At 35.7% G+C, this 49,858-nt stretch carries 53 protein-coding genes (1 of these 53 running past the window's edge); 17 read left to right on the forward strand and 36 right to left on the reverse strand.

Going from position 1 to position 49,858, the window contains the following annotated elements:
• Both ACODST_RS20865 and ACODST_RS20870 read left to right on the forward strand, forming a co-directional pair.
• A protein-coding gene (locus ACODST_RS20865; RefSeq protein ID WP_488934022.1) for a hypothetical protein crosses the window boundary here: on the forward strand, nt 1-90 show its 3' portion. Its footprint begins 213 nt before the window's first position; 90 of the gene's 303 nt are visible here — the last part of the coding sequence; its start codon lies beyond the left edge, outside the window; it ends in the stop codon at nt 88-90.
• Nucleotides 90-992 (forward strand): hypothetical protein, encoded by a 903-nt coding sequence (locus ACODST_RS20870; protein WP_488934023.1) that lies wholly within the window; start codon nt 90-92, stop codon nt 990-992. The genes ACODST_RS20865 and ACODST_RS20870 overlap by 1 nt, the downstream gene beginning before the upstream one ends.
• A gap of 121 nt (nt 993-1,113) precedes the next feature.
• On the opposite strand, the gene ACODST_RS20875 is transcribed toward ACODST_RS20870, so the two are convergent.
• On the reverse strand, nt 1,114-2,019 hold the full coding sequence (locus tag ACODST_RS20875; RefSeq protein WP_488934024.1) for a hypothetical protein: 906 nt from the start codon (nt 2,017-2,019) through the stop codon (nt 1,114-1,116).
• 86 nt (nt 2,020-2,105) lie between these two features.
• Nucleotides 2,106-2,978, reverse strand: coding sequence for a hypothetical protein (locus tag ACODST_RS20880; RefSeq protein ID WP_488934025.1), 873 nt, complete (start codon nt 2,976-2,978; stop codon nt 2,106-2,108).
• Nucleotides 2,979-3,351: 373 nt separating this feature from the next.
• Here ACODST_RS20880 and ACODST_RS20885 point away from each other — a divergent pair, with 373 nt between their 5' ends.
• Nucleotides 3,352-3,768, forward strand: coding sequence for a helix-turn-helix domain-containing protein (locus tag ACODST_RS20885; protein ID WP_488934026.1), 417 nt, complete (start codon nt 3,352-3,354; stop codon nt 3,766-3,768).
• A 291-nt stretch (nt 3,769-4,059) separates the two neighbouring features.
• On the opposite strand, the gene ACODST_RS20890 is transcribed toward ACODST_RS20885, so the two are convergent.
• The 8 genes from ACODST_RS20890 to ACODST_RS20925 all read right to left on the reverse strand — a co-directional run bounded on the left by ACODST_RS20890 (nt 4,060) and on the right by ACODST_RS20925 (nt 10,845).
• Entirely contained in the window at nt 4,060-4,443 is a 384-nt protein-coding gene (locus ACODST_RS20890; protein ID WP_488934027.1) for a hypothetical protein, read from the reverse strand.
• Nucleotides 4,444-4,489: 46 nt separating this feature from the next.
• Nucleotides 4,490-4,846, reverse strand: a complete 357-nt coding sequence (locus tag ACODST_RS20895) for a hypothetical protein (protein ID WP_488934028.1) — start codon at nt 4,844-4,846, stop codon at nt 4,490-4,492.
• 11 nt (nt 4,847-4,857) lie between these two features.
• On the reverse strand, nt 4,858-5,250 hold the full coding sequence (locus tag ACODST_RS20900) for a hypothetical protein (protein WP_488934029.1): 393 nt from the start codon (nt 5,248-5,250) through the stop codon (nt 4,858-4,860).
• A 281-nt stretch (nt 5,251-5,531) separates the two neighbouring features.
• Nucleotides 5,532-6,905, reverse strand: coding sequence for an energy transducer TonB (locus ACODST_RS20905; RefSeq protein ID WP_488934030.1), 1,374 nt, complete (start codon nt 6,903-6,905; stop codon nt 5,532-5,534).
• Between the two features lie 170 nt (nt 6,906-7,075).
• Nucleotides 7,076-7,960 carry an alpha/beta fold hydrolase gene (locus ACODST_RS20910; RefSeq protein ID WP_488934031.1) on the reverse strand — a complete coding sequence of 295 codons (885 nt, stop codon included), beginning with the start codon at nt 7,958-7,960 and terminating at the stop codon, nt 7,076-7,078.
• 70 nt (nt 7,961-8,030) lie between these two features.
• Nucleotides 8,031-8,588 carry a Crp/Fnr family transcriptional regulator gene (locus ACODST_RS20915; RefSeq protein ID WP_488934032.1) on the reverse strand — a complete coding sequence of 186 codons (558 nt, stop codon included), beginning with the start codon at nt 8,586-8,588 and terminating at the stop codon, nt 8,031-8,033.
• A gap of 11 nt (nt 8,589-8,599) precedes the next feature.
• Nucleotides 8,600-8,935, reverse strand: a complete 336-nt coding sequence (locus tag ACODST_RS20920; RefSeq protein ID WP_488934033.1) for a cyclic-phosphate processing receiver domain-containing protein — start codon at nt 8,933-8,935, stop codon at nt 8,600-8,602.
• A 182-nt stretch (nt 8,936-9,117) separates the two neighbouring features.
• Entirely contained in the window at nt 9,118-10,845 is a 1,728-nt protein-coding gene (locus tag ACODST_RS20925) for a M14 family metallopeptidase (protein WP_488934034.1), read from the reverse strand.
• Between the two features lie 227 nt (nt 10,846-11,072).
• Between ACODST_RS20925 and ACODST_RS20930 the strand changes: the two genes are divergently transcribed.
• Entirely contained in the window at nt 11,073-12,434 is a 1,362-nt protein-coding gene (locus ACODST_RS20930; protein WP_488934035.1) for a DEAD/DEAH box helicase, read from the forward strand.
• A gap of 176 nt (nt 12,435-12,610) precedes the next feature.
• Entirely contained in the window at nt 12,611-13,057 is a 447-nt protein-coding gene (locus ACODST_RS20935; protein ID WP_488934036.1) for a hypothetical protein, read from the forward strand.
• 212 nt (nt 13,058-13,269) lie between these two features.
• Here the strand turns inward: ACODST_RS20935 and ACODST_RS20940 are convergent, their stop codons facing one another.
• The 5 genes from ACODST_RS20940 to ACODST_RS20960 all read right to left on the reverse strand — a co-directional run bounded on the left by ACODST_RS20940 (nt 13,270) and on the right by ACODST_RS20960 (nt 17,313).
• Nucleotides 13,270-13,848 carry a PhnA domain-containing protein gene (locus tag ACODST_RS20940; protein WP_488934037.1) on the reverse strand — a complete coding sequence of 193 codons (579 nt, stop codon included), beginning with the start codon at nt 13,846-13,848 and terminating at the stop codon, nt 13,270-13,272.
• Between the two features lie 125 nt (nt 13,849-13,973).
• On the reverse strand, nt 13,974-14,771 hold the full coding sequence (locus ACODST_RS20945) for a hypothetical protein (protein ID WP_488934038.1): 798 nt from the start codon (nt 14,769-14,771) through the stop codon (nt 13,974-13,976).
• A gap of 53 nt (nt 14,772-14,824) precedes the next feature.
• Complete coding sequence (gene coaD / locus ACODST_RS20950; protein WP_095954720.1) at nt 14,825-15,283, reverse strand: pantetheine-phosphate adenylyltransferase; 459 nt, start codon at nt 15,281-15,283, stop codon at nt 14,825-14,827.
• A 211-nt stretch (nt 15,284-15,494) separates the two neighbouring features.
• Nucleotides 15,495-16,187, reverse strand: coding sequence for a DUF421 domain-containing protein (locus tag ACODST_RS20955; RefSeq protein ID WP_488934039.1), 693 nt, complete (start codon nt 16,185-16,187; stop codon nt 15,495-15,497).
• A 154-nt stretch (nt 16,188-16,341) separates the two neighbouring features.
• On the reverse strand, nt 16,342-17,313 hold the full coding sequence (locus ACODST_RS20960; RefSeq protein ID WP_488934040.1) for a D-alanine--D-alanine ligase: 972 nt from the start codon (nt 17,311-17,313) through the stop codon (nt 16,342-16,344).
• Between the two features lie 220 nt (nt 17,314-17,533).
• Here ACODST_RS20960 and ACODST_RS20965 point away from each other — a divergent pair, with 220 nt between their 5' ends.
• Both ACODST_RS20965 and ACODST_RS20970 read left to right on the forward strand, forming a co-directional pair.
• Nucleotides 17,534-18,151 (forward strand): PASTA domain-containing protein, encoded by a 618-nt coding sequence (locus ACODST_RS20965; RefSeq protein ID WP_488934041.1) that lies wholly within the window; start codon nt 17,534-17,536, stop codon nt 18,149-18,151.
• Nucleotides 18,141-19,184, forward strand: a complete 1,044-nt coding sequence (locus ACODST_RS20970; RefSeq protein WP_488934042.1) for an RluA family pseudouridine synthase — start codon at nt 18,141-18,143, stop codon at nt 19,182-19,184. Before ACODST_RS20965 ends, ACODST_RS20970 begins: the two co-directional genes overlap by 11 nt.
• A gap of 224 nt (nt 19,185-19,408) precedes the next feature.
• Here the strand turns inward: ACODST_RS20970 and ACODST_RS20975 are convergent, their stop codons facing one another.
• From ACODST_RS20975 to ACODST_RS21045, 15 genes are all read right to left on the reverse strand, one after another.
• Nucleotides 19,409-20,635 (reverse strand): ABC transporter ATP-binding protein, encoded by a 1,227-nt coding sequence (locus ACODST_RS20975; protein WP_488934043.1) that lies wholly within the window; start codon nt 20,633-20,635, stop codon nt 19,409-19,411.
• Between the two features lie 219 nt (nt 20,636-20,854).
• Nucleotides 20,855-21,706, reverse strand: a complete 852-nt coding sequence (locus ACODST_RS20980) for a sulfurtransferase (protein WP_488934044.1) — start codon at nt 21,704-21,706, stop codon at nt 20,855-20,857.
• 20 nt (nt 21,707-21,726) lie between these two features.
• Complete coding sequence (locus tag ACODST_RS20985) at nt 21,727-22,059, reverse strand: hypothetical protein (RefSeq protein ID WP_488934045.1); 333 nt, start codon at nt 22,057-22,059, stop codon at nt 21,727-21,729.
• Nucleotides 22,060-22,620: 561 nt separating this feature from the next.
• Entirely contained in the window at nt 22,621-23,472 is an 852-nt protein-coding gene (locus tag ACODST_RS20990; RefSeq protein WP_488934046.1) for a ThuA domain-containing protein, read from the reverse strand.
• 13 nt (nt 23,473-23,485) lie between these two features.
• Nucleotides 23,486-23,875, reverse strand: coding sequence for a DUF1398 domain-containing protein (locus ACODST_RS20995; protein ID WP_488934047.1), 390 nt, complete (start codon nt 23,873-23,875; stop codon nt 23,486-23,488).
• A gap of 207 nt (nt 23,876-24,082) precedes the next feature.
• Entirely contained in the window at nt 24,083-25,072 is a 990-nt protein-coding gene (locus ACODST_RS21000) for an alpha/beta fold hydrolase (protein ID WP_488934048.1), read from the reverse strand.
• Between the two features lie 98 nt (nt 25,073-25,170).
• Nucleotides 25,171-26,007 (reverse strand): mechanosensitive ion channel family protein, encoded by an 837-nt coding sequence (locus ACODST_RS21005; protein ID WP_488934049.1) that lies wholly within the window; start codon nt 26,005-26,007, stop codon nt 25,171-25,173.
• 10 nt (nt 26,008-26,017) lie between these two features.
• Entirely contained in the window at nt 26,018-26,407 is a 390-nt protein-coding gene (locus ACODST_RS21010; RefSeq protein WP_488934050.1) for a hypothetical protein, read from the reverse strand.
• A gap of 12 nt (nt 26,408-26,419) precedes the next feature.
• The gene (locus ACODST_RS21015) at nt 26,420-26,857 is read right to left on the reverse strand and encodes an acyl-CoA thioesterase (RefSeq protein ID WP_057122622.1); all 438 of its coding nucleotides are present in this window, start codon (nt 26,855-26,857) and stop codon (nt 26,420-26,422) included.
• A gap of 88 nt (nt 26,858-26,945) precedes the next feature.
• Nucleotides 26,946-27,599 carry a hypothetical protein gene (locus tag ACODST_RS21020; protein WP_488934051.1) on the reverse strand — a complete coding sequence of 218 codons (654 nt, stop codon included), beginning with the start codon at nt 27,597-27,599 and terminating at the stop codon, nt 26,946-26,948.
• Between the two features lie 9 nt (nt 27,600-27,608).
• On the reverse strand, nt 27,609-28,076 hold the full coding sequence (locus ACODST_RS21025; RefSeq protein ID WP_488934052.1) for a hypothetical protein: 468 nt from the start codon (nt 28,074-28,076) through the stop codon (nt 27,609-27,611).
• A 16-nt stretch (nt 28,077-28,092) separates the two neighbouring features.
• A complete protein-coding gene (locus ACODST_RS21030) occupies nt 28,093-28,503 on the reverse strand; it encodes an RDD family protein (protein WP_488934053.1) in 411 nt (136 codons plus the stop codon).
• Nucleotides 28,504-28,528: 25 nt separating this feature from the next.
• Nucleotides 28,529-29,788, reverse strand: a complete 1,260-nt coding sequence (locus ACODST_RS21035) for a Na+/H+ antiporter (protein WP_488934054.1) — start codon at nt 29,786-29,788, stop codon at nt 28,529-28,531.
• 44 nt (nt 29,789-29,832) lie between these two features.
• A complete protein-coding gene (locus tag ACODST_RS21040) occupies nt 29,833-30,597 on the reverse strand; it encodes a hypothetical protein (RefSeq protein ID WP_488934055.1) in 765 nt (254 codons plus the stop codon).
• 71 nt (nt 30,598-30,668) lie between these two features.
• Nucleotides 30,669-32,153, reverse strand: a complete 1,485-nt coding sequence (locus tag ACODST_RS21045; RefSeq protein ID WP_488934056.1) for a TlpA family protein disulfide reductase — start codon at nt 32,151-32,153, stop codon at nt 30,669-30,671.
• 266 nt (nt 32,154-32,419) lie between these two features.
• Here ACODST_RS21045 and dnaK point away from each other — a divergent pair, with 266 nt between their 5' ends.
• The 4 genes from dnaK to ACODST_RS21065 all read left to right on the forward strand — a co-directional run bounded on the left by dnaK (nt 32,420) and on the right by ACODST_RS21065 (nt 38,998).
• A complete protein-coding gene (dnaK, locus tag ACODST_RS21050; RefSeq protein WP_488934057.1) occupies nt 32,420-34,303 on the forward strand; it encodes a molecular chaperone DnaK in 1,884 nt (627 codons plus the stop codon).
• Between the two features lie 262 nt (nt 34,304-34,565).
• Complete coding sequence (locus ACODST_RS21055) at nt 34,566-34,883, forward strand: helix-turn-helix domain-containing protein (protein ID WP_488934058.1); 318 nt, start codon at nt 34,566-34,568, stop codon at nt 34,881-34,883.
• Nucleotides 34,880-36,139 (forward strand): tyrosine-type recombinase/integrase, encoded by a 1,260-nt coding sequence (locus ACODST_RS21060; protein WP_488934059.1) that lies wholly within the window; start codon nt 34,880-34,882, stop codon nt 36,137-36,139. The genes ACODST_RS21055 and ACODST_RS21060 overlap by 4 nt, the downstream gene beginning before the upstream one ends.
• A gap of 528 nt (nt 36,140-36,667) precedes the next feature.
• Nucleotides 36,668-38,998, forward strand: a complete 2,331-nt coding sequence (locus ACODST_RS21065) for an arylsulfatase (RefSeq protein ID WP_488934060.1) — start codon at nt 36,668-36,670, stop codon at nt 38,996-38,998.
• Between the two features lie 126 nt (nt 38,999-39,124).
• Here ACODST_RS21065 and ACODST_RS21070 read toward each other — a convergent pair whose 3' ends face one another.
• The 4 genes from ACODST_RS21070 to ACODST_RS21085 all read right to left on the reverse strand — a co-directional run bounded on the left by ACODST_RS21070 (nt 39,125) and on the right by ACODST_RS21085 (nt 42,689).
• Nucleotides 39,125-40,828 (reverse strand): GAF domain-containing hybrid sensor histidine kinase/response regulator, encoded by a 1,704-nt coding sequence (locus tag ACODST_RS21070; RefSeq protein ID WP_488934061.1) that lies wholly within the window; start codon nt 40,826-40,828, stop codon nt 39,125-39,127.
• Between the two features lie 352 nt (nt 40,829-41,180).
• Nucleotides 41,181-41,720: a YceI family protein gene (locus ACODST_RS21075; protein WP_488934062.1), complete on the reverse strand. Its 540-nt coding sequence runs from the start codon at nt 41,718-41,720 to the stop codon at nt 41,181-41,183.
• 46 nt (nt 41,721-41,766) lie between these two features.
• Nucleotides 41,767-42,306 carry a YceI family protein gene (locus tag ACODST_RS21080; RefSeq protein ID WP_488934063.1) on the reverse strand — a complete coding sequence of 180 codons (540 nt, stop codon included), beginning with the start codon at nt 42,304-42,306 and terminating at the stop codon, nt 41,767-41,769.
• Between the two features lie 14 nt (nt 42,307-42,320).
• Nucleotides 42,321-42,689 (reverse strand): hypothetical protein, encoded by a 369-nt coding sequence (locus ACODST_RS21085; protein ID WP_488934064.1) that lies wholly within the window; start codon nt 42,687-42,689, stop codon nt 42,321-42,323.
• A 167-nt stretch (nt 42,690-42,856) separates the two neighbouring features.
• Between ACODST_RS21085 and ACODST_RS21090 the strand changes: the two genes are divergently transcribed.
• The 6 genes from ACODST_RS21090 to ACODST_RS21115 all read left to right on the forward strand — a co-directional run bounded on the left by ACODST_RS21090 (nt 42,857) and on the right by ACODST_RS21115 (nt 47,457).
• The gene (locus tag ACODST_RS21090; protein ID WP_488934065.1) at nt 42,857-43,246 is read left to right on the forward strand and encodes an OB-fold protein; all 390 of its coding nucleotides are present in this window, start codon (nt 42,857-42,859) and stop codon (nt 43,244-43,246) included.
• A 26-nt stretch (nt 43,247-43,272) separates the two neighbouring features.
• On the forward strand, nt 43,273-44,112 hold the full coding sequence (locus tag ACODST_RS21095; RefSeq protein ID WP_488934066.1) for a DUF5777 family beta-barrel protein: 840 nt from the start codon (nt 43,273-43,275) through the stop codon (nt 44,110-44,112).
• A 128-nt stretch (nt 44,113-44,240) separates the two neighbouring features.
• Nucleotides 44,241-44,675 (forward strand): hypothetical protein, encoded by a 435-nt coding sequence (locus ACODST_RS21100; RefSeq protein WP_488934067.1) that lies wholly within the window; start codon nt 44,241-44,243, stop codon nt 44,673-44,675.
• Between the two features lie 20 nt (nt 44,676-44,695).
• Nucleotides 44,696-45,286, forward strand: coding sequence for a globin family protein (locus ACODST_RS21105; protein ID WP_488934068.1), 591 nt, complete (start codon nt 44,696-44,698; stop codon nt 45,284-45,286).
• A gap of 224 nt (nt 45,287-45,510) precedes the next feature.
• Nucleotides 45,511-46,815 carry a glutamyl-tRNA reductase gene (gene hemA / locus ACODST_RS21110; protein ID WP_488934069.1) on the forward strand — a complete coding sequence of 435 codons (1,305 nt, stop codon included), beginning with the start codon at nt 45,511-45,513 and terminating at the stop codon, nt 46,813-46,815.
• An 87-nt stretch (nt 46,816-46,902) separates the two neighbouring features.
• Nucleotides 46,903-47,457, forward strand: a complete 555-nt coding sequence (locus tag ACODST_RS21115; RefSeq protein WP_488934070.1) for a fasciclin domain-containing protein — start codon at nt 46,903-46,905, stop codon at nt 47,455-47,457.
• A gap of 488 nt (nt 47,458-47,945) precedes the next feature.
• Here ACODST_RS21115 and ACODST_RS21120 read toward each other — a convergent pair whose 3' ends face one another.
• A complete protein-coding gene (locus ACODST_RS21120; RefSeq protein WP_488934071.1) occupies nt 47,946-48,734 on the reverse strand; it encodes an anti-sigma factor in 789 nt (262 codons plus the stop codon).
• Entirely contained in the window at nt 48,735-49,265 is a 531-nt protein-coding gene (locus ACODST_RS21125) for an RNA polymerase sigma factor (protein ID WP_488934072.1), read from the reverse strand.
• Nucleotides 49,266-49,858 lie beyond the last annotated feature (593 nt).

Raw genomic sequence — 49,858 nt, forward strand, 5'->3', positions numbered from 1 at the left:
GAATTTAACGATCCTGAAAAAACTGAAAATTGGGTTAAAACTTATGCGAAAGACGGAAGTCCTGTTTACACTTTTAAAATCACAAAATAATGGAAAATAAATTTTTAGCAATACTACTATTCGTTCTGATTTCTACTTTTATGTTTGGTCAGGAAAACGATGATTTTGCCAAAAGGCTCAAAGGAATTAACAATCAGAATATTTTGTTTTTTAATGTTGATGGTGTCAATTTTTCGACCCAAACCTTTAATTATGAATTTAATGATAAAAATTTAAAAAAGCTTTATAGAAAGTATTCCGTAAAAGATAATGATCTAAAGGTAAAAGATGAATCACTGGAGTACAATAATTTTTTTGTGACCAAACTGAATAAAATTACAGAAAATAGTACTCAAATATCATCTTATTATTTTGTTGAGGATAAGAGCAAAACCATATCCGTATTTTCATTTGGTTATTATAATAAGGTTGATAAAGAGTTTGAGCGAAAATATATAAACAGAATTCTGAATGATGAAATTCCTGATGAGGTTTATGAATCACCAAAAATTGACAGTATAGATTTTGCCGGGAGGAAAATAAAACTGGGCAGCAATTGTTACTGGACCAATGTAAATACGGTACAGTGTCCGTATTATGGCGAAATGAACTGGTCTGTTCACAAAACCTATCAAAGTGCAAAAGATGCCATTACAAATCAGTTAGAGGCAGCAAGAATTCTAAAAGGAGGTAAAATTATTTCTGAACAGGAAGTTCCCGTCATTTTTGAAGGAACCGAAACCAATGCCAAAATGATAAAATATGGTTTTACAGGTGCAAAATCTTTACTCGTATCTGTATCAGGAGGAAAGGAGTTGACAATTTATTATGTTGCATGCAAAGTCCGGGAAAATTACGTAAGCTGCTGTATGAGTTTTTGGAATAATGATACTGTAACTGAAAATGGATTAGCTCCTTTACTGGAAAAAGTAATGCAATTAAAAAAAGTATAAAATACACTTGCTGAAAACTAAGAATTAAGTTTAATACAAAAAGCAAATCCCTGATCACGTATATGCATTTTTTGTTCAGGAACTGAGATCAGGGATTTATTAAGATAAGAAGAATAGTATCTCACTTGTAAGTATAAACAAACTCCCTTACCGCATTCACTTTCAGGATTCCGTTAACAGTTGTAGTACTGGTAATGGTTTGTTTTTCTATCTGATTTTGATCGTTAATGTTATATTTATATTTTGAATTTAGTACCAAACGATATGCAGCCGGATTAATACGGTCTGTAATCGTGAGGGTAGATTCATTGATTAGATTTTCAGATAAATCAGCTGCCTCCGGTGTGTCAATATAAATGTCATACAAATAGCTGTTCAGTTTCCATTCTTTTCCAAAAAGAAACTGTTTGTAATTATATTCGTTTTTTAAAGTGCTGTACGTATATTGAGTATCATTGCCTTCCAGAAATTGATCCTCGTAAAACAAGGAGTTAGTCTTGAGATTTTTATTTTCATAACTGTAATTATAAGAATACGGAGCGTAGAAAATGTTTCTTTTTGTAACCGCATTATCCGCATTTAAATAAATTTCAACCGTTTCAGGATCACGAGTATCATAAGTGCTCGTCATTATAATTTTATCTGAAGAGTAACTAAACTGGTATTTACCATTTCCTTCGGATAAAAATAATGGCCCCGGTATTTTATTAAATTCAGTCAGCCTGCCATTTGCATCATACAAAAAAGTAGTTGTCATATAAATTCCGCCCGGTGCCTGATGTTCCACTATTTTAGAAACCAAACCCTGTGCGTTATAAGTGTACTCATCATAATCCTTGTCATCTGAGTAATTGATTCGGGTTAATTTATTTTCTGAAAAAGAAAGTGTTTTATAGGTTGTTAATTGCGTATCGAGATAATCATTTATGGTAATTGAGCTTAGTTTAAGAGTGGTTTGAGTACCTATTTCTTCATTTGAGCAGGAAACAAACAAAAGTACGGTCAGGAGTTGTATTATTTTTTTCATAATTCTTTTTTTAGCGAAAGTTTAGAATAGTAAACGGACTAATTGACTGACAGGTTTTAAGGCATTATAAGATCAGATTAAAAGTTTTACTCATATCTGTAAACATATTCTGTTTTAGACATGAATTTTGTTACGCCATCGACTGCTCTGTAACGGGTTTGGATTTCCTTATATATTTGATTGTAAGTGTTAAAAACGTAACTGTATTGTGTGGTATAAACAGCTTTTTTGTCTGAATTGTTTTCAAATTGAACAGGGCCTGACGAATATTCAGAAATCAGATTTTCTGACAATAGGTAAGGATAAGTGCCTCCTGACGAAAAAAAGTTCACATAACTGTTTAATTTCCATTGTTTACCAAAAAGATATTGCAAATAATGATACTCATTTTTTACGGTACTATATGAAAAAGTTTCCTCCTTTTCAAAAACAGATTGCATAGACTTTACCACATTACCATTTAAGTATTCGTAAGTGCTGAAAAAAACATTGGGGATTCTTATTTCCTTAAAAATTTCGTTGTTCGAATTTAATTGAATTTCCTGATTTTGCTCTTTACCGTTGTAAGTTGAAGTAACCAGAATTTTGTCAGCAAGATAGGTGAACACACATTTATAGTCCGTTTTTTGGAGTTTTTTTTCAATGATCCGGCCTTGAGTATCATAAGTGAATATTTGGGTTTCAAAAAGCTTCGAAGGGTTTGTACCGTATTGGGCTATTTCGGCTACCAGTCCCTGATCGTTGTAAGTGTATTGTGTATAACCTATGCCCTGAACCTGATCTGAAACTAGTTTATTATTCGAGAAATTATAAACCTGACTTAAACTGGTCTTATCATTTTCATTATCAGAATAGTTCATCGTAATAGAAGAAAGTGCTTTTTGAGCAGAATTTGAACTTTCATCATTTGAGCACGAAACAAGTAAAAGTGCTGTAAGTAATAAGGCTGTTTTTTTCATTTTGTTTTTCTTTGCGTTATATCCTTAAGTAAAATATATTGTAAAAGGTTGCGTACAAAAAACAAAATTTTAAATATCAGGGCGTGCCAGCATCCCGATAAGAGGGCAAAAATACTCTGCGCTTATACGCCCTCTTACCGGGCTGCTGTCGGGCTTTCGCTACTGCTTCGGCAGTTTGGCTCTATCCCTCACGCAAACGGCACTTTGAGACGTTTGGCAGGATTTAATTTTTTATTTTAACGGTTTCGTGTCTCAAAAATCGTACTTTTGTTTTGATGCAGTACCCGATAAAGTGTTATTGAAATGGGAGGATACCTGATAAAATAGATTCTTTATAAGTACGAGTTGTCACCATTAATATTATCTTTGAACTATGAGCACACTAACAAAACAAAACCATATAGGGCGAAAAATAAGCCGAATTCGTGAACTGAGAGACATGAAACAGGAAGCGTTGGCACAGGCTTTAGGCATAAGCCAGCAGACAATTTCTGCTTTAGAAAATAGTGAGGAGATTGATGATCAAAGGTTAAGTGAAGTAGCAAAAGCTCTGGGAGTAAGTGTGGAAGCTCTTAAAAACTTTTCAGATGAAGCGGCTATTAATTATTTCAATAATTTTTATGATAATAGTGGAAGTAATGGTGCATTTGCAAATGGATCAGTATTCACTTTCAATCCATTAGATAAATTGATGGAAACTATAGAAGAAAATAAAAAGCTTTACGAACGCTTGATTCAGGCTGAAAAAGACAAAGTAGAGTTTTTAGAAAAAATATTGAAGGATAAGTAGTTTTTATTCTTTTTATGAAAAAATGAAAAGTCTGATAAATAGAGTTTTATCAGACTTTTTATCCTTTTATAACTTTCTGATACCTTATCATTCAGATTAATAAAGATTACAGTGCGGTTGAAATTCTTGTCTTTTTCTTGAGAAAAAGACAAATTAAAAACAAAAATAAATGTAATAACCCTTATTAATTTTGACATGACACTTTGTTTGGGCCTAATAGAAAGTAAGGTATTAAATTCAGTTTAAGAATATAGCTATTGAAACAAGATTGAAAAGTTTAGTTTAAAGAAATCAATCATTCATATCCCTTAACATATAATCAATAGCGTAATATGTATTTTCTTTTTTTACAAAAACGTAAAAACGGGGATGCATCTTTACATTATCATTTTCTATAATTTTTGTCAGTTCATTTCTGGTGGTATTGGGTTTTAAATTTCGACTTTCTTCTACAGGGGATACACAATAAAAAGATACTTTCTTTTTATTTATTAAGATTTCAAAATCTGTAATTTTTCTTATCCCCTGAACGTTGTTATATATTGCAGTATCTAGCTTTTCATCAAATTGAAAAACAAAAACCGGGTTATTATGCTGTTCAAGTCTGTTAGGTATTTCTTGTGATAACACATTTAGACTTGAAAATAGTAAGCTTATTAAAAAAATAGTTTTCATTGTAAAACGCTAATTAAAACTGGAATTGTTTTGAAAATAAACAGGTTTAATCACAGCTAATTTTCCGAACAAGATGGTCAGCTGAGTAGTATTTATTTTGATCTTTTAAGAAAACAGTAAAATGATATGCTTGATTTGGATTGTCATTTTGTAATATAGTATTTAACTGCTTTCTGTTGGTATTTATGTTTAATTTGGCATTGCTGCTAATTGGGATTGAATTAAAAAATATCGTTTTATTATTTATTCTAATTGTAAAACCTGATATTTCCTGCTTATTAGTGTGTTCTCTAAAAACGATTTCATCTGTTTTTTTATCAAACTCAAAAACAAAATTTTGATGGTTTTGGCAAAAGGCCTGAAAACCTGCTATCATTACTACAAAGACATATATTTGCTTCATTATTTTGTTTATTAATTTACTCGGTTTATAGTTTTACCATCGACAATCCAAACTCTTTCTACCTGATAGAGATCACCCGAATATTTGTTGGTTTTTACAAAAATATATATATCATAAAAATCTGAATAGTAAAAATCTGGTCTTTTATTTTTATCATACTCTTTTCTTTTAACAATTTCATTATTCATTGTTTGAAGATTAGAAACCAGATTCTTTACAGAATGAAAATCTGTTTTTTTCTTTTTTCCAATATACTTAAAAGTTGTTTTTTCAACAGTAAATATATTCGTATTCAAGGCCATTGTTGAATGATTAAAAACGATGACTTTTTTTTCTTTATTAATTTGTCCGGTAACTTGTACTGAAATTACGGATATGAGAAATATGAATATACTTGCTTTCATCTTAGAGAGTTATAAAGACGATCATAACTGTAGATCAAATTGATATTAGTATGTTATAAATAAACTTTCATCTCCTTTAGTAAAATAATCAAATGAAATAGTTTTGTTGTTTTGAATATAGAAATACATTACGGGATTATTCCTGTTTGCCAGAATGAAGATATTCTCCTTTAATTTCGTAAAGTTAGCTTTACCATTGTATTCATTATAGGGTATAACTGAAATATCTGCTGAAGCAAGTAATGTGCTCTTTTCTTTTTTAATCTTTTTTAAATGGGCATTTAATTAAATCGGTTTAACTTCTTCATTTCTTCTCTCAGGTCCTGAAAAGTAACAGCACGAAACTCAAGATCAGTCTCCGGATTAGAACTTATAGTGGTTTCTTTTGTGGCTAAAAACAATTGCTCTCTGGTATACTTAACCACAAAAAGCGTAATTTTTTCTTTGGATAGAACATTGTTAAAAACGACTTTATCATCGTTTGAGTAGCCATTCATAACCGACTTGAAACGATGAAAAATGATACTTGTATTGACACCCTTTTCATTGCCCAGATTTACGATATAATTGGTTTTCGCATCATCCGGATAATCCAGGAAACGGTCACAATTGATAAAACCCAGTTTCTCTGAACTAAAAACATAATAACTAATTTTTCCGGCTTTGATTTCCTCAGCGGTTTTTTCCTTATAGTTGGAATTGTATACCATACTCGATGATCTGAAACCAGATTCGTCTTCAGAATGAATAGTAATGGGCAAAGTGTAGGTACATTTTACAGGGACACCCTTTACTTTTCCGGGAGTAAATTTACCAAGCAGCTTAACTACTCTTATTGCTTCTGCATCGACTGCTTTATTTAAACTTTTAGTAATTTTAACATCGGTTACAGTACCTTCTTTATCAATAACAAAAGAAACATGGACTTTACCAGTAACATTATCTTCAGGAGTCCTGAAATTTCGGCCTACAAATTGGTACATTTTTTCGTTCCCGCCAATATAAACCGGACGTTCGTCAACATTGGTATAGGTTTTATTGAGATCAACAGAGGCTTTTTCGACATTCCAGTTTATTTCATCCTTAATCCGGTTTCCGGTAAACAGCTGCATTCCGTCTTTTTTGACTTTTGACGGAAAGGCAATTTCAATACTTTTTCCTTTTTTCAGGTCACATTTTTCCTGTCCCGAAACCGCACTTATATAAAGCATTCCGCCTGTTTCCAGTAATTTTCCGTTTGAAACAGTCGAAAGTCTTCCCAGAAGAATATCCGAAATGCTGTAATATTCTTTTACCGATAATGTAATTTTCCCGTCAGCTTCGTTTCCGGTTTTCGCAACAATAAAGCTGTTTGCCCTAATCGTGATTTGGGTTTTTTCGGCACAGACAATAGTGGTATCTTTTTGATTGCTGATGGTAAAAACCTGAGGTCTTTTGTCATTTTTAGTATAAAATTCCAGCAGTTTCTTTTTATTTTGAGCCAAATCATCCGAAGCAGTTTCCACAACAGCAGAATCTGCTTTGATACTATCTGACAGAGGTTGTTCAGCATTTACTTTTGCCGGTTCAGGAACGCCGGGATTTTCTTTGTTTTCGTTTTTACAGGAAATAAAAATAGAAACCAGCACAAGCGATAAAATGAATGTACGTTTCATCGGCAGGATTTTTAGTTGGGGTTAGATTTATTCCAAATGTAAAATATTATAGATAAAGATTTTTACGGGAAAACGTATTACAGCTATCTTTTTCTAAAAAAAAAGCAGGATTAAATTACCGAAACAGAAGTTTCTTTCCTGTCAGGACAGATTTTATTCCGACAAAAAATTTAACAGGTTTCTATAAACAAAACAAGTTCCTGAATAACTCTTTCCGGCTGGTCTTCCTGAACATAGGTTTTTGAATTGGGAATCGAAACCAGTTTTGAATTCCTGAAAATCTCTTTTAACTGCTGTCCTAATTTTAAAGGAAAAAGCTGTTGATCATTTTCTCCCCACAAAATGAGAACTGGAAATTCAGAGTTTTTTAATTTTTTGGCAGCTTCAAGGGTGTATTGGGGCGACCAGGTTTTTACGTTCGAAGCAAAATTTTTCCGGATGGTTTTGTTTTCAGTAAACGATTTTAAATACAGTTTCGAGAATTCCTCATTGGTTACTTTGTGCGACAGTAATCCCATCATGAGGTCTGAAGTAAGCAGGCTTTTTATTTTAAAAGCATTTGCCAGAAGTAAAGTAAAACCCGGAATTTTTACAGCTGTAATTAAATATTTGAATTTAGCAGGCGGAAAAACTTCCTGTACCTCGCCATTTGAAAAGATTAATTTGTTTATATATTCAGGATACAAAGAGGCCAGTATCTGGGCATAAACATTTCCGGTATCGTTAGAGAACAGTATAACTTTATCCAGTTGCAAATAATCTAAAAAACTTTTTAGAAGCCGGGCAATTCCCAAAGGAGACAGGTCAGTATGTTTTTCTAAAGCAATGGGATGTCCTCCAAGCGGAAGATCCGGAGCGATGCATCTGTACTTTTTACTCAATTCGGGGATAATTTTTCTCCAGGTATTTGAATTGGAGAGTGTACCGTGAAGAAACAAAACCGGAATACCGCTGCCTTCGTCAATATATGCAATGCCGCTATTAATTGGGGCCAGATGCCGTTTTAAAATGACAGGAGCGTGGGTGTTTTGATCTGAATTTGAAGTTCTCTGCATAGTGATACATTTTTAGTTTACACAAAGAAATCAATTCCTCTGGTCAAATTAGAGGACAATTGTCCTTTAATCAGACTGTTTGGCGCAGTCGGCTTAAATGGCGGGAAGTTATTCCCAGGTATGACGAAAGGTGTTTTAACGGAATGTATTTCAGATATTCGGAATGGTTTTCTATGAGCGTGTCGTATCTTTCTCTGGCGGTTTGTTTTTGAAACGATACCGTTCTGTTTTCTATTTTGATGTATTCCATTTCCGTTAAAAATCTTCCGGCGGTCTGCCATTCCGTGCTGTTTTGATATAAATGATAGAGGTCTTTTCTTTTTAATACCGTTACTTCGGTATCACAAAGCGCCTGAATATTTTCAAAAGTAGGTTCCTGAGTTATAAAACTGGAGTAAGCAGAAGCCAGTTCGTTTTTAAAAGCGATACATTTAGTAGTTTCAGTTCCTTCGCTGTTGGTATAAAAAGAACGAAGAATACCTTTTTGAATAAATACAATTTCATTGCAGATACTGCCTTCCTGAATTAGAAAATCATTTTTTTTGAGGGTTCTGTTTTGCGTAAGACCATTTAATTTTTCAAGTTCAGTATCCGAAATAAGCTGTAATGATTTTAAAAACTGTATCATTTTAAGTGGTTTTAACTTCTTAGAAATTTAATATAATTATCCAGCAGCCCCTGAATCTGCTGACTGGCAACCGGATTGGCAGAATGTACGTTGAACTTTAAATTTAGTAGATCAAGTCCGGATTCATAAACCAGCCATTTGGCGCAGGCATAACCGTCTTCGGCAATAGTGCCATTTTCATCCAATCCTAAATCATTATCAAAACTAATGAGTTCCGGAAGCCCTTTTTCCAGAATTACTTTTTTAAAATCTTCAAAATTTCTAACAACTGTAAAATCATCATTCGTGAGTTTTTTGTAAACCATGTTTACATCTCTGATATCATCGAGAAAGAGTTTGTATGACATTTTTTACTGAATATAAAAATGAATTTGAATAGCGTCCAGCTTTAGCTGGATGATGAAATTTAAATGTAACAAACAGGCTTTAGCCAAAAAAAAAGCCGATTTGGCTAAAGCCTGTTCGACTGGTATTTTAATTCCCCTAGCTAAAGCTAGGGGCTATTGTAAATTCTTTTGGGTTAAAAAAACTAAAGCACTCGATAAACCGGATACTGCATATGCGCTTTTTCATAATAAGCAGAATGTTTGTAAATCCAATCCAATTGTGCTTCGGGATTTTTGGCAAAAGCGGCATCATTTTGTTTTTTGGTTTCCAGTTCTGCTTTTAAGGCTTGACTTTCTTTTAAAAGCTGAGCTGCTGTATCTTCAAAAATATATTCTGAATAATGTTCTTTCTGCTGTAAAATAGGATCGAAGAAATTCCAGTTAAAGAACGAATCAACACCTTCGGGCTCAAAAGCTTCTAATAAATATTTTACTCCTTTTTGAGTGGTCGGAACCAGATAATCGCCTTTAGCAAAAGCCATTTTAACGATTTTAGAAGTTACCGTTGTATTGCGGTGCAGATAATGCCCTTCGTAAGCAGACGGAACGGTTTTAAAATCGGCAATACGATAACTTTCGACTTCTATAATCGTGTCGTTTTTAAGCTGCGAAAAACTGATGTTGTTGTTTTTTAATAGATCAATAATATTCCAATACCCTTTAGGAACAATATAGGCGGAAGGAATCACGACTTCTTTAACCGATTTGAATTCTTTAATGTACGGAACATCCTTTTTATACGGTTTGTTTCGGTCGTAATACAAACGGTTTCCGGTGGTAACTTCGCTTTTTTTATAACCGGCTTCATATCCTAAAAAGGAAAAAGTAGTGGCTTTTGTACTGTCCAGTTCCCATTTTAAGGTATACGTTTTTTTAGGTAGGTATTGTTCGAGGTTTTTTACACGGAGTTCTTTGATTTTGATATAATTCGCATCGGTAAAATCCAGAGTCGATTTCATGTACTCGTAGGTCATTTTAACGCGTTCGGCATATTTTTTCAGCATGTGGGTTTCTACTACAAAACCAATCGTATTAAAAAGAGAGGTGTAACCTGTGGTATATCTCGGACTGTCTACAAACTGACCGAAACCTTTATCCGGTGTATCTTTAAACGAATCGACATAAGGTGTGGTTTCGATGTTCTTTTTCTGTAAATCTTTTACCAGGGCCGGCATCATTTCGTTGTTCATATAATCGCCCAGAACTGTTCCCAGTTTATTATGCTGGGTCATAATATACGTTAACTTGTATTGATAATCAGAACCGTTGCTGACGTGATTGTCGATAAAAACATCGGCATTTATTTTCTGGAAAATTTCCACAAAACTTTTGGTGTTTCGGGTGTCTGATTTCATCAAATCACGGTTCAAATCGTAGTTTCGGGCATTTCCCCTGAAACCGTATATTTCAGGTCCGTCCTGATTGGCACGAGTGGTGGAGTTTCGGTTTAAAGCCCCGCCAATATTATAGACGGGAATCGTAACCAAAACGGTATTTTTGGGTGCTTTCATTTTTCCGGTTGCCAAATCCCTGTAAAACTGCATTGTGGCGTCAATTCCGTCCGGTTCTCCGGCATGGATTCCGTTGTTGACCAATAAAACAGCTTTGGTTTTCTGGATTTTATCAAAATCAAATTCCTTATCCGGATTAAAGGTAATCATGTGCAGGGGTTCGCCGGAATCTGTCAGCCCCATTTCTTTCATCTGGATAGTAGGAAAATCATGAGCCAGCATTTTAAAATAGGCAATAGTTTCCTGATAAGACGCAGCTTGATTTCCGTTTCCTTTCTCAAAAAACGTATCGTATTTTTTATTGTTTTGAGCAAAAAGGGTAATCGTGAAAAGGGAAAGGAGAAAGGTAAAAAGTTTCATGGTTTTGGTTTTAATGCGAATCAAATATAGGATTTTTGCTTCAGGTTTCATGTTGATAAGCTTTATGTTTATTGGTTTCACGCAGATTTTGCAGATTTAAGCAGATTTTTTTAATCTTTTTTAATCTGCCGAAATCTGTAAAATCTGCGTGAAATAAAATTCAACAGCATTCAAAACCGGACACTGAAAACTGTAAACGGCCAACTATTTTTCTCTACTTTTGCAAAATGAATAAAAAACACCATTCCAACGACATACTTTCAAATTTAGGCATTAAAAGCCTGAATGAAATGCAGGAAACGGCACAGGACGTAATTCTGAATGATAATAATGTTTTACTGCTTTCACCAACCGGTTCGGGGAAAACACTGGCTTTTTTACTGCCGGTTTTAGAATTGCTGCAGCCGGAGATTTTATCAGTGCAGTGTTTGATTTTGGTTCCGTCCCGCGAACTCGGACTGCAGATTGAGCAGGTTTGGAAGAAAATGGGAACGCAGTACAAAGTAAACATTTGTTACGGCGGGCATTCGATTGATACCGAAATTAAGAATTTGAGTAATCCTCCGGCCGTTTTAATTGGAACACCGGGACGAATTGCGGACCATATTGACAGGGAAACTTTCAGGACAGATAAAATCCAGACACTGATTTTAGACGAGTTTGACAAATCACTTCAGTTAGGGTTTCATGAGCAGATGTCTTTTATTATCGGACGATTGCCGCGGGTAAACAAAAGAGTTTTGGTATCGGCAACATCCGATATTGAGATTCCGAAATATACAAGAGTGATGAACCCGACGGTTTTGGATTTTATTCCGGAAGAGGAGGAGAGCACCAATCTTTCGATGAAAATGGTGGTTTCGCCTTCTAAAGACAAACTGGACAGTTTGTTTCATTTAATTTGTTCCTTAAAATCACAGTCGGCTATTATTTTCTGTAACCATCGTGATGCTTCAGAACGTATCAGCGATACCTTAAATGAAAAAGGGATTTACTCGGTTTATTATCATGGCGGAATGGATCAGGAGGAACGCGAACGGGCTTTGATTCAGTTTCGAAACGGAAGTATTAGTTATCTTATCACGACCGATCTGGCTGCCCGCGGACTGGATATTCCCGAAATGAAACACGTTATTCATTATCACCTGCCGTTAAAAGAAGAGGAGTTTACACACCGTAACGGACGTACAGCGCGTATGCAGGCCACCGGAACGGCTTATATTATAGTGCATGAAAGTGAAAAGCAGCTCGATTATATCAATTATGATATGGAAGTTCTGGAGGTGAAGAATGCAGTGAGCCTTCCTAAACCACCAGAATATCAGACGATCTATATCAGCGGTGGAAAAAAAACAAAACTGAATAAGTTTGATATTGTGGGTTTCTTTTCTCAGAAAGGAAAATTAGAAAAAGATGATTTAGGTCTGATCGAAGTAAAAGATTTTGTTTCGTTTGCAGCAGTGAAATACGGAAAAGTAAAAGAGCTTCTGAAGCACATTAAAGACGAAAAAATGAAGGGGAAAAAGTTTAAAATTGAAGTCGCCCGTAATGTGATAAAGAAAGAAGACGAAAAAAATAGGAAATTTTAGGCGTTTAAAGATTGTTTTAGAAGTTATATTTTAGTTTATATTGTTGTAAATCAGTTTTTTATGATTTACTGAAGAAGATTAACAATTTTGTGTTAAAAAAATAATGAATTGATAGGTGTTTTTTCAATATTTCTGTGTTTTTTTGCTACAGTAAAATTGTAAACCCCAAATCCACTATGAAAAAGATTTTTACCCTTGCCATTTTGTTCTTTAGTTTTGTTTCGTTTGCGCAAATTAAAGTTATTGAAACAGTTCCTGTAGAAAAATTAGGAAAAGTAAATAATAACTACATTCAGAAAATTGGAGACGAATATACAGTATATTACACTAGTATTTTAAATGATGATGATTCTTCACCACTAAGAAAATTCTCTTTTAAAAATGTAAACAACGATTACACCTCTCTTTATAACATTATTATGGGTGGTTTTACGGCTACTCCGTTATATGATATTAAATTAGAGTTACCAAACAACTATATCTGGTTACATTATACAGGAAACGTTGTTCCGGACAAAGCTACAGTTCAGTTCATGGTATCAAGCAAAGACAGAGATGCTGCTACAAACAGTGTATCTGAGCCATTTGTAAAAGATCAGATCAATAAATTATTCCAGAAGTAATTTTTTTTTGAGGTTCAAAGCTTCAAAGTGACAAAGAGACAAAGTTTTTTAGATTTATCTCTTAATAATAAAATAAAGAAAGCTGTTCTAATCGAACAGCTTTTTTTGTTTTTAAGTTGAAAGGTTCAGAGTAACAAAGGAGTAAAGGGGTATATTTTAGTTTGGAAACTTTGCCACTTTGAGCCTTTGCATCTTTGTCCCTTAAAAAGAAACTATACTTTCTTTACATACTGTGTAATAATCACAATCTGTTGTCCGTCGACTTTTCCTTCTATGTATTCTGCGTTTTCGTGATCTAAACGAATGTTTCGTACTGCGGTTCCCTGTTTAGCAACCATACTGGATCCTTTTACTTTCAGGTCTTTGATCAAAACAACCGAATCTCCATGCTGTAAAACAACGCCGTTGCTGTCACGGTGAACAATTTTATTTTCGTCATCTTCACCTTCTCCCGTTGCCTGGGCCCATGCTAAAGTGTCCTCATCTAAATACATCATATCAAGCAGTTCCTGCGGCCAGCCGGCAGCACGCATACGACTTAACATTCTCCAGGCTACCACCTGAACCGGAATGTTTTCATTCCACATACTGTCATTAAGGCATCTCCAGTGATTTAAATCAACTTTTTCAGGGTTTTCAATTTGGTCAATACAGGTGTTACAGGCTAATACAGCTTCGTCTAAACCGCCTTTTTGGGTAGGAAGTACCTGATATACTTTTAGGTTTTCTTCGTTTCCGCAAAGCTCACATTTAGATCCGCTTCGTTTGTTTAATTCTCTTTCGATACTCATGGTTTGTTGTTTATTTTAAAATGCGAAATTACTTATAATTTGCTTCGCCTGCAAGTTTGTGATTTTTAGCCAGGATTTAGAAGGCAAAGTTCAAATGCCGAAAATTCTGTACGGCTGCCTCTTTTTTACTCCAGATCTTCTTTTAGGATGTCAAAGTGATACCTCAAATCAAAAAAGTCATTAAGAGCCTTGGCAATATGGGCTTTTCCAATATCGGTCAGGATTCTGTTTCGGTAAATGGCCTTATGGTTTTGTAAATATTGAATATCCTCGTCACTCAAAAGCTGTTTTCGGCTTTCGAAAAGATAACTGGTGTAAGCGTTGAAATGAATGCCGTCCAGCATGTGGGAAGCAATATTCTGGCTGTCTATTATTTTTGATAATTTCTCTGTAATTAAATTATTTTTAAGAGAGGCTATTATTTCTTCTTTTAGAGGATAAGCATTATTTTGCCGTCTGTATTCGCTGGTATTCTGACTAACTCTTTTAGCTGTGTTTTCGTCAAACGGAAAAATGTCGGGATCAAAACAGCTGATTACCGCTTTCATTACGGCTTCGGCAAAATTTCTGGCTCTGCTGTCTACAATATGAAAGCTGATATTCGTGATAACAAACTGCAAATGTAAATTTTCACCTCTAAGAGCCATTAAATGCGATACAAAAAAACTTAAAAATTCTTCGATGTAAGGTTTGTGGCCGAAATTATTAGGAATTTGACTTTCATCAACTTTCCACTGTATTTCGTTTGGCATATTCTGGTCCGAAGAAATCGATAATTCGATATGGGCATAAGCACCGCTGCCGGCAAATTTTGCAACCAGGCCCTTTCCATGAACAGGACTGAGATCCCATTCTATTAATTGCTGCTTTATTTTAAAAAGCTGTGATGGCTGATAACTTAGTCTCAGACTGCTTGTCTGCATTATTGGTTGTTTTTAGATATAAAATACTTTTGCTTTGTATTTGCTGTAAGAAACTATTTTTTTACCCTAACCGCATCCGGAACGAGCATTTCATATTCACCGCCATGACGCAGTACATCGCGTACAATGCTTGAGCTGATAAAAGAAGTACTCGCTGCAGTCAATAAAAATACGGTTTCGATTTTAGACAGTTTTCTGTTGGTGTGGGCAATTGCTTTTTCGAATTCGAAATCGGCAGGGTTACGTAAACCTCTTAAAATAAAATTGGCTTTTAGTTTTTTAGCCAGATCGATAGTCAGTCCTTCATAAGTGATTACCGAGACTTTTGGTTCATCTTTAAAAGTTTCTTCAATAAAACGTTTTCTTTCTTCTAATGAAAACATGTATTTTTTTTCGGCGTTAACCCCAATGGCAATTACTATTTCATCAAACAAAGGAATGCCTCTTTTGATAATATCTTCGTGTCCTAAGGTAATAGGGTCAAATGATCCGGGAAATATGGCTTTTCGCATTTTTTTTAAAGTTTCTAAGGTTCTGAGATGCTAAGATTCTAAGTTTTATTAGGATTGTGCAGAATCTTATTTTTTTCTTTCTTTTTTAAGGTTCAAAGCTACAAATGCTCAAAGTTTTTATAAATTGACTAAAGCTTGTTTTTTTGAGTTTAAAATTTTTATAGTTTGGAATTTGGTCCCGAAGCTTCGGGATATTTTTTGGAATTTAAATCTATGTTATCCTTTTGGTATTGATGGAAGGAACCCATTCGTCTTTATGACAGTCTTTACAAGTTGAAGTTCCTTTTTTTAGTTCTTCGGTGTTACCGCAAAAAGAGCAGGAATATACCCCGTCTTCCGGGATAATTTTGTTTTTTTTCTCAAAAAGCAAAGGCAGAATCGGCAGTCCGTAACCAACATCTTTGTCTTCGTAATAAAAAACACTGATTTCGCCGCTGGTTTCGATAAAAGCATGCCTTACTTGTCCTAAATGCTCAATTGATTTGATGCGCAATTCTGCGAAAAACTCATCTTGTGCTAAAGTTTCTTTCTTAAAACTGGTTATAGAAAACTTTCCGTTGTTAATCAGACATTCGGTTTTACCTTCTATAAATTCTTCAAATTTTTTGCTTTTTCCTGTCAGCCAGGTTACCGTTCTGTACAAAATGATTATGGTAGTAAAAACGATCGCAGCGGGAATAATGCCCACATCTTCATAAAACATAGGATCGCCTGCGGCCGAACCTAACGCAATAATGATTACAGTCTCAAAAATAGATAATTGTTTTACACCTCGTTTTCCTGCCAGTTTTAAGGTTAGTAACAAAATCGTAAACATAACAGTCGAACGAAAAATCACTTCCAATAGAAAACTTTCCGGCAGACTGTTAAAGAAGACTCTATCCCATTCGAATATTTGATTCATTTTTTTGAGGTGCTAAGTTGTTAAGGTTCTGAGGTTTTAGGTTCAAAGGTTCAGAGTAACAAAGTGACAAAGGTTTTTGCTTCACTTTGTTCAGTCTGATTATTGTAAAAAAATAAGGTTCTGAAATCTTAAAATCTCAGAACCTTAGTATCTTTTAAGCTAAAGCTAACTCAATCGCATTGGTAAATAACTCTTCCAGAGAAATTCCGGCGGCTTTTGCCTGCTGCGGAATCAAACTTTCGGTTGTCAGTCCCGGAATAGTATTCATTTCAAGCATGTGCGGCTCGTTGTTTACGATGATAAATTCGCTTCGGGAGAATCCTTTCATTTTTAGAACTTCGTAGGCACGTTTTGCTGTTTCTCCTACTTTTTTGGTCAGTTCATCAGAAATTCTGGCCGGAGTAATTTCCTGTGATTTTCCTTCGTATTTTGCTTCGTAATCAAAGAAATCATTATCAGATACAATTTCGGTAATTGGTAAAACGATTACTTCTCCTTTGTAGTTAATTACCCCAACTGAAACTTCGGTTCCGTCAAGGAAACTTTCGATGATGATTTCGTTGTCTTCTTTGTAAGCTACTTCAATGGCAATTGGAAGTTCAGCCTCAGTTTTTACTTTTGAGATTCCGAAACTTGAACCCGCTTTGTTGGGTTTTACGAAACATGGCAGACCTACTTTCTCAATAATTTCGGCAGTTTTGATTTCGTCTCCTTTGTTCAGGTAATAAGAAACGGCTGTTTTGATTCCGTATGGTTTTAAAACAGACAGTAAATCTCTTTTATTAAAAGTCAGTGCCGACTGGTAATAGTCGCAGGAAGACTGCGGTAATCCAATTAATTCAAAATAAGCCTGCATTAATCCGTCTTCGCCCGGAGTTCCGTGAATGGCATTGAAAACACAGTCAAATGTAATTTTCTCTCCGTTTACCGTTACCGAAAAGTCATTTCGGTCAATTGGGAATTCGGCCTCATTGTCGTCTACATATACCCATTTTTCTTTAAAAATATGAACACGGTATCCTTTGTATTTTGTTTTGTCAAGATATTGGTATACAACGTTTCCGCTGATGAGCGAGATTTTATATTCGCTGGAATATCCGCCCATGATGATGGCAATGTTTTTCATTGACTTTTTGTTTATTTGTTTAATCGTTATTTTATTTAATCAGGATTTTGTTTTGAAAACGAGCTTTTAGCCCTGATGGAAACGATACCCTTTTGCGTGGTCCCAATGGCCGTCAGGATCCGGAAACAGCTTCTAATTACCGGCTTTACTGTTTTAAACAAAATTATCATTTTTTTTGAAATGAAATACTTTATCTTTGCGTTCAACTAAAAATAAATTTATGAGTTTACGTAAGTATTTAACAAGCCGTGTGTTTTTTTTACAAATATTAGCAGCAGCTGGTATTATAGCGGTTTTAGGATATTTGTTTATGCACTGGCTGACGTTTACAACGGATCACGGACATGAAATTGCAGTTCCTAATTTAGCCAGACTAACTGAAGAGCAGGTAGAAGAAAAACTGGACGAACTGGATTTGGATTATGTACTTTTGGATAGTGTTGATTACCGAAGTGAATATCCAAAATTTAGTGTTGTAGAGCAGGATCCGCTGCCGGGAACAAAAGTGAAAGTAGGAAGAAAAATATATATTAAGATTAATGCATCGGGATTTTCATCAGTTAAGATTCCTGACTTAATTGAAAAAACCTATCGTGAGGCGGTTCCAACGCTTAAAGCTCTTGGACTTGAACCGGGAACAATTACCTATATTCCAAATCTTGGAAAAGATATGGTTTTGGAAATGCGTTTAAAAGGAAGAAACTTAAAAGTAGGAGACCGTGTTTTGAAAGCGTCTAAAATTGATTTGGTTTTAGGTGACGGAAAAGCAAGTTATGTAGATGACAGCCAGGCAGACAGTACCGCAGTGCCTGTAGAAACCCCAAAAGATGAACAATAATAATGAAGAAAACTTAGATCTGGAAGACGAATTATTCGAACATTACAGATTTGAAGTCCCTAAAGGTCAGGCGTTTTTGCGTATTGACAAATATTTGATGTATCTGATTCCGAATGCCACTCGTAATAAGATTCAGAATGCAGCAACAGACGGAAATATTTTTGTGAATGATATTCCGGTAAAATCAAATTACAAAGTAAAACCTTTTGATGTGATTACGATTATGTTATCGCATCCGCCTTTTGAAAATCGGGTAGATCCGGAAGACATTCCATTGGATATTGTGTATGAAGATGACGCGTTATTGCTTATCAATAAACCACCAGGATTGGTCGTGCATCCGGGACATGGTAATTACACTGGAACTTTGGTGAATGCTTTAGCATTTCATTTTGAAAATTTGCCAATGAACAGCAGTGAACGTCCGGGATTGGTTCACCGAATTGATAAAGATACTTCGGGGCTTTTGGTAGTTGCGAAAACAGAAGCTGCCATGACACATTTGGCCAAACAGTTTGAAGCTAAAACTACTGAACGTGAATACATTGCTTTAGTTTGGGGAAATGTTGCAGCGGACAGTGGCACAATTGAAGGAAACTTAGCAAGACATTTAAAAGACCGTATGCAGATGGCGGTTTTTGATGATCCTGAAATTGGAAAGCCGGCTATTACGCATTATAAAGTTTTGGAACGTTTTGGTTATGTGACTTTGATTTCCTGTAAACTGGAAACAGGAAGAACGCACCAGATTCGTGCGCACATGAAACATATTGGGCATCCGTTATTTAATGATGAACGTTACGGCGGTCATTTGATTTTGAAAGGAACGACTTTTACGAAATACAAACAGTTTATCGAAAATTGTTTTAAAGCTTTACCTCGTCAGGCGCTTCATGCGAAAACGCTTGGATTTGTTCATCCCAACACAGGAGAATTAATGCGTTTTGATACTGAATTACCAGACGATTTTAAAGAATGTATTGAGAAATGGCGTAACTACGTGAAATCGCATAATACTGACGATGAGAATTGATTTTTTTAGAAAATAGAGAATAGATTAAAGAATATAGAAAAAGCTCCTTGTTGGAGCTTTTTTGTTATTACATAATTTTTCATTCCAATTTTCTGTAGAGACGCACCGCAGTGCGTCTAACGTATTGTGGATATTCGTTGCGGAGACGCACTGCGGTGCGTCTCTACAGATATACGTTGTGTTGTAATATTTGGATTAAATATTTAACATCTTAATGATAAAAATTAATTCTTTATTTGTCCAGTTGAACCTGTTTCTGATGGAAGAAGTTCAAAAACAGAAGTAGGGGCAAGGCCTTGTTCGATTCTATGTGAAACGTAAAGAATACTTACGTTTGTTTCTTGTTTAATAGTATTGATTAACTGAATTACCAAATCAACATTTTCGTCGTCTAAGCCTTCTACAGGTTCGTCAAGGATTAATAATGGCGGATGTTTTAAAACGGCACGAACGATTAATCCAACTCTTTGTTGTCCGACAGAAAGATCAATGAAGCGTTTTTTACGCAAATGGGTCATTTCGATTACTTCCAGCCATTGCGTCACGATATTTTTCTGATGGGTTGTAGGTTCCGTGTAAAGTCCGATTTGGTCAAAGAAACCTGAAAGAATCATTTGTTCCAAAGTATGGCCTTTCTGAAACAAATCCATCATAGCAGTTGTGTAAATCCCGATTTGTTTTTTGATTTCCCAAACGCTTTCCCCGGTTCCTTTTTTTCTTCCGAATAAATATAAATCCTGTCCAAAACCTTTTGGATTGTCACCCGTTATCAAAGATAAAATAGTACTTTTTCCAGAACCGTTTGGTCCAATTAACTGCCAGAATTCGCCTTGTTTTATCGTCCACGAAATGTTGTCGAGAATCTTTCTTTCGTCGTAACTTACTGAAACATTTTCCAGTCTGATTAATTCATTGTCAGGAAAAGTATGAACTTCGGTTGCTTTTGGAATTGCCGTAGTATTTAAGGTTTTGAAATGATTTTCGGTTTTTTTAAATGGATGCAGTTCGAATGTATTGTCTTTAATCTGCGCTTTGTTGGGAACAAATTCCAGTACGTCAACGGTACGGTTTAAAAGCTGGATAATCGCAACATCATTTGTCAGATCTTTTAGAGAATCGGCTAAAATAACTCTTGAAGCCTGATCTAAATGATCAAAAGGATTGTCAAAAATGATGAAATCCGGTTTTTGATTGATACAGTATTTTAAAAACTCTTTTTTGCGTTCTCCGGATGAAAAGGTTCTTAGCTGTCTGTTTGAAGTAGTTGAGGCTTCTACACTGTCATATTGAAATTCTTTTTCAATGAATTTTTCGATCGCGATATCAGAGAATAATATTCCTTTCTGAGTGTTAAAAACGGCTAATTCTCCTGTTGCTTCGCCATTTAATATGTTGTCTATTAGTTTTTTCTTATTTACCTGATTTGATAAAAGTATATCCCAGTGCTGCATTGTAATTTTTATTTGTATTATTTTTTTGCTACTCCCGTTAGCTATCGGATTCACAGATTAAAGTGATTTTTTAGCCGCGAATTTCACTAATTTTCACGAATTATAGTTGATGAAAAATTTGTGCAAATTCGTGAAATTGCTTCGCCTGTTCGCTATCGCTCGGGTCGTGGCAACGCATTTTTTTTAATCCTTTTAATCTGTGAAATTTGTGGCAAAAAATTATTCTTTTTGTTGAGTTGTCATTTCGCGGTCGTTTCTGGACCATTCGCTCCACGATCCGACATATAATTTCGGAATCGGAAATCCGGCGTAATCCATTGCTAATAAGGTGTGACAAGCTGTAACTCCCGATCCGCAATGTACGATTATGTTTTCGTCTTTTTTATCTCCAATTACAGATTTGTATTTTTGAGCTAATTCTTCAGCAGGTTTAAAAAATCCGTTTTCGTCTAAATTTTCAGTTAGCGGAACATTAACTGCACCGGGAATATGTCCGGCAATTAAATCCAGTGGTTCTGTCAGTCCTTCAAACCTGTTTTTATCCCGAACATCGATTACAAGATTCTGATCGTTTTTACGGGCTTTTTCGACTTCTTCAATATCGGCTAATGGTAATTGCCATTCTTGAATTTGGTAAGTTGTTTTTGAGAATGTTTCAGTTCCCGAATTAGTTGGAAAACCCTTTTGTAATGCCGATTGATAACCGCCATTTAAAACCTGAATTTTTTCATGTCCAACGGCACGCATCATCCACCAGAATCTGGCAGAGAAATTAGAACCATTTTTATCATCGTAAACAATAATATGATCCGATGGTGAAATTCCTAAATTCGAAAGTGTTACTGCAAATTCTTCTACCGTTGGCAAAGGATGTCTGCCGCCATTTGCCGGATTTTCCGGAATCGAAGCCAAATCCTGATTTAAATCTACAAATCGCGCGCCTTTTAAATGTTCTTTTTGATAGACTTCAAAAGCATTTGAACCCGCTCTGGCATCAATTAAAATGATTTCAGAAGGATTTAATTTGTTTAATTCTTCAGCAGAAATTATGGGAGAAAGAGAAGTAGACATTTTTATTGTTTTTTAAATTGTTAATCGGCGAAAGCCTGACCATAAAAGATTAAAAAAGTATTGCTTTTTTTGTCGTATCGTAAACATTCCCAATTGTTGTAAGCGGCACTTGTGGCAAAACACAGCGTATTGGCCAGATTTGTTTTCGATACATTTTTGGCGAAACATCCCTCTTTTAAAATGAAATTATCATCTTTTGATATATCTGTAATTTTAACATATGAAGATTCTAAATAAGACTCTACGCTTTTTTCAAGATAATCTTCGTTACTAACCAAAAATTCATTCCCAAATTGATAATCTAATGTTCCAAAAGCATAGAAATTACAATTGGCATCTTTTAGGCCATTCACGACTTTTACATCTTTATACAATTCAGCATATGTCGAAGATTTTTCGTTGTAGAGTAAAATTGAAATTTTTTCATGCTCTTTGTCATAGACTATAAAAACAAAGTCATTGCTGTTTTCCTGAAACAGACTTCCTTTTGCAATAGAAAGTAATTCATAATTGAGATTTTTCCTGAAATAAGATTGTTGTTCTGCGTCTATTTTTTCAATCAGTTTATTATGAATATCCGAGAAAATCTTTTTTTCGGAAAGATGTTTTAAACTTTCTTTTTCTCTTTGTATACGATCACTGTCTTCAGGATTATCAAATGTAGAAACTTGATAATCTGTGGTTTCAGATTCGTTTTTTTGCTGATTGTTTCTGTTAAAGTTTCTTTTTGCTGATTGTCTTCTTTGTTTATTGTATCCTCTTGCTGTTTTGAGTTGCAGGAGATTATTAGTAATGTAAAAAGAATTAGGGCAATTTTATTTTTCATTCAATTTAAATCTTGTTGGTGGTATTTATAATAGTTTTATTAAATAATTAATAGTAAATGCAGACTATTCAAAAAGTCTGCATTGAATTTATTTTTTTGAATTACCAAGCCAGAGTAACGCGTTTAGGATCATTTGGCTTTGTGTTTTATTTTCAAATGTGTACGATAATGTTTTGTTGGTTCCGCCTTCATAATCAATATCATTATGTCCCATATTTACATACAGCATTTTGTATTTTTTATTAGTCCACACTACAGGATAATAACCGCTGTGCCAGATTTCATGCTGTTTTGGACCTGTTCCCAGCGGAAAACTGGATTCGTCTACAGCCAATAAAATTTCAATATCAGGATTTTTAGTTAAATCATTAGACCAGCGGTACCATTCGTTTGGAGCCGAACTAAAAGTCTTCGGCAGATTTTTAGTAACAGGATGCTGATTTTCTACTCTCAAAACCGCCGAAGTAGGTTTCCACGTATTACTGCCATATTCGCCAGATCCTAAAAAAGTATCGTGATACCAGTTCCAATCCTGATTATAACTCGAATTGTTCAGGGCAAAAGCAGCAAAATGAAATCCGATAAAACCACCGCCATTTTCCATGTATTTCTGAAAAGCCTCACGTTGTTCTTTCTTTTCGGGACGTGTGTCTAAAAATAAAACGACTTTATACTGCGCTAAAAACTTTGCGTTTAGATTGTCCCAATTGCTGGTCGAATCGTATTGAAAATGATTTTCTTCTGCCAGTTTCGGAAACCATTTATTAGCCTCGTGCACAAAGCTGATATGCGCCTGATCATTTTTGGCGGTATAAAAAGCAATGACTTTAAACTTGATTTTTTCCTTTTTATGCTGTGAAAATGCTGTGAAAGAAATTAAAAAAAGGGCAATAAGGATGCTTTTTTTAGCGATGTAGTACATCGGATTTAAATTTTTCATGGAAGCAGCTGAATTATTCCGGAATTTTTTCAATTAATATTTCGTTTTCTGCAGTGTCAAAATAAGTACAGGTCATTGCCACAATATCGACTCTCCATTTTGCAATGCCGCATTGTCCGGAATGATTACAGAAAGTCATATAATCGGTTTCGCCCTGCTGGTGTTTGACTAAGAATTCAATAAAAAGTTCTTTATTGACTGTGACAGCTACTGAAATCGGACTGTATTTTTCATCGGAAGTAACCGAATAGCCGTTTACGCCATAATATTCAACGTGCCCGTCATTTACAAAAGTATCGTAGCCTTTAACTCCCAATATGATTAAATCCTGTATATAATTTGGAAAATCAGCTCCACTTTTTACTTTAGAATGTGCTTCTTTGATTTGGTCGATTGTAAACATATTTATATAGTTTTTTAGGTTAGGTATTTTTAGCCACAAATTGCACGAATTTCCACGAATTAAACTTTTGTCACAGATTAAAGGATTAAAATGATTTAATCTGTGTTAATCTTTTAATCTGTGGCAAAATCAAAAAGAAATTAGTGCAAATTCGTGAATTGCTTCGCCTGTTCGCTATCGCTCGGGTCGTGGCAAACAAAAAAAATATTATTTCAAAAATACGATTAATGATTTTATAAACGCATCAAAAGATTCAATATGCGGTAAATGTCCCGTATTGGGAATTTCGACTAATTTAGAATTTGGAATTACTTTTTGGGTTTTTTTACCCAGTTCGGCATAATTTCCCATTGTTTTTCGGACTTCTTCCGAAACTAAAGGTTTGCCTATTGCGGTTTTATCTCTTGTTCCGATGATTAAAAGCGTTGGGCTTTTGATATTTTTAAATTCGTATAAAACAGGCTGTGTAAAAATCATATCGTACATTAAAGCAGAATTCCAGGCGACTTTAGAATAATCCGGCGCTGTTGTCCATCCGGCGCCCAGTTCGGCCCATTTTTGATAATCGGCGTTCCATTTACCATCATAATAGTTGGCCATCTGATATTTTTTAATGCCTTCGTAGTTTTGTTTTACTTCTGATTCGTACCACCAGTCAACCGGTTTGTAAGGTACGATTAGTTTCCAGTCTTCTAAACCAATCGGATTTTCGAGGATTAATTTTTCGGCTGTTCCAGGATACATCAAAGCAAATCTGGAAGCCAGCATTCCACCCATAGAGTGCCCTAAAACGGCTGTTTTGGTGATGCCCAGCTGATCCAGTAATTTTTTGGTGTTTTCGGCAAACTGCTGAAAGGAATATTGAAAATTATCCGGTTTTGATGATTTTCCAAAACCAATCTGATCCGGCACAATAACCCGGAAACCTTCTTTGGTTAAGGCTTTTATAGTAGTTTCCCAATAAGCACCATTGAAATTTTTTCCGTGAAGCAGGATAATGTTTTTCTGGTTGTAATGCTCCGGTTTAATATCCATATAAGCCATTTTGAGATTCTGGCGCTGGATGTTTAATTCTAAAAACTGAACGGGAAAAGGATATTCATAATTGCTTAAATTGATATCTAAAGGTTTTATTTTTTCTTCCTGCGAAAAGCAGAAAAGAGGCAGTAAGAGTATCAGGAGTTTTATGATTTTCATTCTGAATTGCATTTTGGGGTTAAGAATTATAAAATTACCGCTCTCTATTTTGAAAAACAACAATTCAACTCTTAAAGTTATCAGAAAAAAGCCTGAGTTTATTTTTTAAGTGTTACAACCCTTTGCGGGTAAGGAATATCGATGCCTGCTTCATCAAAACGTTTTTTAATGCTTTGCAGCAAGTCGCAGTACATGACAAAACCGTCTGTTGAATTTTTGGCCCAGGCCCAGGCTTTTATGGTAACGCTTGAATCGGCTAAAGCCACCACTCTGGCAATTACCAAAGGTGTTTTTTGTTTTTTATTTTCGGCGGTTCTGGTATCAATAAAAAGAGGATGTTTTGCGACTTCTTCCTGCATAATGGCCAGCGCTTTTTCGATATCAGATTCGTAACCAATGCCAATTTCGATTATTTTACAGCACTTGGTGTCGTGCATATTGGTATTCACAATAATCTGATTGCTTATCAGGGCGTTAGGGATAATGATCCGGTTGTTTTCGGCATCTTTTAAAACAACCTGTCTCAGGTTAATGTCTTCGACGGTACCGACAAAATTATTAATGGTAATTTTATCGTTGATACGGAAAGGTTTAAAAATCACGAGAAATATACCGCTGACAATATTACTTAGAGCCTGCTGGGAAGCTAAACCGGCAATTAAGGAAATAACTCCGGCACCGGCCAGAAAAGAATGTCCTATAATTTTGAATTCAGGAATCTGGATCAGGGCAAAGGCAAAACCCAGAATGTAAATTACAGTAATGATTAAATGTTTAAGAAATTTAAAGCCGGTTACATCGTATTCTTTCTGACTGAGTTTTCGATATAAAAAATACCGCAGAACACGGTCTGTAACAGCACCAAGGAGAATAGTTGTAATGGCTATGACGGCAATAAAAATGCCGATTCTGAAGTCTTTTATATAATCAATCATAGCTTTGTTTTTAATGATAAATAACCGATTCGATCAGCCATTTACCGTTTACTTTTTTCAGGTTGAATTCGATGGGTAAAACAATATCCTGATTGGGTGTAACTATAATCTGGGCAGTCGAAGCGGTTATTTCTTTTTCAAAATAAACAGCATTTTTTTCTTTATCCAGAAATCTGGCTTTTTCCTTATCCGGAAGGCTTTTTTTCATCTTTTTAACTGTTTCCAAAAGCATCTGGTTATCATTGTTCAGAATCAGGAATTCTTTTGCCGTTTCGGCATCAAAATGATTTGTGGCTGCTAAATAGGCCTGAACGGTTTCTTTAGGAGACTTCATTTCATCTGAGGTTTTGCAGCTTGCAAAAAGAAGCAGTATGGTGAATAAAGAAATAAAATGTTTCATTTAGGATATCGTTTATAATCCGACAAAATCATCACTTTTAGGAAAAATGCTCAATGCCTGAATGGCAATTTCGGGTGTTGGAGAAGCCAGTTTTCGAAGTTTGGTATCCATCCAGGCGCCGTCTACAGTAATGGTAGCGCATAAAGTGTCGTCTTCTCTTCTAAACTCGTGTATGATTGACCAGCGAGAGGCATCGGCTTTCATTTTGGAAGTTTTGGTATGGATAAAAATTTTATCTGAAAGTTTTAGTTCTTTTCGGAAAACACATTCTTCCCTGAATAAAACCGGACCAAAACCCTGGGTCTGCATAACTTTTAAAGTTAGTCCTAATTCCTCAAGGATTTCGATACGATGCTGTGCACCAAAATCATAATAAGCACTGTGACGAACATGAAAATTAGGGTCAAGGTCTGACCAGCGAAAAGATATTTCTTTTGTAAATGAAGCCATTTTGTAATTGTAATTTTAATTGAAAACCGAAATTACGAATAAAAATGTAAATTATTTATTGGAAAAGTTTAAAGTATAATCTGAAATTCTAATAACCCCGATCTGAATATAAGTTGAATTTCTGAAATGAAATTTCGCCAAAGTCTTTAGCGGTTGTCAGTTTTTCAAAATCAACTATTAAAGCCTCTGCGTCAGGATCAGAGCTTGGGTTTAGAATGTAATTGACATAATGGTCTTTGTAGAGATACCAGTTTTTTTTGGTTTTATTATATTTAAAAGTAATGATTTGTTCCCAGTGATGTCCGCCAGAGATGCGGTGCTCGATAGAGAAAAATCCGTTTTTAATTACAATTTTGTCAAAAGGATCGCCAAATACACCGCCACAGTCTATACAGTATACTGCATTTTCATTTTTATAAGCCAATTTATAACTGTTGTCATTTTGTCCCAGGAGTAACAACAAAGATCTTTTGTCCGGTTTTCCGGCATTCATATTAGAGGTGGTCTCTTCAGAAATTTTACGCAGGACTAAAATATAATCTGCTGTTTTATCCAGATTTAAATTTCCTTTTGTGACAGAGATGGCTTCATAACCTTTAGGAATAAAAGTTTTTAGATTAGGATCAATAATTTTTACAGCCTTATTGAAAGTTTCATGTTTACGGACTTTTGATACTGTTTTTTGCTGACCACAGATTTGGTTCAAACCTGAAATTAAAACCAATAAGCAGATTATTGACATTCTCATCTTTTAAAGACTTTCCTGATTGTCCCATTCGTACTCTATTTTGTTTATTCTCATATAATAAGGGATGAGAAATAAAATTTCTAACCTTAAGGAGAAATTACCGTTTGCTGTGCTAAACGGAAGAATAAACATGGAAGCAATACAAATCGCTGCACCAATGACGGCATCTATTTTGGCAATCATAATAGCGTTTGGCTTTTCAAACCAAAGAGAATAGGCTGCAAAACCTTTCAAGAGTATTAATGCCACAATAAAGATCCCAACTATCGAATAGGGTGTCTCACTTGAAAAGCCGTAAAAAGATAAGTTTATATTGGGAATAAAAAGACCGGCAATAAGTGAAGCTATAGCTCCGGCGCCTAAAAGCATAAAAATCCAGCAGCATGTTTTCATCCACCAGGGCAGAAGTTTTCTTCTTTTAATAGCCGGGTTTTCAAATTCGTTAAAATGGCTGTCTGATTCCGGGTTCATTTGGTTTAGTTTTTAGTTAGTTGTTCTTAGATTCAGCAGGCTGGACTTTTATCATGACAGTACCGCTGATGATATCATGAAGGGCTCTTTTTTTATCACTTGAAAAAATGGTTAAAACTGAAAACCATCCGAGCAGCAGTTTAAAAAAATAGCGGACAAACGCCTGAAATATAGTGATAGATTGTGTTTCATCGTCACTTTTCCGAATACGGATGCCTTTTATGTTGTTGCCAATAGTTCCTCCAAAAGCGGTACAGACAGGCTCGTATAAAAATAAGAGGATCAGCAGGACCGCTCTCAGCCAGCTTGGGACATTTTCAAAACCGGATAACACATCTGAAAATACAATCATACAGGCAATAAGTAAAACAGAATCAATAAAAACCGACTGGATTCTTTCGATTATAAAAGGATATTTTTCGTTCATTTTTTTTCGACGAATATACTTATTTTCAGAATTCCTTTTTAGTATTTAGTTTTTTTACGATCCACGGAAGCGTAAGTCCTTGTCCGATAAGGGTTATTAATACAACCGCAACCGAAATAAATATAATTGCATTTCGTTCCGGAAACGGACTGCCGTCTTCAAGGGTTCTGGGAAGCCCGATGGCAATGGCAAGGGAAACGATCCCCCGCATGCCAGACCAGCTTAAAATAATACTGTTTTTAGTGTCCAGCAGCGCGTGTTCGCTTATTTTTCTTTTTCCTTTGCCATTTTGAAATGCTTTTTGAAGGTTGATTTTCTGAAGAAAAATTCGAACCATCCTGATCAGCAGGGCTACGATAGTAATAATGAGTGCATATCCAATGTAAGGCAGTATCATTCCGTTTTCAATGTCTTCTAATACATACCTGAAATTAAGCCCAATTAAAATGAAGATTAATCCGTTTAACAGAAAAATGATAACATCCCAAAGGTTTCGGGAATTGTTTTTTAAACTTTCCGGGAATATCTTATTACTGAAACGGGCAATGGAGAGGCCTAAAATTACTACAGCAATAACACCGGATACATGCAGATGCTCAGCAACCAGATACGTAACAAAAGGCATTAAAAGCATAAAACTGATGGTTACATTTACGTTTTTATGAACCCTGTTTAAAATAAAGGCAAGTATTTTAGATAATACAAATCCAACCAGAAAACCGCCTCCTAACAAAAACAGAAACTGAAGGGTGGCTTTCCAGATAATAAATGAAGATCCCATAACGGCTGCTACCGCAAAACGATAAGCCACCAGTGCAGAAGCATCGTTTATAAGACTTTCTCCTTCTAAGATAGTAAGTGTTTTATGCGGCAGATGTAATCCTTTGGTGATGCTAATAGCCGCCACGGCATCAGTAGCCGAAAGAATGGCACCTAAAACAAAGGCTAACGGCCATGTCATACCCGGAATGATAAAATAAGCTACTACGGCAATTCCGGCAGCGGTCATAAAAACCAGTGAAACAGCTAAAGTTCCAATAGTATTGATGTTGGTTTTGAAATCTTTGGGCGAAATATTAAACGAAGCATCATATAAAAGCGGCGGCAGAAATATCAAAAAGATGATCTCGGGATTGATCTCAATCTCGGTCATAGTAGGAATAAAACCGATGCCCACACCTACTATTACAAGCAGAATGGGGTAGGGTAATTTGGCTTTATCAGCGAAGGCAGATAATCCGATAACAATGGCAAGTATAAATATGATAATGCTGTAGTTTTCCATTTTTAAAGTTTAGGAAATAAGAGTAAAAACTGTAAACTGATATTTTAAGGCTGGCTTTCTTCTCCGTTATATAAATCCAAAATGGAAGTATTTTCAAATTGATGTTTTTTTTCTTTCATCTTAAATGTTCTTGAGACTGGAGAACTGTTTTCGTCCATTGTATTGATTTCTGTTATTGTTGTTTGGCCTTTTTCATGATCGTCAGTACTTTCAATACGTTCACCGGCACCACCAGAATAAGATGACATATAGATAAGTACAAGATCTTTTCCTGAATATTTAAACTTGGACAAAATCATATTATGCGGACTACCGAATAGATAAATACGAAGTGCTCCTTCTTCTATGGAAATATCTTCCTTGTCGTATAGTTTAAAATCGTATTCATTATATTCTACTGGCATCGTAACATCAGAAACTTTATCCAGGCGATATGATTTGTCTGCGTTTTGCAAAAGAATCAGCATTGGTCTTTTGGCGGTTTGAACTTCTTTGTGTTTCAGGACTAATACTATGTCTTTTAAGCCGTCATTATTTAAATCGCCTTCGGTTTTATATTGAATTTCATAAATGTTAAGCACAGGAAGAAAATCTTCTGGTTTTTTTCCTGTTTCGGGATAAGTAACATCAGGTTCCTCAGGATCATTTTCTTCATATTCTTCGCCATTTTCTTCAAATTCTTTATTGGCTGGAAGACTGTCTGAAACGGTAACATTTTTTGAAATATTGTCTTTTTCTTTTGTATTGCAGGATTGTATGGTAAAAATTAATAAAACGGAAAAAAGAAGTATAACGTTGTTTTTCATCATTGTTTTTATTTTCAAATATAAATTGTTTCAGTCAGGGTTCTAAGAAATAGCGGATACTAAATAAACGGGTTTTATTTTTCATTTAATTGCTTTTCCAGATTTTGAATCTCAGAAGGTCCGCTCATACTTTTGTTAAGAATAACACCGTTCCCGTCTGCCAGAAAATGCCAGGGTATTCCAAGTAACTGACTGCCGTAAAGTGCTCGTAAATCAGCATCCAGTTTTTCATTTGCCCTGATGTGATAACCTTCTAAGTTGTAGAAATGAGCCATATCACGCCACTGTTTTTCCCTGTTTTCTTTGTCTATGGAAATGTAAACCATCGTGATATTTTTAGACTTTAGTAATTCATACAGTTTAGGGTTGTCTTTGAATTCGGCTTTGCAGGGACCGCACCAGGTAGCCCAGATGTCTACATAAAATTGTTTTCCGTTCAGGTTTTTCAGCAGATCTTTTACAGAATTAGCTGTTGTGTTTTCTGTAAATTTTACTTTTTCGTTTAAAGGTTCTTCCTTCTTTTTGTGAAATGTAATAATGGGAATAATCACGGGATCAACAAAATGGGTATAGGGACTTGAAGGATATTCTTTTTTAAATTGTTCAAAGAGCGTGATCAGTTCCTGTTCGTAATTATTACTGATTGCTTCATAATAAATATAGGCTGCAAAATAATATTCCAGCGCCGGACTTTTCAAATGTTTTTTTGCGTAGTTTATTTTGTGAGTATGTGTAAGTCCCTGTCTGCCTATTTCTGTGAGCGCTGCGATAGAAACGCCGTCCAGAATTAATTCATTATACCGTAAATAATTTTCGATATAAAAATAGAACCAAGGAGAACTTAAAAGCTGCGGATTTGTTACGGGATTTGATTTAAAAATTTCCTCCCAGAGTTCGCTGTATTGTGCTTTGTCAAGGGTATTGGTATTTCGTGCCTGATTTAAATAATTGATAAAGGCAAAACTTCCCAGTGCACCTTTATAAAAATAATCTCTGTCAGACTGTACAAGATTGTAAAAATCTTTAGAAATGATTTTGTCTTTTAATAACTTTTGAAAGCCGGCAATTTCGAGTTCTTGCTGCTGTTTTATTTTTTGTTTTATGAGCGAGGCAATACTGTCATTTTTGTAGTTTTTTGTTTGAGTTTCAAAATGACCATCGCCGGTAATCATATTTCGGGTTGGAATTTGATTGTACAAAGTCTGTCCTTTTTCGTTTTTGGAGGTGATTTTAAATTGTTTTTCGGGAATTTCAGTATTAATAGCTACTTTATAAACCATTCCGGGCTCGATGATTAAAGTTCCGTATGATTTGTATTTATGCGACAAATCAATGAAACAAACCTTATCTGTTTTTAAGCTGATTTGAAAATTACCAAGCGAATCAGGCTGCACAGAATCAGTGAATCCAAAGTAGTCTATTCCGTTAATAGGTAAGGTGTATTCGATTACTTCCGGGATTTTTCCTGTAATTTTTCCTGTAATAATGCTATTGTTTTTAATCTGACTTACTGCCAGCAGAGGAAACAGAACTAATAAAAGGAATGTATAGGATTTCATTGCTCGTATTTTAAAAGTTTTGGTTATTTCAAATATATATTTTTTAAGTGATAAATTAGGGTGTTTATGAAAATTAAGAGGTAAATAATGACATGTAAAACAGTACTATGCCATGATTGTCAGGTATGGAAAATGTCATGTTGTCAGATGATTTTTAGTGTGCCAATAACAAAACTGACAAATTACTTTGGTTTTTTATATTGGCACAAAGATTGACTTATGCCACGTGAGTTATAAAATTTAAATCAAAATTAAATATATAAAAAATGGGTAAAATAATCGGAATTGACTTAGGTACGACGAACTCTTGTGTTTCTGTAATGGAAGGTAACGAAGCAGTTGTTATCCCTAACGCAGAAGGAAAAAGAACTACACCATCTATCATCGCTTTTGTTGAAGGTGGAGAAATTAAAGTAGGTGATCCTGCAAAAAGACAAGCAGTAACGAATCCTACAAAAACGATTGCTTCTATTAAACGTTTTATGGGACACACTTTTGCTGAAACTCAGGATGAGGCAAAAAGAGTTCCTTACAAAGTAGTAAAAGGTGACAACAATACGCCACGTGTGGATATTGACGGTCGTTTATACACTGCTCAGGAGTTGTCTGCAATGACACTTCAAAAAATGAAAAAAACTGCTGAAGACTATTTAGGTCAAACAGTAACTGAGGCAGTTATTACAGTTCCTGCTTACTTTAACGATGCGCAACGTCAGGCTACTAAAGAAGCTGGTGAAATCGCTGGTCTTAAAGTTATGCGTATCATCAACGAGCCAACTGCTGCTGCACTTGCTTACGGATTAGATAAAAAAGGAAACGATCAAAAAATTGCTGTTTACGATTTAGGTGGAGGTACTTTTGATATCTCTGTTCTTGAATTAGGAGACGGTGTATTTGAAGTATTATCTACAAATGGTGATACTCACTTAGGTGGTGATGATTTTGACCAGGTAATTATTGACTGGTTAGCTGACGAATTCAAATCTGAAGAAGGTATTGACTTACGTTTAGATCCAATGTCATTACAGCGTTTGAAAGAAGCTGCTGAGAAAGCTAAGATTGAATTATCATCTTCTGCTGAAACAGAAATCAACTTACCATACGTAACGGCTACTGCTTCTGGACCAAAACACTTAGTGAAAAAATTATCTAGAGCTAAATTTGAGCAATTATCAGATGCATTAGTAAAACGTTCTATGGAGCCAGTTGCTAAAGCATTAAAAGATGCAGGTTTATCTACATCTGATATCGACGAAGTAATCCTTGTTGGAGGTTCTACCCGTATGCCAAGAATCGCTGACGAAGTGGAGAAATTCTTCGGTAAAAAAGCGTCTAAAGGTGTTAACCCTGATGAGGTTGTGGCTATTGGAGCTGCTATTCAAGGTGGAGTTTTATCTGGAGATGTAAAAGATGTATTGTTACTTGACGTAACACCTCTTTCTTTAGGTATCGAAACTATGGGTGGTGTATTGACTAAATTAATCGAGTCTAACACAACTATCCCAACTAAAAAATCTCAAGTATTCTCTACTGCTGCTGATTCTCAACCATCTGTTGAAATCCACGTATTACAAGGAGAAAGAGCAATGGCTGCTGATAACAAAACTATCGGTCGTTTCCACTTAGATGGTATCCCGCCAGCACCAAGAGGAGTTCCTCAAATCGAAGTAACTTTCGATATCGATGCTAATGGTATCATTAAAGTTTCTGCAACTGACAAAGGAACAGGAAAATCTCACGATATCCGTATCGAAGCTTCTTCTGGTTTAACAGCTGAAGAAATCGAAAAAATGAAAAAAGATGCTGAAGCTAACGCTGATGCTGACAGAATCGCAAAAGAAAGAGCTGAGAAATTGAACGAAGCTGATAGTACTATCTTCCAAACTGAATCTCAATTGAAAGAGTTAGGAGATAAATTAACAGACGATCAAAAAACAGCTATCGAATATGCTTTAACTGAATTGAGAATGGCTCACCAGTCTCAGGATCTTGACGCAATCCAAAAAGGATTAGACAATGTAAATGCAGCTTGGAAAACAGCTACAGAAGCTATGTACGCTCAAGGTGGTGAAGGACAACAAGCTGCTCCACAACAAGAGCAGTCTTCTGGAGATAACGTTGAAGACGTTGAATTCGAAGAAGTTCGCTAGAATTGATTAACATCAATTAACAATAAGTGATAAACCGCTGGAAACTTAATGTTTACAGCGGTTTTTCTTTTTTCGTTTTTATTGTTTCTGCTCTTTTTTAATCGTTTTTCATCATATATTTGTACCACATTTGCACCGGCACTTAAATGGAGACAAAGTGTCTCTTATGCATACTTATTGTACCTTAATAAAGGGAAATAGACGATGAAAAGAGAAAAATAAAGAATGTATTTCTGTGTGGGAGAATTGTTGCCCCAAAAGAATGGCTTCTGTATACGGAAAAATTCCTTCAGTTAATCTGGGAACCTACCTTCTAGGGATTGATCGGAAAATCATTGCCGAGTTGCTTGCCATTTTCCACAGCATGCCGGAATCTGAAAGTGCACTGAAGAAAAAAATATACAGACTTGAAAAAGAAGAGTGCTATTCCATTAGCGAAATAGCTGAGAGATTTCAAATATCTGAAGATTCTGTCTACAGCCATATCCGGAAATATTCAATACCAACCAGACAGAGCGGAAAGTATGTAAATGCTCCAATGGAAATTGATAATTTGTATAACAGAAATGATTTTGTATGAAACAATTACTGAAAACCAAGGCAACTGTGCGTCTTCGAAAAGCAGAAAACAAAAATGAATGGTATGTTTATATAGAAAGCTATCCTGTTGAGGTTTACGGAAAGAAAACTCCCCAAAGAATCCGCGAATATATAAACAGATCGGTAACAACAGTGGAGTGGGACAAAAAAAGAACCGCCCGAACGGATGTAAAGGGAACAAAATCCTACAAACCGAAGCGCAACGATAACGGAATAATAATGTGCAGAAGCGATAGCGACCGTGAAATAATGCTGTATGCCGACGGAATCCGTAAAGTTCAGCAGAAAGAATATGATAATAGAGATCTCTACAGTGATGCTGAGAATATATTAGTTGAACAGAAAGAAAAAGGGCAGGAGGATTTTATTAAATACATTGCAGATTTGGCGGCTAAAAGACACGCTCGAAGTTCAAAATCTGTACAGATCAATTGGAAGCGGACTAAAGAATTTTTAAAAAGCTATTCAGGAAACAGCCTGATATTTTCTCAGATTGACTACAGAATGGCACATGATTTTAAACTGTTTTTATTAGCTGCTCCTCTAGAAGGAAATAGAAAAGGAACCATTTCCAGTAACACTGCGGGAGCTTATTTTTCCATATTTAAAGCGGCTTTGAAACAGGCTTTTATCGACGGATATTTAATTGTTGACTTATCTTCAAAAATAAAAGGCATCCCGGAGCAGGAATCAAGGCGTGAATATCTCACCATTGAAGAATTGAATGTACTGGCATCAACAGCATGTGAAAAAGATGTCCTTAAAAGAGCGGCACTTTTCTCAGCGCTTACAGGACTGAGACATTCCGACATTCAGAAGCTCCGCTGGAAAGAGATAATTTTGGAAGAGGGTATTGCCAGACTTCACTTCACGCAGAAAAAGACAAAGAGTGTAGAATATATGCCTATTTCTGAGCAGGCTCTTCAGCTCTGCGGAGAACCGAGGCTTCCCCGGCAGCTTGTTTTTGAGGACTTAACAGACATAACGTGGATTTCACGCCCTCTAAAAAAATGGGTTGAATCGGCAGGCATAAAGAAAAATATTACCTTCCATTGCTTCCGCCATACATTTGCAACATTGCTGCTGTCGAGCGGGACAGACATTTATACGGTCAGTAAAATGCTGGGGCATACCAACCTAAAAACTACTGAAATCTACGCAAAAGTGGTCGATGAGAAGAAAAACAGAGCTTCGCAGGCAATACAATTGGAATCTTTAAAGAACAAGCTACAATGAAAATAAAGTACTTCGAATATATTGCAGTTTACCTGTCTGCGTTTTTGTCGGCATAATCGAAAGACTGGTGTTGCTGGAAAAAGATGCTGATCAAAGAGAGCGAACAACTGTTAACTAATCCCCCTTGTATATTGCATTTCTTACTATTTTTTTGGTTGTGCGCCACGGATTCTGCCATGAACTTTTTATGTTTTTTTATGCATATTGAAAGATCCAGAATGCTTGACACCTTATTTAATAATCATCGAAATGATTCAAATTGATAGAAATGCAAAGTTAATGATTTTATAGTGATAAACGAGAAAAGGGATTAAGTTAAAGCTGAATTCATTAAACAGTATTTGTTTGATTGACTTTTATGGGATAAAAGATATCAAGTTAAATAGAGATTAGAGAAAATAACTAAATCGAATGTTTAATTTATATCGTAAATTTTGGTTGCATTTTATAATCTGCAACATGTTTAAATACAATTGAATAAGTTGTTTAGGTAATTTTATTGATAGAAATCAAATAAAAGTAAGAACCATGAAACATTTTTATTTATTAGTATTTTTAATGGTGTTTGTAATACCGTTTAAATTTTATGCTCAGGAGAACTTACCCAAACCTGATCCGCAGTTCAAAGGAAAAGTTGAAGAAACCTATAAAACTTCAAAGGCCGATCCTGCGCTTTTTTCTTCAGTTAAAGCTCCAAAAGGAGCTCCCAATATTCTGCTGATACTGATTGATGATATTGGATTTGGAGCATCCAGTACTTTTGGAGGGCCTATCTATACGCCAACATTAGATCAGGTTGCAAAAAATGGTTTGGCTTACAATAGGTTTCATACAACTGCTCTCTGTTCTCCAACTAGAGCATCTTTATTGACAGGTCGAAATCATCATGTTGCATCAACAGGCAATATTATTGAGCTTGGAACTGGTTTTCCCGGTTATACGGGAATAATTCCCAAAAGTACTGCGACGATTGGGCAGATACTTCGTGAAAACGGCTACAGCACTTCATGGATTGGAAAAAATCATAATGTAGCAGATAATGTGACCAGTATAGTCGGCCCTTATCAGGGAAGGCCAAATGGATTAGGATTCGATTATTTTTATGGATTTATGGGAGGAGAGATGGATCAATGGTATCCAACTTTATACGAAAACCAGAACCCGGTAATGGAAACACCATCGCCGGAATCGGGATATAATCTGACCCACGATCTTGCCGATAAGGCAATTTCCTGGATGCGCTATCAGAATTCAATAGCTCCAGACAGACCTTTTTTCTTGTATTTTGCGCCTGGTGCGCTGCATGCTCCTCATCAGCCTCCAGCAGAATACATAAAAAAGTATAAAGGAAAATTTGATCAGGGCTGGGACAAAGAGCGCGAGATAATTTTTGCACAGCAGAAAAAAATGGGAATTATTCCTGCCAACACTAAACTTACTCCGCGTCCCGAAGAAATGCCATCATGGGACAGCTACGATGCAGAGGCTCATAAACTAATGGCAAGACAGATGGAAACCTATGCGGGATATGGAGAATATGCCGATATTGAAGTGGGAAGGATTATCGAAGCAATCAAGGCTTCGGGAGAACTTGATAACACTATGATTATTTACATTATGGGAGATAATGGTTCAAGTGCTGAAGGAAGCTTAGTAGGTTCTGCAAATGAATTATTGAACCTAAACGGGGTTAATCCGACCATTGAAATGAGCATGAAATTTTATGATGACTGGGGAAGTGCCAGAACATCACCGCACATGGCAGTAGGATGGGCTTGGGCAATGAGCACACCATTCAGATGGACAAAACAGGTTGCTTCGCATTTTGGAGGGACAAGAAACGGAATGGCTATTTCATGGCCGTCTCATATAAAGGCAAAAGGGCAGATGAGAACCCAGTTCCATCATGTGAATGATATCGTTCCGACTATTTTAGATGTAACTGGCATAAAAGCGCCAGATTATTTCGACGGAATTAAACAGCTTCCAATGGATGGAATAAGTATGGCATATACTTTTGCTGATAATGGAGACAAAGCTAAAAACCCAAAAACTACGCAGTACTTTGAAATGTTCGGACATCGTGCCATTTATCAGAACGGCTGGATGGCTTCAGCTTTTCATAACCGCATGCCTTGGGTAAATGCTGGAACTGTGCCTTTTGAAAAAGACAAATGGGAACTGTTTAATTTAGAAGAAGATTTTAGCCAGGCTGTAGATTTATCATCTAAAAACCCGGAAAAATTAAAAGAACTGCAGAAAGTTTTTGATGCCGAAGCAAAGAAAAATAATGTTTATCCTTTAGATGACAGGTTTGCGGAGCGTACAGATGTAAGCCTTCGTCCCAGCTTTATAGAAGGAAGGGACAGCATCACGTTTTATCCAGGAGCAGTGCGTCTACTTGAAGGTTCTGCACCCAACATGAAAAGCCGTTCTCACAGCATAAAGGCTAATCTTGTAATACCGCAGAAAGGAGCTGAAGGTGTTATACTGGCTATGGGTGGTGGTACTGCAGGATTCTCCCTGTATGTGAAAGATAATAAGCTGACGTATTTTTATGATTGGTTTAAATTTAAGGATTATACTATTACAACAGATAAACCATTACCCTCTGGTAAAGTAGATGTTAGAATGGATTTCAATTACAGCGGAGCAGGTATGGGAAAAGCTGCAGACATTGTGCTGTATGTAAATGGAAAGAAAGCAGGTTCAGGACATTTAAATGATACTGTGCCTGGGCGTTTTGGACTAGATGGGATGGATGTCGGAATGGATTTAGGGGCCCCTGTGAATGAAGCATACAAAACACCGTTTGCATTTACAGGCGAAATAAAAGATGTTACCATTATATTGAAATAAATATCATTTTCTGCAAAAGAATAAAAAGACTGTTTAAATATTTTAAGCAGTCTTTTTTTTTAAAAACTTTCAATAGAGATTTTTTCAGTCTTAAATCTTGTGCGGTACTTTTGGAGGCAGCACCATTTATTTCTTGAGCACTGTTTGTATAGCTTCCAAAAGCTCATGCTGCTTAAAAGGTTTAGGGACATATCCGTTCATGCCGGCATCCAGGCATCGGTGACGCTCTCCGGCAAGGGAATGTGCAGTCATTGCGATAATAGGAATAGAGTTCTTCATTTCTTTTCGTATATATTGCGTGGTCTTGTAGCCGTCTTGAATAGGCATCTGCAGATCCATAAGCATTAGGTCATATTCTCCATGCGTAAGGAGTTCAATACCCTGTCTTCCGTTCTCGGCTATATCAAGTTTAAATCCAAATCCTTCTATTACGTTCTGGGCCAGTTTCTGGTTGAGATAGTTGTCCTCACACAGCAGTATGCTGAGCCTGCCTAGGTCATTAAAGAGCTTTGCTTCAGGCAGACTGGTTTCCAAGACAGCTTTTTTATAAGATAATGTGAAGTAAAACTCTGATCCGCTTCCTTCAATGCTTTTTACCTGAATATTTGAATTATGCAGTTCTACAAGCTGCTTGACGATATTAAGGCCAAGTCCTGTACCTCCGAATTTTCTGGTTGTACTCTCTTCAGCCTGGGTAAAACGTCCGAAAATAGTATCAAGATGCTTCTGGGATATGCCGATGCCGGTATCTTTCACAATAAAGCGTATCAGACAGCTGTCATCTGTTTCTTCTGTTTTTTTTACAGAGATAGTGACTTCTCCCTCCATGGTGAACTTAAGGGCATTGCCGGCAAGATTTACCAGTATCTGGTTCAGCCTGCCCGGGTCACCGGAAATTATTTCAGGAAGCGCGGCATCCAGATATAGATTAAATTCTACTCCGTCATGTACTTTTACCCTTAAAAGGTCGTAGACATGTTTTAATGTTTTCTTCAGATCAAAAGGGCGCTGCTCCAGGGTCAGGCTTCCTGATTCAATTTTAGACAGATCCAGGATGTCGTTGACAATGATCATAAGATTATCTCCCGCAATCTTTACATCTTTAACAAAATCAAGCTGCTGCTCATCCAAACTGGTTGCAGACAGGAGTTCTGTAAAACCAATAACTGCATTGAGAGGTGTGCGGATCTCATGGCTCATATTGGCGAGGAAATTCTCTTTAGCCGCTACGGCACGGTCAGCTATCTTTTTCTGCTGTGTAAGCTCGCTGTTTTTAGTGCCTAATTCCAGAGTGTTGATTACGTGGCGAGCCACAATATTAAGCGCATTGCGCTGATTTTCATTTAATGTTCTGGGCTCGTGGTCTACTGCGCATAAAACCCCAATAACATATCCGTCGGGAGTTGTGATGGGCATTCCGACATAAAACCTAATATTATGGCCTCCTTTTACATTGGGGTCATCTTTGAAACGTTCATGAAGCAGGGTGTCGGGAATCTCTACCATTTTGGAATCCATGATCGTGTAACGGGAAAAAGTAATTTCGCGCGGTATTTCGGAAATGTCGAAACCAATTTTGGATTTGAACCACTGGCGGTTTTCGTCGATAAAGGAGATATAAGCTATCGGAGTGCCGCAGATGTACGAAACAAGTGCAGTAGCATCGTCAAAAACCTGGTCAGGAAGTGTATCGAGTATATTATAGCGCTTTAAGGCATTAAGGCGTTCAGTTTCATTGTGCGGAACCGGCGTTGGGGAAACAGTCATGATAAAAAATAAATGTATTGCAAATAAGGGGAGCGTAAGAACGTTTTGAAAATAAATGTACATAATATATTTATCATCGGTATTATTGGTGCTGACTTTTTAAATTTAAAGGCTTTTATACGCTGTATAGAATGGCATTGGAAGATATTTCTGATACCAAAAAAACATAATTCTGTTGCAGAGATGCCTTGCAACAAAATGATTTTTGCCTCAGTTGAAAAACAATTAAAAATCGAAGTTATGAGAGCGAAAGATTAGAGAAAATAATACCATGATAAAACATCTTTAAATGAGATTTCATTATTTGCCTTTCTAAAGCATTTGAAAATAATTTAGTGTATTTCATTCTGCTGTCAGATTAAATCAAGTATGCGCAAAAGCATTCTTGGAGAAGACTCCAATTTTTTTTGCTGCATCAGTTTACGACCGCATCAGTCTGAATGTTAATTTTATCAGAAACCTTGTTTTTAACAACACTCGGTATCTCAATATTAAAATCACTCGCATTTACAGTAAAAGCAGATAAAATATTAATGCCATTTGCAGATTTGCGAATTCTTGCTGTGGCTTTTATATCCTTTGATTTTCCGTGAAGTTCCAGTTTTCCATTTATGGTAAAAGCTTTAAAATCTGCAGTTAAGCTGTTAAGATCAAATCCATCTATTCTTCCCTTAAATACTGCTTTTGGATATTGGCTGCTTTCCATATAATTCTCATTAAAGTGTTCTTCCATTAAAGCGACCTTAAATTGAAAACCTTTCATAAGGGCTAAACTCGCAATTTCTCCTGTTGCAGGATTCAATACAAAAGTAACATTCTTATTTACCGCCTTGACTTCTTCAAAAGAAGGAACAGAAGCTTCAAAAGTTACTTTTCCTGATTTACTGATCATTTTTTCTTGTGAGATGCCCATTGAGTAAACACATAACAATATAATGAGTATGATTTTTTTCATGATTTGTCTTTTAATTTTTTATAAAATCATTCTGTTTGTTCGGCTTTTATTTTAAAACTGCAATAATTTGAACCTTGACTGTATTATCCAGTTTATATTTGATAAGGGCAGGAATTGGAATGCTAAAATCACTCGCATTTACCTCAAAATCAGAAATCAAAGTAATTCGGGAGCCCGATTTTGTAATTTTTGCATCGGCATTTATATCCCTGGATTTTCCATGCACTTCCAATTTTCCTTTTATGATGTAATCTTTATAATCCTCTGTCAGCTTTTTGATGTCAAAACCTTCAATTTGTCCTCTAAAAATGGCTTTTGGATATTTGTCGGTTTCCATATAATTTTCATTAAAATGTTCTTCCATTAATGCCATTTCAAATTGAAATCCTTTCATCAAAGCCAGACTTGCTACTTCACCTGTTGCGGGATTTAAAACAAAAGTTACATTAGTGTTAGTTCCTGCAACCGGCTGAAAAGAAGGCACCGAGGCTTCCAAAGTTATTGTTGCAGATTTAGTTATTATTTTCTCTTGTGAAAAAACAATAAAAGAAGCCAATATCATTGGCATTATTATGATTTTCTTCATGTTCTTGTTATAGATTATTTTTCTAATAATCCATCCTGGTTCCATTTGTTTATAATGTCAATAGTCGCTTGGGGCAATCTTGGCCCGCCTTGTGGCATTAAGGAACTATCTCCATTTTCTAAAGAGATTCGTGTAAGCAATCCTCTGTTTAAAACTGCATTTTTCACCTGTTCATAATTAACTAAAGACATTGGAGCTCCATTTTTAGGAACTGCGGCATGGCATACAACACAATTGTTATCAATAATAGATTTTACATTTTGGCTGTATGTTGCCATACCATTAATTGGCGCAGGGTCAATTAAGGTGCTTGGATCATCGTTGGCACAGCTTACAAAAATTGAAGCTGCTGATGAGATGGCGAAAAGGGTCTTTAAATTCATATGATTGGTTTTTAGTTATAAGTAGAGCCATGATTTTAAGAATCATTGGGCATTTCAAAGTCATATACGATGAAAAGAATAATACAGATTTGGCAGCAGGCATATTTAATGGCTAAATCCAATAGGTATTTTTTAACGTAAATAAATCGAAATACTAAAAACCAGTTATGCGAAAAAAAATACTAACCACAATTTCCCTTTTTATAATAGTCGGAATTTCGGCCTGCTTTTACATCTACAAAGGGCACAGGGATATACAATCAGAGACAGCCGATTATGTTGTAACCGTTAACGAACTGGAAAGAGAGTTTACTTCAAACGATAGTCTGGCTTACATCAAATACCAAGACAAAACAATTGAAATTTCTGCACGAGTAACCAGTATTGATAAAGCCGGTAATGGAATTGTTATGAGCGAAAAAATATTTGTGACATTCAAAAACCGTTTGCCAGGAAATATTATATCCGGGAAAAACCTCAAAATTAAAGGGCGTTTTCTAGGATATGACGAATTGCTCCAGGAATTTAAAATCGACCAATCCTCAGTTATACACTAATCAAATAACAATTTAAAACTAACCTCATGAAAAACTTTATCCTATTACTTTTTTTGCTTCCGATATTAACCTTCTCGCAAACCGATCTGCTGTCTGGAGTAGAAACGCCTTATGCAAAAGAAAAAGTGACATCTGCATTCAAAGCCTTAAAAATCATTAATCTCGAGTCTACAAAATTGGCCGCAAAAGGCGATCTCTATTTTGTTGTTGCACACCGATTTGGATCCATTAAAGATGGTTTTGAAGGCTTTTATGGACTCGATAATGCCAATACACAGATAAAATTTATTTACGGTATAACAAATGGCCTTAATGTAAGTGCTGCCAGAAGTGAATTTGCTTATGATTTTGCAACAAAATACATGCTGTTTCCTCAAATAAAAGACGGTTTCCCTGTAACTATCGCCGGGTTTAATAGTTTGTCTATCAACAACACTTTAAAAGAAAGTCTGTATCCAAAACTTCAATTTAAAGACAGGCTTACTTATGTCGCGCAGCTGTTAATCTCCAGAAAGTTTTCTGAAAAGCTCTCTTTAGAGATAGTACCATCGTTTTTTCACCAAAACTTTGTTGACGATGTAGACCAGAGCAATTCTCAATATGCAATTGGGTTTGGGGGAAGATATAAATTTGCTAAACGCTGGTCTTTGAATATGGATTATGCGGCGCATCTAAACAGAGCACCAAATTCTCTTTATAAAAATCCATTCTCTATCGGCTTTGATTTAGAAACCGGCGGACATGTTTTTCAGATGCATTTTACCAGTTCTCAGGCAATCGATGAAGCTGGATATCTCGGAAGAACAACAGGCGACTGGACAAAAGGAGACATTTTTTTTGGGTTTAATCTTGCCAGAGTATTCTAGTATCTCCTTTATAATTATATTATTAGGCAATTTCTGTATTTAAAACAATTCTAAATTGATGTATTTGACGCTATTTCTAAAACCGCAGGAATGAAGCACTCGTAAATAGCTTTAAAACCATAAAAATTATGAAGACCAATAAAATAATCAAAAAAGGACTTTTTATACTAAGCGGAATATTTGGACTATTTATCGCCATTTTGCTTTTTCACATTATAACAGCAAAACCACCCGTTTATGATACCCCAAACCTGCAGGTAAGCAGAATCGATTTTAAATCTGATATAGATTCTCTGCAGGCAAGACAAATCTGTGCCGACTTGAGAAGCATAAAAGGCCTGACATCGGACTCTATTATTATTAAAAGAAATGTTGTGGTGTATTTCCATAATAATAAAATTACAAACTCTGAGAAGGTTTTCAATGAGCTGATGGCTAAAGGGCGTTATGATGCTGAGCGTTATATTCTGCCGGCAAATTTAGCCAGTAAAGAAGTCTGCCCTATGGATCAAAACAGTTTGAGCTATAAATTATCTCAAAAAATAAATCGTTTTTTTAATTAACCCTTTAATACCTTAAATTTATGAAAATTTATTCAAAACTTACACTTAGTGTATTGCTGGCTGCCTCTGCAGCTATGATTTCCTGCAGCAGTAATGATGACGAGACTCCAGAACCGGCAAAAGCTTCTATTTACGAACGATTAGGCGGGACTAAAATGGTTTCTGATCCAGATAATTCAGGCCAGATGATCGAACAGGGACGTTTAAGTTTCCGTAAAGTGGTAAATTCAACTATCGGATTGATCGTTGCTGATATCCAGTCCAATGCTTCAGGTAATCTGCAGGCACATTTTGCTCCTTTATTAGCTGAAACTGGAAATACCCAGTCTACCAATATTGCCAAATTATCAGATAATCTTACTGATTTCTTCTCTTTTAATACGGGAGGGACGAATGCTGTAAATACCTATTCTGGCTTGAGTATGTCGGCAGCGCATGATCCTGCAAAAAATCCTCGTATGGGAACAAAATCCAGTAATGCAGATTATACAAAATTTGAAGGATATGTTGGAGCTGCTGCCAATGCAAATGGTGTTGCTTCAAATACAGAACTTTACACAGACATCGTTGCTGTTTTAGAATCATTGAGAACTCCTATAGTTCAAAAATAATTTTCTTATCAAAACGCTGTCTGAAAAGGGCAGCGTTTTATTATTTCAATATCATTTTGAAGTATATAAATATTTTTGAAGACCTGTTATTGTTATAATACCAGGAAATTATATAAAATCGCCAGTTTGATCCATTTCTACCATAGTGGTATCAAAATTACTTCCAGCGGTGTTGTATAAATCAGCAAGTAATAATTTTTGAACTTTTTAAGGAAACCATAAATATGGAAAATTTTAACACGTCCAGATCCACCACTTTTTACGCATTAGGGTTAAGTTACAAGAAAGCAGATGCCGTTATTAGAGGAAAATTTAGTTTAGATACTAAAGCACAATCTGATTTATTGATGCAGGCTAAAGCAGAAGGTATAGAATCATTAATTGTTACTTCTACTTGTAATAGAACTGAAATTTATGGTTTTGCCCATCATCCTTATGAGTTAATCAAATTACTTTGCGAAAACAGCAATGGTTCTGTAGAAGAATTTCAGGAAGTTGCTTATATATATAAGAATGAAGAAGCTGTTAACCACATGTTTCGGGTAGGAACAGGTTTAGACAGTCAGATTTTGGGAGATTTTGAAATTATCAGCCAAATTAAAATCGCTTTTAATAATAGTAAACAGGAAGGTTTGGTAAATACATTTCTGGATCGTTTAGTAAATACGGTTATTCAGGCGAGTAAAAAAGTTAAAACGGAAACTAAAATTTCTTCTGGTGCAACATCTGTTTCTTTTGCATCGGTACAATATATTATCCGAAATGTAGCAGATATTGGAAACAAAAATATTTTGTTATTCGGAACAGGAAAAATAGGCAGAAATACTTGCGAAAACTTAGTAAAACATACTAAAAACAGCCATATTGCTCTTATAAACAGAACAAAAAACAAAGCCGAATTATTGGCTGGAAAACTGAATGTCATTGTAAAAGATTATGACAATTTACATCAAGAACTGAAGCAGGCAGATGTGCTGGTTGTCGCTACTGGAGCGCAGAAGCCGACTATTGACAAAACATCGCTCAACTTGCATAAACCTTTACTAATTCTGGACTTATCTATTCCAAGGAACGTCGATATGAATGTAGAAGAATTGCCAGGCGTAACTTTGATACATCTTGATTATTTATCTCAAATTACTGATGACACGCTGGAAAAAAGAAAACAGCATATTCCTGCTGCGGAAGCTATTATTGAAGATATGAAGCTAGAATTTAATACTTGGATAAACGGTCGGAAATGTGCGCCGACTATTCATGCATTAAAATCCAAGCTAAATTATATTGTCTTGGCCGAATTTGCTTTTCAAAAAAAGAAGACAGCCAATTTTGATGATGTTCAGATTGATTTAATCAGTTCCAGAATCATTCAAAAACTGACAAACCATTTTGTCAGCCATTTAAAAAATGAAAGCACTTCAGTAGATCAAAGTATAGAGTTTATTGAAAAAGTATTTCAAATAGGGCAGGCTGTACCGAATAAGGCTTCTTCACAAGCAGAAGAAAGATACAAAATCAATCTTTCTTAAATAGACTAACAAAAAGCTTTTAGAATTTTTAAAACTATAAAGCTGATAACACCGTAAATGAGATTATAACTAAAAAAAAATGTAATTATGAAAATTAGAAAAATTTTAGCTCTTGTAATTCTGACAGCAGGATTTGGTTCTGCAGTTAATGCTCAGAAAACAGTAATGGTAGGAGGTGCAGCAATGTATCCTAGCAAAAATATTGTTGAAAACGCCGTAAACTCAAAAGATCACACTACGCTGGTTGCAGCAGTTAAGGCCGCCGGCCTTGTAGAGACATTACAGGGCAAAGGCCCTTTTACAGTTTTTGCTCCAACAAATGAAGCTTTCAGCAAACTGCCTTCCGGCACAGTTGAAAGCTTATTAAAACCTGAAAATATCAAAACGCTTCAGACTGTTTTGACTTATCATGTTGTAGCGGGTAAGCTTAACAGTTCAGATATCAGCAAAGCTATTAAAGCTGGAAAGGGAAAAGCAGTCCTAAAAACTGTAAGCGGAGGTTCGATAACATTATGGATGGATGGAAAAGATTTGTATGTAAGTGATGAGAGCGGAAATAAATCTAAAGTTACCATCGCAGATGTGAACCAGTCAAATGGAGTGATCCATGTAGTTGATACCGTATTGCTGCCAAAAATGTAATCTGATTATAGCATCGAATCTTTTAAAGCCCTGAAATTTCAGGGCTTTTTTTTTAAGTATTTTTAAAATAGCTTTATCAGCGTAATATAATCCCTTACTGCTCAAAAAGGGTTTAAAATTATACGCTATACTAATTTTTTCATTATCTAAATCTTAAATAATGATTTTACTAGTTTTAAAAATTATATCTATTGATTAAAAAAAAGACCGTTGAGTTAATAATCTTTAGGCAGCTGCACTTTAACGATAGTACTAGATTTTCTTGTCTGGATCGGATGGAAATCAGTCGTAAAAAAAAACAAAATTATTCCTTTATAGTACAATTGCCCTAGCTTTTACGGAAGAAATAGTATCCCGGTTCACCAAGCAGAATTATGGCAGTCTGCAAATCCATTTGGGTAAAGTTCCGGCTTTGTACAGTATTAAATCCAAAAAAGCGCATATTGATCTTTTCAATATGCGCTTTTTATTTAGGACTGCTTATAGGTTTAAACTTTTCCTAAAGTATAAAGCTGCTCCATTGTAGGCGTCAGGCTTCCTCCTGCAGGTTCCAGCGTGATGCCGAAAGCTTCAGCTGAATTGGTTTGGCTTACAGCAAAGATTTTTTGAGAGTTTCCTTCAAAATTATCCAGCAGACCAATACTTGTCGGGGTTAGCACCGGACTTAGCTTTAAAGACCAAACCTGGTAAACCATGCCTTTTGGAGGGGTTGGCAGACCCGCCGCGTCGATATAAGTCGTTTTCGTTTCTTTGTTCCAATATACTTTTGCAAATGATGTTGGAGATACGGATTGTCCGCCCAGGGTAACGCCTGTGTTTTTAATATCTCTCACAATGCTTAGGTTTTTCTCAGTCTGTTTATTCTGCTTATCTAAAAAAGCATATTCTCTTTCAATTTTATTTTTTTCGCCACCAGCTTCGGAGACTGCCTGTTTAGATTTTGTCAGTTCTAAAGTCTGATATCCAAAACCTAACAGCAATAATACGGCAGCTGCCCATCCCATATATTGCGGCAGATTTGATGCTGGTTTAATATCGACAACTTTAGCCTGTTTAAGCTCTAAACGCTCTTTTATTTTCTGGAAATTAGCAACCGAGTGGAAAGGCGAGAAGCTTGATGATAGGGCCGTAACAGCTTTTTCTATAGAAATGATTTCATTTTCAACCTCGTGGTTTTCCTTGGCCAGTTCCGCAATTTCCAGATTCTCTTTTTCTGTCAGCAGACCGTAAACATACAGTTCTAAAATGCCTGATTCAATGTATTCCTTCGCTTCCATTTATATCTTTAAATAATTTCTTAAATCGTTGATACAGTTTCTATTCTGTGTTTTGATTGTGCCCAGCGGCATGGCCAGCTCTTCTGATGCTTCCTGCTGGGTGTATCCTTTAAAGAATAGCAGATCGATAATCTCGATACATTTGGGTTTCAGTTTTTTTACGAATTCCTGAATGCCAATTGTATCAATTCGATTAGTTAATTTATTACTGTCATCTAAAAGATTTACGAAATTATCTGAGGAAAGGTTTTTTTGGCTGTTGTTGAAATTTTTAGATCGCAGCTTGTCGATCGACGTATTTCTTGCAATATTAAGAATCCAGGTGTAAAAACGGCCCTTACTTTCATTATAAGAATCGATGTTTTTCCAGATTTTGACAAAAACTTCCTGCAGGACATCTTCTGCTTCCTCCCGGTTTTTTATCAGAACATTTATGACCGAAAACAAGCTTTTTGAATACATATCGTAGAGATGGGTGAAAGCCCTTTCATCTTTTTTGCGGATTAATACCAATAATTCTTCTTGGGTCATAGGATTGGATCTAAAGCGTAAATAATTTTTAATTTTTTATAAAGCGGTAATGCCGCATAAAGGTAATTTATTTTTTTTACGCAGATAGTCCAAAATCAGAAAAAACGGTATCACTTTCAAGTTGCCAATTTCAGGGACTAAATGCTGAGCTGATGTTCTTGTCTCAGATTGATGCCTTATCAGACTTTTCTGAAAGTCTAGTAATTGCCGCCGCGGGCATATTTTATTATTTAGGATTATAGTGGGTTGTTGACAAACCTTTTGGTGCAGGCACTGAGATTTCTGTACGGACTTAATTAATCGGGAATTAGCAACTGGAAGATTCTCTGAATGTAGATAATACCAAGTCAATTTTCTATATTATATGTTGAATGACTTTTTGTCTTCGTGAGTAATTTTGATTTAGTTAAATTTATTCAGAATTTTCACAGGAGGGGAGAATTGAAGAAAAGCTTCTGCTTATTTAAAAGTTTTAGCCTCCGGTTTTGATTTTAATTCAATGGAATTGGTAAATCATTTTAATGTACTCAGTTGTTAAGTGGAAAAACCGGTCAATTTGACCACCTAATTCCGGAGTAAATTGACCACCCGTT

The organism is Flavobacterium sp. FG19 (assembly GCF_057809475.1).

Excerpts from the sequence above, each read along its gene's own strand:
- ACODST_RS20870 (WP_488934023.1), top strand. The coding sequence starts at position 90 with ATGGAAAATAAATTTTTAGCAATACTACTATTCGTTCTGATTTCTACT.
- ACODST_RS20875 (WP_488934024.1), bottom strand. The coding sequence starts at position 2,019 with ATGAAAAAAATAATACAACTCCTGACCGTACTTTTGTTTGTTTCCTGC.
- ACODST_RS20880 (WP_488934025.1), bottom strand. The coding sequence starts at position 2,978 with ATGAAAAAAACAGCCTTATTACTTACAGCACTTTTACTTGTTTCGTGC.
- ACODST_RS20885 (WP_488934026.1), top strand. The coding sequence starts at position 3,352 with ATGAGCACACTAACAAAACAAAACCATATAGGGCGAAAAATAAGCCGA.
- ACODST_RS20890 (WP_488934027.1), bottom strand. The coding sequence starts at position 4,443 with ATGAAAACTATTTTTTTAATAAGCTTACTATTTTCAAGTCTAAATGTG.
- ACODST_RS20895 (WP_488934028.1), bottom strand. The coding sequence starts at position 4,846 with ATGAAGCAAATATATGTCTTTGTAGTAATGATAGCAGGTTTTCAGGCC.
- ACODST_RS20900 (WP_488934029.1), bottom strand. The coding sequence starts at position 5,250 with ATGAAAGCAAGTATATTCATATTTCTCATATCCGTAATTTCAGTACAA.
- ACODST_RS20905 (WP_488934030.1), bottom strand. The coding sequence starts at position 6,905 with ATGAAACGTACATTCATTTTATCGCTTGTGCTGGTTTCTATTTTTATT.
- ACODST_RS20910 (WP_488934031.1), bottom strand. The coding sequence starts at position 7,960 with ATGCAGAGAACTTCAAATTCAGATCAAAACACCCACGCTCCTGTCATT.
- ACODST_RS20915 (WP_488934032.1), bottom strand. The coding sequence starts at position 8,588 with ATGATACAGTTTTTAAAATCATTACAGCTTATTTCGGATACTGAACTT.
- ACODST_RS20920 (WP_488934033.1), bottom strand. The coding sequence starts at position 8,935 with ATGTCATACAAACTCTTTCTCGATGATATCAGAGATGTAAACATGGTT.
- ACODST_RS20925 (WP_488934034.1), bottom strand. The coding sequence starts at position 10,845 with ATGAAACTTTTTACCTTTCTCCTTTCCCTTTTCACGATTACCCTTTTT.
- ACODST_RS20930 (WP_488934035.1), top strand. The coding sequence starts at position 11,073 with ATGAATAAAAAACACCATTCCAACGACATACTTTCAAATTTAGGCATT.
- ACODST_RS20935 (WP_488934036.1), top strand. The coding sequence starts at position 12,611 with ATGAAAAAGATTTTTACCCTTGCCATTTTGTTCTTTAGTTTTGTTTCG.
- ACODST_RS20940 (WP_488934037.1), bottom strand. The coding sequence starts at position 13,848 with ATGAGTATCGAAAGAGAATTAAACAAACGAAGCGGATCTAAATGTGAG.
- ACODST_RS20945 (WP_488934038.1), bottom strand. The coding sequence starts at position 14,771 with ATGCAGACAAGCAGTCTGAGACTAAGTTATCAGCCATCACAGCTTTTT.
- coaD (WP_095954720.1), bottom strand. The coding sequence starts at position 15,283 with ATGCGAAAAGCCATATTTCCCGGATCATTTGACCCTATTACCTTAGGA.
- ACODST_RS20955 (WP_488934039.1), bottom strand. The coding sequence starts at position 16,187 with ATGAATCAAATATTCGAATGGGATAGAGTCTTCTTTAACAGTCTGCCG.
- ACODST_RS20960 (WP_488934040.1), bottom strand. The coding sequence starts at position 17,313 with ATGAAAAACATTGCCATCATCATGGGCGGATATTCCAGCGAATATAAA.
- ACODST_RS20965 (WP_488934041.1), top strand. The coding sequence starts at position 17,534 with ATGAGTTTACGTAAGTATTTAACAAGCCGTGTGTTTTTTTTACAAATA.
- ACODST_RS20970 (WP_488934042.1), top strand. The coding sequence starts at position 18,141 with ATGAACAATAATAATGAAGAAAACTTAGATCTGGAAGACGAATTATTC.
- ACODST_RS20975 (WP_488934043.1), bottom strand. The coding sequence starts at position 20,635 with ATGCAGCACTGGGATATACTTTTATCAAATCAGGTAAATAAGAAAAAA.
- ACODST_RS20980 (WP_488934044.1), bottom strand. The coding sequence starts at position 21,706 with ATGTCTACTTCTCTTTCTCCCATAATTTCTGCTGAAGAATTAAACAAA.
- ACODST_RS20990 (WP_488934046.1), bottom strand. The coding sequence starts at position 23,472 with ATGAAAAATTTAAATCCGATGTACTACATCGCTAAAAAAAGCATCCTT.
- ACODST_RS20995 (WP_488934047.1), bottom strand. The coding sequence starts at position 23,875 with ATGTTTACAATCGACCAAATCAAAGAAGCACATTCTAAAGTAAAAAGT.
- ACODST_RS21000 (WP_488934048.1), bottom strand. The coding sequence starts at position 25,072 with ATGAAAATCATAAAACTCCTGATACTCTTACTGCCTCTTTTCTGCTTT.
- ACODST_RS21005 (WP_488934049.1), bottom strand. The coding sequence starts at position 26,007 with ATGATTGATTATATAAAAGACTTCAGAATCGGCATTTTTATTGCCGTC.
- ACODST_RS21010 (WP_488934050.1), bottom strand. The coding sequence starts at position 26,407 with ATGAAACATTTTATTTCTTTATTCACCATACTGCTTCTTTTTGCAAGC.
- ACODST_RS21015 (WP_057122622.1), bottom strand. The coding sequence starts at position 26,857 with ATGGCTTCATTTACAAAAGAAATATCTTTTCGCTGGTCAGACCTTGAC.
- ACODST_RS21020 (WP_488934051.1), bottom strand. The coding sequence starts at position 27,599 with ATGTCAATAATCTGCTTATTGGTTTTAATTTCAGGTTTGAACCAAATC.
- ACODST_RS21025 (WP_488934052.1), bottom strand. The coding sequence starts at position 28,076 with ATGAACCCGGAATCAGACAGCCATTTTAACGAATTTGAAAACCCGGCT.
- ACODST_RS21030 (WP_488934053.1), bottom strand. The coding sequence starts at position 28,503 with ATGAACGAAAAATATCCTTTTATAATCGAAAGAATCCAGTCGGTTTTT.
- ACODST_RS21035 (WP_488934054.1), bottom strand. The coding sequence starts at position 29,788 with ATGGAAAACTACAGCATTATCATATTTATACTTGCCATTGTTATCGGA.
- ACODST_RS21040 (WP_488934055.1), bottom strand. The coding sequence starts at position 30,597 with ATGATGAAAAACAACGTTATACTTCTTTTTTCCGTTTTATTAATTTTT.
- ACODST_RS21045 (WP_488934056.1), bottom strand. The coding sequence starts at position 32,153 with ATGAAATCCTATACATTCCTTTTATTAGTTCTGTTTCCTCTGCTGGCA.
- dnaK (WP_488934057.1), top strand. The coding sequence starts at position 32,420 with ATGGGTAAAATAATCGGAATTGACTTAGGTACGACGAACTCTTGTGTT.
- ACODST_RS21055 (WP_488934058.1), top strand. The coding sequence starts at position 34,566 with ATGGCTTCTGTATACGGAAAAATTCCTTCAGTTAATCTGGGAACCTAC.
- ACODST_RS21060 (WP_488934059.1), top strand. The coding sequence starts at position 34,880 with ATGAAACAATTACTGAAAACCAAGGCAACTGTGCGTCTTCGAAAAGCA.
- ACODST_RS21065 (WP_488934060.1), top strand. The coding sequence starts at position 36,668 with ATGAAACATTTTTATTTATTAGTATTTTTAATGGTGTTTGTAATACCG.
- ACODST_RS21070 (WP_488934061.1), bottom strand. The coding sequence starts at position 40,828 with ATGTACATTTATTTTCAAAACGTTCTTACGCTCCCCTTATTTGCAATA.
- ACODST_RS21075 (WP_488934062.1), bottom strand. The coding sequence starts at position 41,720 with ATGAAAAAAATCATACTCATTATATTGTTATGTGTTTACTCAATGGGC.
- ACODST_RS21080 (WP_488934063.1), bottom strand. The coding sequence starts at position 42,306 with ATGAAGAAAATCATAATAATGCCAATGATATTGGCTTCTTTTATTGTT.
- ACODST_RS21085 (WP_488934064.1), bottom strand. The coding sequence starts at position 42,689 with ATGAATTTAAAGACCCTTTTCGCCATCTCATCAGCAGCTTCAATTTTT.
- ACODST_RS21090 (WP_488934065.1), top strand. The coding sequence starts at position 42,857 with ATGCGAAAAAAAATACTAACCACAATTTCCCTTTTTATAATAGTCGGA.
- ACODST_RS21095 (WP_488934066.1), top strand. The coding sequence starts at position 43,273 with ATGAAAAACTTTATCCTATTACTTTTTTTGCTTCCGATATTAACCTTC.
- ACODST_RS21100 (WP_488934067.1), top strand. The coding sequence starts at position 44,241 with ATGAAGACCAATAAAATAATCAAAAAAGGACTTTTTATACTAAGCGGA.
- ACODST_RS21105 (WP_488934068.1), top strand. The coding sequence starts at position 44,696 with ATGAAAATTTATTCAAAACTTACACTTAGTGTATTGCTGGCTGCCTCT.
- hemA (WP_488934069.1), top strand. The coding sequence starts at position 45,511 with ATGGAAAATTTTAACACGTCCAGATCCACCACTTTTTACGCATTAGGG.
- ACODST_RS21115 (WP_488934070.1), top strand. The coding sequence starts at position 46,903 with ATGAAAATTAGAAAAATTTTAGCTCTTGTAATTCTGACAGCAGGATTT.
- ACODST_RS21120 (WP_488934071.1), bottom strand. The coding sequence starts at position 48,734 with ATGGAAGCGAAGGAATACATTGAATCAGGCATTTTAGAACTGTATGTT.
- ACODST_RS21125 (WP_488934072.1), bottom strand. The coding sequence starts at position 49,265 with ATGACCCAAGAAGAATTATTGGTATTAATCCGCAAAAAAGATGAAAGG.